The organism is Desulfovibrio piger (assembly GCF_012843875.1).
In the GTDB taxonomy this organism is placed as follows: domain Bacteria; phylum Desulfobacterota; class Desulfovibrionia; order Desulfovibrionales; family Desulfovibrionaceae; genus Desulfovibrio.
In genome coordinates this window covers 1-55,397 of record NZ_JABAFY010000011.1, presented here as the reverse complement: position 1 = coordinate 55,397, position 55,397 = coordinate 1, and the positions used below count along the sequence as shown (strand labels likewise).

Genomic DNA, 55,397 nt, shown 5'->3' with positions numbered 1-55,397 from the left:
ACGTCATCCTGGTCAAGGGTTCCGTGCCCGGCCCCAAGAACGGGCTGGTGCTGATCCGCAAGCAGTAGAGGAAGCACAACAATGGCTACCGTGAAAGTTTATGACCAGAACAAGCAGGAATGCGGCGAACTGACGCTTTCCGCCGACGTGTTTGAAGTTGAGGCTCGTCCCGAGATCCTCAACCTCGTGGTGCGTGCCCAGATGGCCGCCAAGCGCGCCGGTACCCACATGGCCAAGACCCGCGCCTTCGTTTCCGGCGGCGGCGTGAAGCCCTGGAAGCAGAAGGGCACCGGTCGCGCCCGTTCCGGCTCCAATCGTTCGCCCGTGTGGCGTGGCGGCGCCATCGTGTTTGGCCCCCAGCCCCGCGATTACAGCTTCAAGGTCAACAGCAAGGTGCGCGCCCTGGCCATGAAGATGGCTCTGTCGAGCCGTCTGGCCGCCGAAAACCTGCTGGTGGTCAAGGGCATCGAACTGCCCGAAGCCAAGACCAAGCATTTTGCCAAAGTGGCCGGTACTCTGGGCCTGAACAAGGCTCTCATCGTGACCGCCGAGGAAAGCGAAGCCCTGACCCGCTCCGCCCGCAACATCCCCGGCATCACGCTGACCACGCCTGATCGTCTGAGCGTGCTGGAGATCCTCCGCCACAAGCAGCTGGTCCTGCTGGAAGGCGCCGTGGCGCCCGTGCAGGCCCGCTTTGAAAAATAAGAGGGGCAACTCATGGAATTCACCCAGGTTCTTATCAAGCCCCTGCTGACGGAAAAGACCACCCTGCTGAAGGATGAGTCCCGTCAGGTGGCTTTCTATGTTCATCCCGGCGCCAACAAGCTTGAAATCAAGCAGGCCGTGGAAAAGGCTTTTGATGTGAAAGTTGAAGCGGTCAACGTGGTTCGCAAGGCTCCCTCCAATCGGGAACGCCAGGGTCGCGTGGTGGGCCGTAAGCCCGGCTGGAAGAAGGCCTATGTGACCTTGCGCCAGGGCGATAAAATCGAGTTCTTCGAGGGAGTGTAAAATGGCTGTCCGTAAGCTGAAACCGACCTCCGCCGGGCGTCGTTTCCAGACGGTTTCCGACTTTGCGGAAATCACCCGGACGACCCCTGAGAAGTCGCTCACCGTGGGCCTGACCAAGAAGGCCGGCCGCAACAACCGTGGCCGCGTGACCAGCCGTCGTCGTGGCGGCGGTGTGAAGCGCCTGTACCGCATCATCGACTTCAAGCGTAACAAGTTCGGCATCGCCGCCAAGGTTGCGCACATCGAATACGACCCCAACCGTACCGCCCGTATCGCCCTGCTCCACTACGTGGACGGCGAAAAGCGCTACATCATCGCTCCTGTGGGTCTGAAGCAGGGCGACGTGGTGCTGGCCGGTGAAGGTGCCGACATCAAGCCCGGCAACGCCATGCAGATGTCCCGCATCCCGGTGGGTACCGTGATCCACAACGTCGAGCTGTACCCCGGCAAGGGTGGCCAGCTCTGCCGCGCCGCTGGCACCTACGCCCAGCTCGTGGCCAAGGAAGGCAAGTACGCCCTGCTGCGTCTGCCCTCCGGCGAAGTGCGCAAGGTGCTGGCTTCCTGCGTGGCCACTGTGGGCCAGGTGGGCAACATCCAGCACGAAAACATCTCCCTGGGCAAGGCCGGCCGCAACCGCTGGCTGGGTCGCCGTCCTCAGGTCCGCGGTGTGGCCATGAACCCCATCGACCATCCCCTGGGCGGTGGCGAAGGCCGCAGCTCCGGTGGTCGTCATCCCGTGTCGCCCTGGGGTATGCCTGCCAAGGGCTTCAAGACCCGCGACAAGAACAAGGCTTCTTCGCGCCTTATCATTAAGCGCCGCGGCCAGAAGTAGGAGTAGCAGATGCCCAGATCTTTGAAGAAAGGGCCGTTCATCGACGGCCACCTGATGAAGAAGGTTGACGCTGCGGTGGCCTCCAATGACCATCGCGTGGTGAAGACCTGGTCGCGCCGCTCGACCATCCTGCCCGAAATGGTGGGTCTGACCTTTGCGGTGCACAATGGCAAAAAGTTTGTGCCGGTGTTCGTGACCGAAAACATGGTGGGTCACAAGCTGGGCGAATTCTCGCCCACCCGTACCTTCCACGGCCACGCCGCTGACAAGAAGGCCAAGGCCGGCAAGAAGTAGGGTAGAGATATGGAATCCAAAGCTATCGCGAAATTCCAGCGCGTGTCGCCCCGCAAGACCCGCCTTGTGGCCAAGAACGTGCAGGGCAAGGGTGTGGAAGAAGCCATGAACATTCTGCGCTTCACCCCCAACAAGCCCGCCGGCGTGCTGCTGAATGTGCTCAAGAGCGCCGTGGCCAATGCCTCCCAGCTGGGTGGCGTGAACGTGGACGCCATGGTCATCAAGGAAGTCATCGTGAACGAAGGCCCCACCTGGAAGCGCTTCATGCCCCGCGCCCAGGGCCGTGCCACCAAGATTCACAAGCGTACCAGCCACGTTACCGTTATACTCGCAGAAGGGCAGGAATAGGCTATGGGTCAGAAAGTTCATCCGTTTGGCTTCCGGCTGGGGTACAACAAGAACTGGCAGTCCCGCTGGTTCAGCAAGAAGGACTACCCTGCCTTTGTGTTTGAAGACAGCAAGATTCGCGCCTATGTGAAGAAGCTCCTGTATCATGCGGGGCTGGCCAAGATCGAAATCGAACGCGCCGGTGGCAAGATCCGTCTGATCCTGTCCACTGCCCGTCCCGGTATCGTCATCGGCCGCAAGGGCGTGGAAATCGAAAAGCTGCGCGGCGACCTCCGCCAGAAGTTTGGCCGTGAGTTCTCGCTGGAAGTAAATGAAATCCGTCGTCCCGAAGTGGAAGCCCAGCTCGTGGCCGAAAACATCGCCCAGCAGCTGGAACGCCGCGTGGCCTTCCGTCGCGCCATGAAGCGCACGGTGTCCATGGCCCGCAAGTTCGGTGGCGAAGGCATCAAGGTGACCTGCTCCGGTCGTCTGGCGGGCGCTGAAATCGCCCGTACCGAATGGTACCGTGACGGTCGCGTGCCGTTGCAGACCCTGCGCGCCGACATCGACTACGGTTTTGCCGAAGCGCACACCACCTACGGCATCATCGGTGTCAAGGTGTGGATCTACAAGGGTGAAATCCTTGACAAAGAGGTTGATCAGTAATGCTCGCGCCTAAGAAAGTTAAATTCCGTAAATGGCAGAAGGGCCGCCTGCGTGGCCTGGCTAGCCGCGGCGCCTCCATCGCCTTTGGCGATATTGGCCTGAAGGCCGTGCAGCACGGTCAGTTGTCCAGCCAGCAGATTGAAGCCGCCCGTATCGCCATGATGCGTCACATCAAGCGTGGCGGTAAGGTCTGGATCCGCGTGTTCCCCGACCGCCCCGTGACCGCCAAGCCTCTTGAAACCCGTCAGGGTTCCGGTAAGGGTGCTCCGGTGGGCTGGTGCGCTCCGGTCAAGCCCGGCCGCGTGCTGTACGAAATCAAGGGCGTCAGCCTTGACCTGGCTCGCGAGGCTCTGACCCGCGCCGCCCACAAGCTGCCCGTGAAGACCATCATCGTGGTGAGGGAGGGCCTGTAGTATGGCTGCCAAGAAGAACGAAAAAGCCGCCATGGCCACTGCCGCCGAGCTGCGCGACATGAGCGTCGAAGAGCTGCGTGCCAAGCTGGCCGAACAGCGCGAAGAACTCATGACGGCCCGTTTCAAGCATGCCACCGCGCAGCTTGAAAAGACTTCCGAGCTCAAGGCCATGCGCCGTCAGGTGGCTCGCATTTCCACCGTTTTGACTGAAAAGGAATAGAGGGGCTGAACCATGCAAGCTCTGGAAAATCGCAAGGGCAGAACCCTCACCGGTATCGTTGTCAGCGACAAGAACGACAAGACCATCGTCGTGCGCGTTGAAACGCTGGTGAAGCATCCTCTGCTCAAGAAGTATGTGAGGCGCCGCAAAAAGTTCACGGCTCATGATCCCATGAACGAATGCGGCATGGGCGATAAGGTTAAAATCGTGGAGTTCCGCCCCATGTCGCGCAACAAGCGCTGGCATCTGGTCTCCATCATCGAAAAGGCTGTGTAGGGTAGAACCATGATCCAGGTAGAATCGACTCTTCAGGTGGCCGACAACAGCGGCGCCAAAAAGGTGGCCTGCATCAAGGTGCTCGGTGGTTCCCACCGCCGTTACGCTTCCGTGGGCGACATCATCGTCGTGTCCGTCAAGGAAGCCATGCCCCACAGCAAGGTCAAGAAAGGCGACGTCATGAAGGCCGTTATCGTGCGCACTGCCAAGGAAGTGCGTCGCATGGACGGCTCCTACATCAAGTTCGACGGCAACGCCGCTGTCCTGCTCTCCAACCAGGGCGAACCCGTGGGTACCCGTATCTTCGGACCCGTCGCTCGTGAGCTGCGCGCCGCCAACTTCATGAAGATCATTTCTCTTGCCCCCGAAGTGCTGTAGGAGATGACTATGAAAACGTATCGCATCCGCAAGGACGACAAGGTGATGGTCATCACCGGCAAGGACGCGGGCAAGATCGGCAAGGTGCTCAAGGTTCTTCCCAAGAAGGACCGCGTGCTGGTGGAAAAGGTCAACGTGGCCAAGCGCCACATGCGCCCCAACCCCTATGCCCAGCAGCCCGGTGGCATCGTGGAAAAGGAAATGCCCATCCACGTGTCCAACGTGATGGTGGTGTGCTCCGCTTGCGCCAAGCCGACCAAGGTGGGCTACAAGTACATTGAGTCCGAAGGCAAGCAGAAAAAAGTGCGCTTCTGCAAGAAGTGCAACGAAGTTATGGAATAAGGTGATACGATGACACGCCTTGAAAAGATTTATAGAGAGAAAGTGGTTCCGGTACTGCAGAAGGAGTTCAACTACTCCTCCTCCATGCAACTGCCCGGCATCGAGAAGATCTCTCTGAACATCGGTCTCGGCGCCGCCAGCCAGAACAACAAGCTGATGGAAGAAGCCGTGGCGGAACTGACCGCCATCGCCGGACAGAAGGCCGTGGTTACCCGCGCCAAGAAGTCCATCGCTTCCTTCAAGCTGCGTGAAGGCATGCCCATCGGGGCTCGCGTCACCCTGCGCAAGGATCGTATGTGGGACTTCCTGGACAAGCTGATGAACTTTGCCCTGCCCCGCGTGCGTGACTTCCGCGGTATCCCGGACCGTGGTTTTGATGGTCGCGGCAACTTTACCCTGGGCATCAAGGAACACACCATCTTCCCCGAAATGGAAGCTGACCGTGTGGAAAACCCCAAGGGCATGAACATCACCATTGTCACCTCGGCGACCACGGACAAGGAAGGCAAGTTCCTTCTGGACCAGCTGGGCATGCCGTTCCGCAAGTAGGAGTAGAGCTATGTCCCGTACCGCTCTTGAAGTGAAGGCTTCCCGTAAGCCCAAGTTCAGCTCCCGCGCCTACAATCGTTGCCCCATTTGCGGGCGTCCCCGGGCCTTCATGCGCCAGTTCGGCATCTGCCGTATCTGCTTCCGCAACATGGCCCTGCGCGGCGAACTGCCCGGTGTGCGTAAATCCAGCTGGTAATCCGCATCCCGGACTGATCTGAAAGATGGAGGGACTCCGAAAGGGGTCCCTCTTTCCGTTTCCGGAGAAGGGCAGGGGAGAGGGGACTGTGCCCCGGCGCTTCCTGCATCCGGCGGGCGGCCCCGGGCAGGAAGGTCCCTTGTGCGCATCCGGGGGCGCAGTCTTACATGGTTTCCGGCTTCCGGGGAGGGACGTATCCTCTTTCGGGATACGTTCTTCACCCGGCCGGTCTCCTTCCTTTTGCAAATTTTTCTTGCTTCCCGATGACAGATGGGCTATCTGCCCCTGCGCGCCGTACGCCGTACCCTGCCGGAAAGTCCGGTGGAGCCGGCCATGCGGCGCGGGTCGCACCGGAGACGGGCGGGACTCCTGCAGTGGAGCAGCCCCGTTTTCATTCATGGTGCGGCGATCCGGTGCCTGGTCCCTCGCATGCAGGCCGGGATGCCCGGCAGGACCGGCGCCGGCATGACTCGGGAACGCCCTGGAAAGAGCGGATTTTCAGGCCGTGAGCAAAAAAAACATTGCCTTTTGCTCCGGCTTGGGATATGGACTTTCGATTGTGTGCGGGAAGTGGCGGCATGGGGCCGCTAACCCCTCACGAAACCAACCTTAGGAGCTATCGATGTTGACAGATCCTATTGCGGATATGCTGACCCGTATCCGCAACGCACATTTGGCCCTGCACAAGGAAGTGAATGTGCCGCGCTCGAAGATGAAAGAAGCCTTAGCCGCCATCCTCAAGCAGGAAGGTTACGTCGAAGACGTGGCTATCGACGACCGCAACATTACCATCACGCTGAAGTACCAGAAGGGCAAGGCCGTCATCTCCGGCCTGAAGCGCGTCAGCACCCCCGGTCGCCGCGTGTATGTGGGCGCTCACCAGATCCCCAAGGTGCAGAACGGCCTCGGCATTTGCATTCTGTCCACGTCCAGCGGTGTGCTGGACGGCATGACCGCCCATGAAAAGAAGGTGGGCGGCGAACTTCTGTGTGAAATCTGGTAGGGGTGCACCATGTCTCGTATCGGCAAACAGCCCATTACCGTTCCCGCTGGCGTTGAAGTCAAGATCGGAACGGATGTTGTGGAAGTGAAGGGCCCCAAGGGTACGCTGCATACCCCTGTGTGCAGCCTGCTGAATTATGACCTCACCGACGGTGTGCTGACCCTGACCCGCGTGGAAGACGACCGTCACAGCCGTGCTCAGCACGGTCTGCGCCGCACCCTGCTCGCCAACTGCATCGAAGGCGTGACCAAGGGCTTCTCCAAGTCCCTGGAAGTGATCGGCGTGGGCTACCGCGTTGCCGTCAAGGGCAACCTGGTGGAACTGTCCGTGGGCTTCTCCCACCCCGTGCTGGTGGAACTGCCCGAAGGCATCCAGGCCAAGGCCGAAGGTCAGATCCTGACCATCAGCGGCGCCGACAAGGAACTGGTGGGCGAAATGGCCGCCAAGATCCGTCGCATCCGCAAGCCCGAACCCTACAAGGGCAAGGGCATTAAGTATACCACCGAGACCATCCGCCGCAAGGTCGGTAAGTCCGGCGGCAAGAAGTAGGTAGGGATTGCGTCATGAAGCTTACCAAGAATGAATCCCGTCAGCGCCGCAAGGTTCGCATTCGTAAAAAGGTGCAGGGTACCGCCGAACGTCCCCGTCTGGTGGTGTACCGCTCCAACATGCACATCTACGCCCAGATCGTGAACGATCAGGAAGGCGCCACCCTGGTCGCCGCCTCCACCCTCAGCCTGGCCAAGACCGAAGCCGGTATGCATTGCAACCTGGCCGGCGCCGAGAAGGTGGGCATGGAAATCGCCCGTCTTGCCAAGGAAAAGAACATCACCCAGGTGGTGTTCGATCGCAACGGGTACCTTTATCACGGTCGCGTGAAAGCCGTGGCCGACGGCGCCCGCGAAGGCGGCCTGGAGTTCTAATATGCGTCAGGAAAATACCGAAACCAAACAGAACGAATTGGGCGAAATCGAAAAGATCGTCTCCCTGAACCGCGTGGCCAAGGTGGTCAAGGGCGGTCGCCGTTTCAGCTTCAGCGCCCTTGTGGTGGTGGGCGACGGCAAGGGTGGCGTGGGCTACGGCCTGGGCAAGGCCCAGGAAGTGCCCGAAGCCCTGCGCAAGGCCACTGAACGCGCTCGCAAGAACCGCGTGCAGATTCCTCTGGTGGAAGGCACCCTGCCTTACGAAGTGCTGGGCCGCTTCGGCGCTGGTCGCGTCATGCTGAAGCCCGCCTCCGAAGGTACCGGTATCATCGCCGGTGGTGCCGTGCGTGCCGTCATGGAAGCCGTGGGCGTGCGTGACGTCCTGGCCAAGGCCATCGGCACCAACAACCCCCATAACGTGCTGCGTGCCACCATGCAGGGCCTGATCTCCCTGCGCAGCGCTGACGAAGTGTCCGAGCTGCGTGGCAAGAAGCTCGAAGCCCCGAGGAAGTAAGTCATGGCTGAAATTACGGTCAAACTCGTGCGTTCTCGCATCGGCACCACGCCGGCCCAGCGCAAGCTGCTGGACTCCCTTGGCCTCAAGCGTCGCGAACAGGTCAAGTCGTTCAAGGACACCCCGGCCATCCGGGGCATCATCGCCAAAGTTTCGCACCTTGTGGCCCTGGTGGACTAGTCCACGGCCGCAGGAGGAGTATATATCATGCAACTGCACAATCTCTTTCCCTTCCCGGAAGAGCGCAAAACCCGCCGTCGTGTGGGCCGTGGTTCCGGTTCCGGCTTGGGCTGCACCGCTGGCAAGGGTAACAAGGGTCAGAACGCCCGTGCCGGCGGCGGTGTGCGTCCCGGTTTCGAAGGCGGCCAGATGCCCCTGCAGCGTCGTCTTCCCAAGCACGGCTTCAAGAACTTCCCCTTCAAGGTGACCTACGACGTGATCAATCTGGACCGTCTGCAGGAAGCCTTTGAAGGCAAGAGCGAGATCACCCTGGACGACATCTACGCCCGCGGCCTGGCCCGTCTGGGCGCGCCCGTGAAAGTGCTTTCCCGCGGCGAAGTGAAGTCGGCCATCAAGGTGGAAGCTCACAAGTTCAGCCAGGCCGCTGCGGAAAAGATCCGCAACGCCGGCGGCGAAGCCACCGAACTTGAAGCTGCGCAAGCGGCTGAGTAATTATGCGCCATGCCGGTAACGGCAGGCGGATGTCTTTGACCCCGCGCCGGAATGGGCGCGGGGTAAAGACGCTCCCGCGCATATGCGTCCCTTACAGCGTAAAAGGTAACGAGTGATTCATGGCATCAGCATCGGTTAATCCCCTCGGACAATCTTCTCTGGCCAAGCGCCTGGGCTGGACCTTCCTCCTTCTGTGCTGCTACAGAATCGGTGTGCATGTGCCCATCCCCGGTGTGGATGCCGCGGCCCTGGCCGCGTACTTCAAAAGCCTGTCGGGAACGTTGTTCGACATGTTCGACATGTTCTCCGGTGGCGGCCTGTCCAACGTGTCCGTCTTCGCTCTGGGTGTCATGCCCTACATCTCGGCGTCCATCATCATGCAGCTTTTGCAGGTGGTGAGCCCCGACATCAAGCGCATGGCCAAGGAAGAAGGCCAGGCCGGACGCCGCAAGATAACCCAGTACACCCGTTACCTGACCGTGCTGATCACCCTGGTGCAGGGCCTGTTCATCTCCATCGGGCTCGAATCCATGACCAGCCCCGACGGCACGCCCATCGTGCTCAATGCGGGCTGGCATTTCCGCATGGTGACCATGGCCACCTTCACGGCCGGTTCCATGCTCGTCATGTGGCTGGGTGAGCAGATCACTGAACGCGGTATCGGCAACGGCATCTCCCTGATCATCTTCTGCGGTATCGTGGTGGGCATCCCGCGCGGCATCATGCAGTCCATGGACCTCATCAAGTCCGGCAGCATGAGCATCTTCCTCGCGGTCATCATCGTGCTGCTCATGGCCGCCGTGCTGACGGCCATCGTGTTCGTGGAGCGTGCCCAGCGCCGTATCCCCATCAGCTATGCCAAGCGCCAGATCGGACGCAAGATGTTTGGCGGCCAGAACACGCACCTGCCCCTGCGCGTTAATACGGCGGGCGTCATCCCGCCCATTTTCGCCTCGTCGCTGCTGCTGTTCCCGGCCACGGTGGGCCAGTTCTCCACCAATGAATACGTCAGGATGGTCACGGACTTCTTTGCTCCGCACGGCGTCCTGTACAATGTGCTCTATGTTGTCCTGATCTTCTTCTTCTGCTACTTCTACACGGCCATCATCATCGACCCGAAGGATATGGCCGAGAACCTGAAGAAGAACGGCGGCTTCGTCCCCGGCATCCGTCCCGGCGAACGCACCCAGGAATACATCGACACCGTACTCTCGCGTCTGACCCTGAGCGGCGCGGTGTACATCTCGGCCATTTCCCTGCTGCCCATGCTCATGATCGCCAAGTTCAACGTGCCGTTCTACTTCGGTGGTACCAGCCTGCTGATCCTTGTCGGCGTGGCCATGGACTTCATGAATCAGGTCGAGTCCCACATGATCTCAACCCAGTACCAGGGGTTGATGAACAAGGCGGCCCGCAAGGGCGGCCGCATGTAATTCTGGCAAAGAGAGCTGGAAAGTCATGAAGAAGTATCAAGGCGCATTCATCAAAAATGAGCGGGAGATCGCTTGCCTGCGCGAGGCCAACCGTATGGTGGCCAACATCTTGGATGCCATCGGCGACATCGTGAAGCCGGGCGAAACGACCATGCGCTTTGAAGAACTGGCGCGCGACATGTGCGCCGATTATAAAGTGAAACCGGCCTTTTTGGGCTATTACGGCTACCCCTACGCCACATGCTGCTCGGTCAACGAGCAGGTGGTCCACGGTTTCCCCTCCCCGCGGCTGCTTGAGGAAGGGGACATCGTCAGCGTCGACATGGGCGTGGTCTTTGAAGGTTTTGTGGGCGACGCTGCGCGTACCTTCCCTGTGGGCAAGGTGAGCGAGGAAGCCTGCAAGCTCATGCGCGTCACGGAGGAGAGCCTCTATGTCGGCATCGAGCAGGCGCGTGCCGGTAACGATGTCTATGCCATCGGTATGGCCGTGCAGAACTATGTGGAAGCCGCCGGTTTCAATGTCGTGCGTCAGTATGTGGGCCACGGAGTTGGCGCCAAGATGCACGAAAAGCCGGAAGTCCCCAACTATCACCCCGGTGTCCGCGGGCTGACCCTGCGTAACGGCATGGTCATCGCCATTGAGCCCATGGTCACCGCCGGCAGCTACGAGGTGGACGTTCTGGAAGACAAATGGACTGCTGTGACACGCGACCGCCGCCTGGCTGCGCATTTTGAACACAGTGTAGCCATTACGCCGGACGGACCCCGGATCCTGAGCATTTCGGACCGCGGCCTGAACCGGACGACAATTGGTTGTTGACAGAGCAGGTAAAGATGGATAAAGGTTTCTGTTCCCGCTGCTAATGAGCGGTGAGCAGCCGTATTGACCGGGTTTGTGTTGTGCTTCCGGCAGCGGCAAACCTTGGTCACGCAAAGCCGGATGGCTTTGCCACTCATTGGAGACGAATCATGAAAGTCAGACCTTCCGTCAAAAAAATATGCCCCAAGTGCAAGGTGATCCGGCGCAAGGGTGTTCTTCGAGTTATCTGCGAAAACCCCCGGCACAAGCAGCGCCAGGGCTAGGGCAGGAGACGTACTGTGGCGAGAATTGCAGGTGTTGATTTGCCTCGTGGCAAACGTGTGGACATTGCGCTCACCTATATCTATGGCATCGGCCGTGCTACGGCCCTGCAGATCCTGAGCACCACCGGTGTGAACTGGGAGCGCAACATTGATGATCTTTCCGCCGACGAAGTGAACGAGATCCGTAAGGAACTCGAGCAGAACTACAAGGTGGAAGGCGACCTCCGTCGCGAGATCTCTACCAATATCAAGCGCCTCATGGACATCGGCTGCTTCCGTGGCCTGCGTCACCGTCGCGGCCTGCCCGTGCACGGTCAGCGCACCCACACCAATGCGCGTACCCGCAAGGGTCCCCGTCGCGGTGTGGTGGGCAAGAAGAAGTAGGGCGCATTCCTTTTCACGCGAATTTAGCCAGATTGAGGTAATATCATGGCCAGACCCAAGAAAGTGGTCAAGAAAAGAGAAAAGAAGAACGTGCCCGTGGGCATTGCCCACATCCAGGCTTCGTTCAACAATACCATCATCACCTTTACGGACACTCGCGGCAACGCCATCAGCTGGGCCTCTTCCGGCCAGAGCGGTTTCAAGGGTTCCCGCAAGTCCACCCCCTTCGCTGCCCAGGTTGCTGCCGAAACTGCCGCCCGCAAGGCTCAGGACAACGGCATGCGCACCGTGGGTGTGTATGTGAAGGGCCCCGGCTCCGGTCGTGAAGCCGCCATGCGCGCCATTGCCGCTGTTGGCTTCCGGGTTGCTTTCATCCGCGACGTTACGCCCATCCCCCACAATGGTTGCCGGCCGCCTAAGCGCCGTCGCGTGTAGTTGGCTGCCCGAGAGGCAGTGGTAATCAACGCAAGAGGATTCTTCAAATGGCCAAATATACTGAAGCCAAATGCCGCATTTGCCGTCGCGAGGGCTGCAAGCTCTTCCTGAAGGGCGACCGCTGCTTTACCGACAAGTGCGCTTATGATCGCCGTCCCTACGCTCCTGGCCAGCACGGCCGTGCGCGTAAGAAAGTCAGCGAATACGCTGTCCAGCTGCGCGAGAAGCAGAAGACCCGCCGCAGCTACGGTATCCTGGAAAAGCAGTTCCGCGGATACTTCGAAAAGGCTGAAATGCAGAAGGGCGTCACCGGTACCAACCTGCTGGTGATCCTGGAACGCCGCCTGGACAACGTGGTGTACCGTCTCGGTTTCGCCAACTCCCGTAACCAGGCCCGTCAGCTGGTGCGTCACGGCATCTTCACCCTCAATGGCCACAAGGTGACCATCCCCTCGCTGCAGGTGCGCGTGGGCGATACCATCGAAGTGCCCGAAAAGAACCGCAAGATCCCCGTTCTGGCCGAAGCCCAGGAAGTCATCGCCCGCCGCGGTTGCCCCGCCTGGCTGGAAGCCGACGGCGCCGCTTTCAAGGGCACCGTGAAGGCTCTGCCGCAGCGTGACGACATCCAGTTCCCGGTCAATGAACAGCTGATCGTTGAACTTTACTCGAAATAAGCGGGGGCTTCATGCTTATCAAACAGGGCGAACGCCTTATCAATGCGCGCAACTGGAACGAGCTCGTCAAGCCCGACCAGATCCTGCGCGACGAAGACACGGCCAGCAGCACGCACGGCAAGTTTGTTTGCGAACCGCTGGAGAGAGGTTACGGCACCACCATCGGCAATGCCATGCGTCGTGTGCTGCTTGCCTCCCTGCAGGGTGCTGCCTTTGTGTCTGTGAAGATTACCGGCGTGCAGCATGAGTTCACCACCATCCACGGCGTCCTCGAAGACGTGACCGACGTGGTGCTGAACATCAAGCAGGTGCGTCTGCGCATGGACACGGACGAACCGCAGCGCCTGACGCTTCGCGTTGACAGCAAAGGGCCTGTTACGGCCGCCCAGATTCAGGCCAATCAGCATGTGACCGTGCTCAATCCTGAACAGCACATCGCCACCCTCACCGAGGACGTGGTGCTGGAGATGGAATTTGAAGTGCGCATGGGCAAGGGCTATGTGCCTGCCGACATGCACGAAGGTCTGGCCGATGAAATCGGTTTGATTAAGCTGGACTCCTCCTTCTCGCCGGTTCGCAAGGTCGCCTACGCTGTGGAACAGGCTCGTGTGGGTCAGATGACCAACTACGACCGCCTGATTCTCGAAGTGTGGACCGACGGCTCGCTGACCCCTGAAGATGCCATCGCGTACAGCGCCAAGATCATCAAGGATCAGATCTCGGTGTTCATCAACTTCGATGAACGTGTGTCCGGTGACATGCGTCACGGCAGCAGCGACAGCGGCGAGACCAACGAGCATCTCTTCAAGAGCATCGACGATCTCGAGCTTTCGGTGCGCGCCACCAACTGCCTGCGCAGTGCCAACATCGCGCTGGTGGGCGAACTGGTGCAGCGTTCCGAGGCTGAAATGCTCAAAACCAAGAACTTCGGCCGTAAATCTCTGGACGAGATCAAGGAAGTCCTGCACGACATGGGCCTTGATTTCGGCATGAAGGTTGACGGTTTCGAAAAGAAATATCAGGACTGGAAAAGGAAGCAGCAAAATGAGGCATAGCAATTCCGGCAAAAAACTTTCGCGGACGCCTGCGCACCGTAAGGCCCTGTTGCACAATCTCGCCAAGGCGCTGCTTATCCACGGCCGCATCCGCACCACCGAAGTGAAAGCCAAGGAACTCCGCGGCGTTGTCGAGCCGCTGATCTCCCTGGCCAAGCGCAACGACCTGCACGCCCGCCGTCTGGCTTACCGCGTGCTGTGCGACTACGCTCTGGTTAAGCGCCTGTTTGACGAAATTGGTCCCCAGTTCGCCGGTGTGCCTGGTGGTTACACCCGCGTGATGAAGCTGGCCATGCCCCGCAAGGGCGATAACGCTCCCATGGCCATCATCGAACTGACCCGCCTGCCCGAAGCCAAGACGGAAGCTCCCGCCAAGGCTGAAAGCGCCGAGTAGTTCCGATGACCGTGTCCGGTTCCGGCCGGACGAGGGAAAAGGATACAAGGGCCCCCGCAAGGGGGCCTTTTTGCGTTTTGGGGAATAGCCTGGCAGGGGAGGAAGACGTCCTCCTGCAGGGGGCTTGCTGCCCTTCGGGGGCCCCCTTTCCGTATGCATGCCGGGAGCCCGGCCGATATGCGGCAAGACGAGGGAATCCCCATCCCTTTCGGCGCCTCCGTACGGCCGTGCATCAGCCCGGAGCCTGCATTCCTACACGCTGTCCGGAAAGTTTGGCGCTCCACGACAACGCAGCCTCTGCACTCACATGCCTGTACTGACCGACAGCCCCTATCCCTTTTTTACATACGCTGCAGGCGTTCCCGTTCCCTTGTCCTTCCTGGTTCTCACGCCGGAGGCAGCCGGCAGATCCATAGAGGAGGACAGCCTGGTGGAATATCTCTCCCTCACGTCTTTCTGGGTTTTTTATGAGCGCGTTTTGAGGGGAGTGGGGGAGGAGTTTGAGGGGGCGAGGGGAAGCTTTTGGGCGCAAGGAAAAGTTCCCCTCGCCCCCTCAATACTATCAAGCAGCCATCCACTGACCTTTGTCGTCCCTTCTCTGTCATGACTTGCCAGCAGGGGGGCTTTCATGGCATGGACGGCCTGTGCCTGTGCGGCATCCTTTCATTTTTCAACAAAGCGAGGTTCATCATGAAGTTGCTGGAAAAGGCCCGGGCCGCCGGCTGAGCGGCAAAAATGGCTCCAGGGGCCCTGGAGCAGCTTTTGCGGGGCCTCGTGCCCCGTGGATCGTCGGATCTGGAGCAGCGCGTCATCGCCGGGCGTGCCCGCAACGAGGATGCCGTGGTCGTGCGCATGCCGGCGGGCAAGGCCATCGTGCAGACCGTGGACATCCTGGCGCCCATCGTCAACGATGCCTTCTGGTTCGGCCGCATCGCGGCCTGCAATGCCCTGTCGGATGTCTACGCACTGGGCGGGCAGCCCTGGTGTGCCATGAACGTGGCTTTTTTCCCCACCTGCCTGACCGAGAACGACCCGGAGAACATCCTGGCCAATATCCTGCGCGGCGGCATGGATGCCCTGGAAGAAGCCGGGGCCGTGCTGGCCGGCGGGCATACGGTGCAGGATGACGAACTCAAGTACGGCATGGCCGTGACCGGCATCATCGATCCCGATCATGTGGCCGCCAATGACAAGCTGCGGCCGGGCCTGCGTCTGCTGCTGACCAAGCCGCTGGGCACGGGCATCCTGGCTACAGGCGTCAAGGCACGCTGGGACGATCATGAGGAAAGCGAAGCGCTGCTGCAGCGCTGGTGCGGACGTCTCAACCGTATCCCCGGGGAGGCCATCGCCCACTTCCGCATCCCAGCCGCCACGGACATCACCGGTTTTGGGCTGGGCGGGCATCTGCTGGAGATGGCGCAGGCCTCGGGCGTCTGCGTATCATTGCAGACGGAAGCCCTGCCGCTGCTGCCCCACGCTCTGGAGTATGCCCGCATGGGCCTCATCCCGGCGGGCAGCCATCTCAACCGCACCCACTGCGCTCCTGCCGTGGACGTGGCTCCTTCGGTGGATGAGGCAGTGGAAAGCATCGTATTCGATGCCCAGACCTCGGGCGGTATCGTGCTGGCCGTGCCGGGTGAAGAGTTGGCCACGGTGCGTGACTGGCTGGAGGCCAGGGGCGAGATGGCCGTGGAGATCGGTGAAGTGCTGGGGGCGCGTCCCGACGGCAAGCGGCTGCTGCTGCGCTAGCGGGGGAGGGGAGATCCGGGGAGAAGACTCTCCCTTTCTCATTTCCCAAGCTCTCTCTTTCCTCCACGCCTCCCATCCTCTCCGCATGTATTGCAGTGGGAGGAAAGCATCCCGGAAGAGAGGCCTCCCGGCAGTTCGCCAGGCGGCAAGATCGGGCCCCTCTGGGACTGTTGCCATTTCCCTTTTTTCCTGCTGTCCGGTACTGAGGGGAGGGCTGGCCGAGGCTTGCGGGAAAGTGGTGTCTGTGGTATAAAAGTTATCTTTGCGAGAGTGGCGGAATTGGTAGACGCACTGGACTTAGAATCCAGCGGTTTATCCATACGGGTTCAAGTCCCGTCTCTCGCACCAGAATTTGCAAGGACGTCCCCGGCATGGCTGTGGGACGTCTTTGTTTTGAGGGCTGTTGTGCAGGAAGCCTTCCTTGTCCGGCGCAGAGGAAGACAGCGCAGCTCCATTCCTCCACGGCAGCGCGCAGGCAGCAGTCCTTCCTGGCCATGCTGCTGCATGTTCCTTCCCCGTCCGGCCTGCGGCGAGTTGCCGAGGGGTATCGTCCGTCCATCCCTTCTTGCCGTGGCATCACGGGCCATACCGCATCAGACCGCGGCCCTGTTCCTTCACCTCTTTCTGCCTGTACCTGAGCGCCTCCTGCTGCCTTCTTCACCGTTTCGCCAAAGGACGGCTTTTCATCTTGACCGGCACGCTTCCGTGCTTATCTTTGACGGCAGAGAGCTGCCGGGAGACCGGCGTCCAGCCGCTTGAAATCCGCCCTTCTTTGGGCTATGAGAAGCGATTGTCGTGGCTGGCGAGTCGCTCGCCATGCCGGATGATGCGTGTTCTGCACCGCATCATCATTCAGAGAACTGCCGTGCGGCCCAGGTCGCGGTCGTCTTCGGGGCATCCCCGGGGCGCGGCGGAAAAAAGAGACTTTTCGTTAAAGGAGCGCCTCGTGGAATATACTGTTGAAGATTTGTCCCCGGTCAAGAAAAAGGTTGCCATCACCACTGATCCCAAGGAAGTGGAAGCCGCCATCATGGGTGCTGTCGCCCTGTACAAGACGTCTGTGCAGATTGACGGTTTCCGCAAGGGCAAGGTGCCCGCTTCCGTCATCGAACAGCGTTTCCGCGACCGCATCTATGAAGAGGCCCGTCAGGACCTCGTCAACGTGCACATCAATGAAGTGATGTCCAAGCTGGACGTGACCCCCGTCTCCGGTATCAACATGGTGGACGGCGAGCCTGTCATGGAACGCGGCAAGGGCATGAACTACAGCATCGAGTTCGAAGTGCTGCCCACCTTCGATCTGCCCCCCTACGAAGGCATGGAAGTGGAGCAGGAAAAGACCATCGTGGACGACGCTGAAGTGGAAGAAGTTGTGGAACGCATCCGCCGCGACCGCGCCAAGCTGGTGCCCGTGGACGGCGACGGCCCGGCCGTGGACGGCCAGGTGGCCAACATCGACTTCTGCGCCTACGAAAACGGCCAGCCCCTGGAAGGCATCAAGGCTGACGGCTTCGATCTGGCCCTGGGCGAAAAGCAGGCCCTGGAAGATTTCGAAAACCTGGTCAAGACCATCAAGCTGGGTTGCGAAGCCGAAGGCGACATCACCTTCCCCGAAGATTTCCTGGCCAAGGACCTGGCCGGCAAGACCGTGACCATGAAGGTCAAGGTGCATGCCATTAAGGAACGTCAGCTGCCCGCCGTGGATGACGAACTGGCCAAGGCCGTGGGCGTGGAAAACGTGGAAAAGCTCAAGGCCGGCATCCGCGAAAGCTACCGCTCCAGCCGCTACAACCTGAACAAGGGTTCCGCCCAGAAGTCCATGCTGGACAAGCTGGTGAAGATGGTGGAATTCGAACTGCCGCCCAGCATGGTGGACGTGCAGGCCCGCACCCTGCTGGCCGACATGCGCGCCCGCATGGAACGCCAGGGCAAGAGCCTGGATTCCCTGGGCAAGACCGAAGAAGAACTGCTGAAGGAAGTCCAGCCCCAGGCCGAAGAGATCACCCGCATGCAGGTGCTGCTGCTGGCCATCGCCAAGAAGGAAGGCCTGGATGTGAACGAGCAGGAAGTCAATGCCCAGCTCTACCAGCTGTGCATGCGCAGCGGCGAAGACTTCAAGCAGGTTCGCGAAGCCTATGAAAAGAGCGGCATGATCTTCACCCTGCGTGACCGCATCCTGGCCGACAAGGCCATGGACGCCATCTACGCCAAGGCCCAGGTGAAGGAAGTGGAGCCCAAGGCTGCTGAAAAGACTGAAGAAAACAACTAAAGCGAGCGATGTCTGCACCATGGTGCAGATGTTTCCCGCACCTTTCCGGCGACGCTTCGTCGTCCGCTTTTGACGTACGCCGCGGCGGTTCTCCCGTCGCGGCGGCGTCGAATTTATACGGTTTAACTCACAGAGAGGTTTTCATGTCCCTCGTCCCCATGGTCATCGAAACCACGGGCCGTTCCGAACGTGCCTACGATATTTATTCCCGCCTGCTCAAGGATCGCATCATCCTGCTGAGCAGCGAAGTGAACGACACTGTGGCCTCCCTTGTCTGCGCCCAGCTCCTGTTCCTGGAATCCCAGGATCCGGAGAAGGAGATCAACCTGTACATCAATTCTCCCGGCGGCTCCGTGACCGCCGGTCTGGCCATCTACGACACCATGCGTTACATCACCGCGCCCGTCAGCACGGTGTGCATGGGCCGGGCCGCCAGCATGGGGGCATTTTTGCTGGCTGCCGGGCAGAAGGGCATGCGCTACGCACTGCCCAACAGCCAGATCATGATCCACCAGCCGCTGGGCGGCTTCCAGGGCCAGGCCACGGATGTGGACATCCACGCCCGCGAGATGCTGCGCATCAAGGAACGCCTGAACACCATGCTGGCCGAGAACACCGGTAAGAGCTACGACGAGGTGGTCCGGGCCACGGAACGCGACAATTTCCTCACCCCCGAACAGGCCCTCGAATTCGGCATCATCGACCGGGTACTGGTATCGCGCAGCGATATGACGGAGAAAAACTAGTCTATGTCCAACAGCAAGAATTCCGGACAGGAACCGCTGCGCTGCTCCTTCTGCGGACGCAGCGAGCTGGAGGTGAACAACCTTATCGTGCAGGACAACGCCTGCATCTGCGACAACTGCGTGCGCGCCTGCGGTGACATCATCGCCCGCGACAAGGTCCAGCAGCAGGTGGAGGAGGCCGACGAGCGCCTGCTCTCGCCGCAGGAGATCAAGGCCCGCCTGGATGAATACGTCATCGGCCAGACCGAGGCCAAGAAGATCCTCTCCGTGGCCGTGCACAACCACTACAAGCGCGTCTTCTTCGCCGATGCCCTGGGCGATGACGTGGAACTGGAAAAGAGCAACATCCTGCTGGTGGGTCCCTCCGGCAGCGGCAAGACCCTGCTGGCCAAGACCCTGGCCAAGGTGCTGCGCGTGCCCTTTGCCATCGCCGACGCCACGACCCTGACCGAAGCCGGTTACGTGGGCGAGGATGTGGAGAACATCCTGGTGCAGCTGCTGCAGAATGCCGACTACGACATCGAAGCCGCCAGCAAGGGCATCATCTACATCGACGAGATCGACAAGATCTCCCGCAAGAGCGACGGCCCCTCCATCACCCGTGACGTGTCCGGTGAAGGCGTGCAGCAGGCCCTGCTCAAGATCATCGAAGGTACCGAGGCCAACATCCCGCCCAAGGGCGGCCGCAAGCATCCCCAGCAGGAATTCATCCGCATGGATACCAGCAATATCCTGTTCATCGTGGGCGGTGCCTTCGTGGGCCTGGACAAGATCGTGGGCTCCCGCATGAGCGGCAGCTCCATGGGCTTCGGCGCCCAGGTCTGCTCCAAGAAGGAGATGCCCCTGGGCGAGCTGCTGGAAAAGATCCAGCCCCAGGACCTGGTCAAGTTCGGTCTGATCCCCGAATTCGTGGGCCGTATCCCGATCATCACCCATGTGGACGATCTGGACGAGGCCGATCTGGTGCGTATCCTGACCGAGCCCAAGAACGCCCTGGTGCGCCAGTACCAGAAGCTGTTCGAACTGGACCACGTGCAGCTGCGCTTCACGCCCAATGCCCTCAAGGCCATCGCGGCCCGGGCCATCGAGCGCAAGACCGGCGCGCGCGGCCTGCGCAACGTCATGGAGCGCACCATGCTGGACATCATGTTCCGCCTGCCCTCCATGCCCGGTGTCAAGGAATGCCTCATCAACCGGGCCGTCATCGAAAAGGGCAAGGAGCCGGTGCTGCTGTATGACGAAAGCGCCGAAGGCGCTGCTGCCGATACCAGCCTGAACTAGCCCGGCTTCCGGCATGGTCGCACGGCGTGGAGACGCTCCCGCCTGCTGCTGCCGGTCGCACCTTGCCGGGGCCTGCCCCCGGGCAGGCTGTCACAAGATCTGAAAGGGGGGAAGCATCCGCTTTTGCCGCAGGCAGAAGGGATCCTTCCCCTTTCAACGATATACGGGGCCATCCGGCCCGGCCGTCCCGACGGCTGAGCGGGCCGCCCGCGCGGCCCTTTTACGAGGTTCACTATGTCCGAATTCCAGCGCGAAGCGCGCTTTTTTGCCGAGCTGCCGGTCATGCCCCTGCGCGAAGTGGTCATGCTGCCGCGTACCATCATGCCGCTTTTCGTGGGGCGCGAAGCCTCCATCAAGGCCATCGAACTGGCCCAGTCCGGCTACAACAAGCAGATGTTCCTGGTGGCCCAGCGCGAGCCCGATGTGGAGAAGCCCGGCGCCGATGATCTGAGCCCCGTGGGGGTCGTCTGCAAGGTCCTGCAGATGCTGCGCCTGCCCGACGGCACCATCAAGGTGCTGTTCGAAGGCCTGCACCGTGCCCGCTGGACGGAGCTGCGCGAAGAGGACAACTGCCTGATGGCCATGCTCTGCACCGTGCCGGAAAGCGAGAGCCGCCCCGAAGAGCGCGAGGCCCTGGTGCGTACCGTGCAGGAAGCGCTGGAAGAGTACGCCAAGAACAACAAGAAGCTGACCCAGGAAGCGCTCATGTCCATCATGGCCCTGCGCGATGCGGGGCCGCTGGCCGACGCCGTGGTGCCCCACCTCAAGGTGGATTACCGCAAGAAGCAGGAAGTGCTGGAGATCGCCGACGTCACCGAGCGCCTGGAGCGCGTGTACGAGCTTTTGCAGGGCGAAGTGGCCCTGGCCTCGGTGGAAAAGCGCATCAAGAACCGCGTCAAGGTGCAGATGGAGCGCAACCAGCGCGAGTACTACCTTAGCGAGCAGCTCAAGGCCATCAACAAGGAGATGGGCCGCGAGGACGATCCCCAGGCGGAAGTGGACGAGCTGGAAAAGAAGCTCGAAGGCCGCAACATGCCGCAGGAAGCCCGCGAGCGCTGCCAGTCCGAACTGCGCAAGCTGCGCAGCATGCCGCCCTCGGCCGCGGAATACACCGTGGTGCGCAATTATGTGGACTGGCTGCTGGATCTGCCCTGGAACGACCTCAAAGAGATCAATATCGACATCGAAAAGGCCCGTGCCATCCTTGAAGGCGACCACTTCGGTCTGGAAAAGCCCAAGGACCGCATCCTGGAATATCTGGCCGTGCAGAAGCTCTCCAACGGCCTGCGCGGTCCCATCCTCTGCTTCGTGGGCCCGCCAGGCGTGGGCAAGACCTCGCTGGCCAAGAGCGTGGCCCGGGCCACGGGACGCGAATACGTGCGCCTTTCCCTGGGCGGCGTGCGTGACGAGGCCGAGATCCGCGGGCATCGCCGTACCTATGTGGGCGCCCTGCCCGGCAAGATCATCCAGTCCCTGAAACGGGTAAAGAGCAGCAACCCCCTGTTCTGCCTGGACGAGATCGACAAGATGACCTCGGACTTCCGGGGCGACCCGGCCTCGGCCCTGCTGGAAGTGCTGGACCCGGAACAGAACAACACCTTCATGGACCATTATCTGGATCTGGAGTACGACCTCTCCAAGGTGTTCTTCATCACCACGGCCAACTCGCTGGATACCATCCCGGCACCGCTGCTGGACCGCATGGAGATCATCGAGCTCAACAGCTATCTGGAGACGGAAAAGCGCCAGATCGCCCGCAACTTCCTGCTGCCGCGCCAGGTGAAGGAACACGGCCTGAAGCCGGAGAACATCGCGCTGTCCGACGGCGCCATCCTGGAGATCATCCGTTCCTACACCCGTGAAGCGGGCGTGCGCAATCTGGAGCGCGAGATCGCCGCCCTGTGCCGCAAGACCGCCATCCGTCTGGTGGAGGACAACGATCTGGACAAGTGCGTGAGCATCTCCCGCCAGAACCTGGCTTCCTTCCTCGGCGTCAAGAAGTATCGCCACGAGGAGCGCGAGAGCGAGTCCCAGGTGGGCGTCTGCGCCGGTCTGGCCTACAACCAGCGCGGCGGCGAGATCCTGATGGTGGAGACCAGCCTCATGTCCGGTTCCGGGCAGGTGGTCATCACCGGCCAGCTGGGCGACGTGATGACCGAGTCCGCCCGTGCGGCCCTGACCTATGTGCGTTCCCGCGCCGAGATCCTGGGCCTTGACCCGCGTTTCCACCGCAAGGTGGACATCCATGTGCATGTGCCCGACGGCGCCACGCCCAAGGACGGCCCCTCGGCCGGCATCACCCTGGCCACGTCCATCACCTCGGCCCTGCTGGGCATCCCGGTGCGCAACGATGTGGCCATGACCGGCGAGATCTCCCTGCGCGGCCGCGTGCTGCCCATCGGCGGCCTGCGGGAAAAGCTGCTGGCTGCCCGCCGCAGCGGCATCAAGAAGGTCCTCATGCCGCATGACAACGAAAAGGATCTCAAGGAAGTGCCCGCCGAGGTGCTGGAAGATCTGGAGATCGTCTTCGTGGACCATGTGGACGAAGTCCTGCCCCATGCCTTGGCCGCTTCCGTGGAAGAGATCTTTTCCGGTCGCGCCACGGCCCAGCCGCTGTATCTCAGCCTGCGCGCCGGCAAGAGCGACAAGGACAGCAGTGCCGCTGCACCGCAATAAGCTGATAGTAGGGGGGATTTGAGCGGGGGAAACCTTTTGTGGACAAAAGGTTCTCCCCCGCACCCCCTTCCAAAAAACTTTTTTTAGGTGGGGCCGCTGGTCCCCGCCGCTGGACGGTGGGGAGCGGACAACGGCCCGTGGACCGGGAAAACAGGAAGAGGAAGGCATTGTGCCTTCCTCTTCCTGTTTTTGGTGCGTATGGCGTGCCGTGCGTGCGCAGCGTACCTTTGAACGGATGTCCGGTATAAAACAAAAACGCGGAGGGCAGAGTGCCTTCCGCGTTTTTGTTTTGGGCGCAGGCCTCTTTGTCAGAGAGCCGTGCTTGTCTTGGCCATTTTTGCCGGGGGACCGGCAATGGGGGCTGTCCGGCGTCGTACCGGGGAGTCCATCCTCCTGCATAAAGCGCGTTGGGAGGAGGATGGGGGCTTGGGGGAAGGAGGGACCTTTGCGCGCAAGCCGGCGACCGAAGGCGGCCGCAGGCCGTGCCCGTTGCGACGAAGGGAGCTACGGGCATCGACAGCAGGGCAAGGTCCCTCCTTCCCCCAAAAAACTTGCTTACATGTGGAAGAAGCGCAGGGGAGGCACGCCGGGGATCATGCGGGCGTCGGCCAGCTTGCGGTAGAAGAGGCTGAGGCCCTGCAGTTCGCGTTCTCCCAGGCTGAAGGTCAGGCCTTCGTTGTAATAGACGGTCAGTTCCTCGCGGGACAGGGGGCAACCGTGGCCGGTGAGGTCGAGGATGACATCCATATGGGAGAGGCCCCAGTCACGGCCCTGACGCATGAGCGCGCCGGGGTCGCTGTGGAAAAGCTTTTTCTGCACGGCGTCGTGGCTGACCACCCAGACCCCGAAGATGAAGGGCAGGCCGGTCCATTCCACCCAGGCATCGGCCAGGTCGAGACGGTAGGGATAGTCAGGATGGTTGCGCAGGCGCAGGGCTTCGTCCCCGATGGCCAGGAAGGCTTCGGGGGCCCTGTCCGTGCCCAGGGTGGGCGTGACGGCGCCGGTGACGTAGTTCACGTCGCAGTGGTAGTGGTCCTTCATGAGCAGGCGCAGCAGGGCCACGGAGGTGTGGGTCTCGCCGCTGATGAGGATGGTCTGGCCGCCCAGCTGTTCCACAGGGCGGCGGGACATGAGCAGCACGCTCATGACATTGCCGTGGGAGCCGATGGAAAGATCCTCCACCAAATGGTAGCGCTCGGGGCGCATGGCGTATTCGAAACAGGAATTGGAGGAGATGTGCAGCTCGCCCCGGGCCATCATGTTGTTGAGGACGGCGGGCGGCCCGGAGATGATCTCGAAATCGTGGGGGATGATGCCCGCTTCCAGGGGATGATAGATGGGCAGGACGTTGAGGTAGCCGATACGGCCCATGCGCAGGGCATCAGCGGGCAGACCGGGTTCACTGGACATGGCATTCCTCCTGGCCGCAGAGCGGCCGTTTCTTGGTGGGCTGTCCGGGGGCAGTGGGAAGGGAGGCACCCGTGCGGACGCATCCCGGAATGCTGCATAACAGGCCGCCGCCAAAAAGGAAAGGGCGGGGGCAGGCGTTTTGACGTCCCTTGGCCTTCCTGTATATGATGGAAAAAAGCAGGTGAGTCATGTTCAAACGTTTTTTTCTCGTATTGCTGGCAGGTACGCTGCTTGGGGGGATTCCGGTCATGGCTGCAGCACTGGAAAACGAGACCGCGGGCGCCATCGTGCGTGAGCCTGTCCTGACGGGTGAACAGGCCCAGGCCATGGTCGAGGTGGTCATGCATGAGGCCCGCGAGAGCGGGCATGCCGTCACCGTGACCGTGGTGGACCGCTCCGGCCAGATACTGGCGGTGCTGCGCGACCATCACGCCGGTGTGCATACGCTCAACGCCAGTTACAAAAAAGCCTACACGGCGGCCTCCCAGAAGCGCGAGACGGTCGCCATAGCCCGTGGCATACGGGACGGCTCCATCCCCTCGGACATCCGTTATCTCGACCCCAATTTCTCCCTTATGGAAGGCGGTATCCCCGTCATCCTGGAAAATGTGGTGGTGGGCGGTATCGGGGTCGGCGGTGCCCACGGCAGTGAAGACGGACGTCTGGCCCGCATCGGCCTGCTGGTGTTGCAGCACTAGTCCTGCGTGCGGGGCACTGGCCCGCGTGGCGTGCGGCGTGACATGCGGGCGGCTGCCCGCTGCCCGAGGGAGATCCGGCGGAAAAAGTAAGAAAATAACTAAATAGTAATAATTCCTATTTACAAAAGTTGCCGGTCATGGCATTTCTTTCCTTGCGATACCTCCTGGGGGGAGGCTGTCACTGCACCAACCAGGTGCGCAAACCAAGGAGAAAGCATATGACTGATAAAAATGACCGCCTGACCACCAGTGCCGGTGCGCCGGTAGCCAATAACAATCATGCCCTGACTGCCGGTCCGCGCGGCCCCATGCTGATGCAGGATGTCTGGTTCCAGGAAAAACTGGCCCATTTCGACCGTGAGGTCATCCCGGAGCGGCGCATGCACGCCAAGGGCTCCGGTGCTTACGGGACGTTCACGGTGACGCATGACGTCACTCAGTATACCAAGGCCTCGCTCTTTGCCGAGGTCGGCAAGCAGACCGAAGTCTTCGTCCGTTTCTCCACTGTGGCCGGCGAGCGCGGCGCAGCGGACGCGGAACGCGACATCCGCGGCTTTGCCGTCAAATTCTACACGGACCAGGGCAACTGGGACATGGTGGGCAACAACACGCCGGTCTTTTTCCTGCGTGACCCGCTCAAGTTCCCCGACCTGAACCATGTGGTCAAGCGCAACCCGCGCACCAACATGCACAGCGCCACGGACAACTGGGACTTCTGGACCCTGCTGCCCGAAGCCCTGCACCAGATCACCGTGGTCATGAGCGATCGCGGCATCCCGGCGTCGTACCGCCACATGCACGGTTTCGGCAGCCACACCTACAGCCTCATCAATGCGGAGAACAAGCGCTTCTGGGTCAAGTTCCATTTCAAGACCCAGCAGGGCATCAAGAACCTCACCGATGCCGAGGCGCAGGAACTCATCGGCCGTGACCGGGACAGCCACCAGCGCGATCTGTACGAGCATATCGAAAAGGGCGACTTCCCCCGCTGGACCCTGTATTTCCAGATCATGCCCGAGGAGGACGCCGAAAAGCTGCCCTATCATCCCTTTGACCTGACCAAGGTCTGGTACCACAAGGATTATCCCCTCATCGAAGTGGGCGTGCTGGAACTGAACCGCAATCCCGAGAACTACTTTGCCGAGGTGGAGCAGGCGGCTTTCAATCCCGCCAATCTGGTGCCCGGCATCGGCGTCTCGCCCGACAAGATGCTGCAGGGCCGTCTGTTCTCCTATGGAGATGCCCAGCGTTACCGCCTGGGGGTCAACCACAACATGATCCCGGTGAACCGTCCCCGCTGTCCCTACCACAGCTTCCACCGGGACGGCGCCATGCGGGTGGACGGCAACTACGGCAGTTATACCAGCTATGAGCCCAACAGCACGGGTGCCTGGCAGGAACAGCCCGACTTCAGCGAGCCGCCCCTGAAGATCAGCGGCGATGCGGACCGCTGGGACTATCCCTGCGATGATGCCGACTACTTCGAGCAGCCCGGCAAGCTGTTCCGCGTGATGACGCCGGAACAGCAGGAAGAGCTGTTCGGCAATACGGCCCGCGCCCTGGGCGACGCGCCCCGCGAGATCAAGCTGCGCCATATCCGTCATTGCGCCAAGGCCGACCCCGCCTACGGTGCGGGCGTGGCCCGGGCCTGCGGTATCCCGGAAAGCGAGATCTAAAGAAACAATGTGAGACAGGGGGCCATTGTCCCTGCTGCCGGTACCGGAGTCTCCTGCGCAGCGACGGATCCTCCTCCCCGTCGCGGCATACGTCCTGAGGGCCGGTATCCGGTGGCACCCTGCGGGCCGATGGCTCTCCCTGGTCTCCTTTTCCCCAAAAGGCCCACGCAAGGCTGGGTTCCGGCTGAAAGCGGCAGCATGTCCTTTCAGCCGGTCCGGAAAAGGAGTCCTTCCCAGTGCCCCGGCAGCGCTTCGTCGTTGCAGGCGCGGAAGACACGCCGTGTCGCGGCAGAGCTTCCGCTGACGGAATGCTGCCGGCAAAAAAAGCGGACATGACCATCACGGCCATGTCCGCTTTTCCGTATCTTTTTGTCTGCGGGGATCTCCCGGTACCTGAGGGCATATCCTACGCCCGCCGCACTGGTGGACCGGCAGAACCTGCTGGGCTTTTTTCCCGTTTTTCACACCAATACACGATGTCCGAGCCTGCGGGAAAAGGACAGATCCGGGCAAAGTTTTTTGGCGTGGAGGGGGAGCGCGAGGGGGAGGCCGCACCTTTTGTTCACAAAAGGGGGGCCTCCCCCTCGCATCATCTTTTTATGGTCAGCTAGTCTTCGAGCTGAGGATCCACAGGGGTGTAGTTCATGGTGCGCTGCACGGGGGTGAAGCCGGCGGCACGGATGATCTTGTGGATCTCATGACGGGTCAGGTGGTAGGACACGCCGGCGGCGGCCACCACGTTCTCCTCGATCATGAGCGAGCCGAAGTCGTTGGCACCGTAGAAGAGGGCCAGCTGGGCCACTTCGGGCCCCATGGTCACCCAGGAGGACTGGATGTTGGGGATATTGTCCAGCACCAGGCGCGACACGGCCAGCAGGCGCAGATAGGCGGGCGCGGGCAGGGGGGCCGTCACGTTGATGCGGGTATGGGCGGGCTGGAAGGTCCAGGGGATGAAGGCGGTGAAGCCGTGGGTCCTGTCCTGTACCTCGCGCACGGCGAAGAGGTGGTCCAGACGGTGGCGGGGCTCTTCCTCATGGCCGAACATCATGGTGGCGGTGGTGCGCATGCCCAGGTTGTGGGCGCGTTCCATGACGTAGAGCCACTGGTCCGCGCTGCACTTGTTGGGCGAGACCTGGGCGCGGACATCGTTCTGGAGGATCTCGGCGCCGCCGCCGGGGATGGAGTCCAGACCGGCGGCCTTGAGGCGGGAGATGACCTCGTCCACGCTCAGACCGAACTTCTGCGACCAGAAGAAGATCTCCGGCGGGGAGAAGGCATGGATGTGCAGGCTGGGCCAGGTGGCACGCATCCAGCGCAGCAGGTCTTCGTACCATTCCAGGGGCAGGTCGGGATGGTGCCCGCCCTGCAGCAGGATCTGGGTGCCGCCCAGGCGCAGGGTCTCGTCGATCTTCCGGGCCATCTCCTCGCGGGTGATGACGTAGCCTTCGCCGGATTCGGGCGCGCGGAAGAAGGCGCAGAAGCGGCAGGCGCAGACGCAGACGTTGGAATAGTTGATGTTGCGGTCGCCCACATAGGTGACGATGGGCTCGGGATGCAGGCGCAGGCGCATGGCGTGGGCCAGCTGGGCCAGCGTGTGCAGAGAGGCGCCGTAATACAGGGCTTCGGCGGCGGCGCGGTCCAGGCGCTTCCCGGCCAGGGAAAGGGCCGCGGCCTCCTTCACTTCGGGGCTTTCGTCAAAGGCGCTGTGCGCCGGACGGAACTGCTGGTCGCTCATGCGCGGGCCTCCTCGGTCTGGACGGTATTGAAGATGGCGTTGCGCCGCACGGGCGTGAAGCCCGCTTCACGGATCATGAATTCCAGTTCCTTGAGGGTCAGGCCCTGGGCGGAACCGGCACCGGCCATATGGCCGATATGCTCTTCCACCACGGTGCCGTCCAGGTCGTCGGCGCCGTACCAGAGGGCCGTCTGGGCCAGCTTGGTGCCCATCATGATCCAGTAGGCCTTGATGTGGGGGATGTTGTCCAGCATCAGGCGCGAGACGGCCACGGTGCGCAGCTGGTCGAGACCGCGCACGGGGCCGAGCTTTTCTTCAGGCAGCTTGAGCTTGCTGTTCTCGGTCAGGAAGGGCAGGGGGATGAAGCAGGTGAAACCGCCGCTCTTGTCCTGCTGTTCGCGCAGGCGGCAGAGATGGTCCACGCGCATGGCGTAGGTCTCCAGATGACCGTAGAGCATGGTGCAGTTGGTCTTGATGCCCAGGCTGTGGGCCTCGCCGGAGATTCGCAGCCACTCGGCGGAACCGGCCTTGTGGGGGCAGATCTGGGCGCGCAGGCCCTCGTCGAAGATCTCGGCGCCGCCGCCGGGCATCATGACCAGGCCGGCTTCCTTGAGGCGCTGCAGCACTTCGAGGGTGGAGCAGCCTTCCATCTTGGCGAAGTGGGCGATCTCCACCGGGGTGAAGGCCTTGATGAGCAGGTCGGGATTGAGCTCGCGCGCGGCGCGCAGGGTGTCCAGGAACCACTGGAAAGGACGGGTGGGATGGCAGCCGCCCACGATGTGCAGCTCGTCCAGATGCAGGGGCGTGGCGTCAGCGGCGCGCAGACGCTCCAGCACTTCCTCGGTGCTCAGGCAGAAGGCCCCCTGGTCTTCTTCGCGGTCGCGGCGGAAGGCGCAGAACACGCAGCCGTTGACGCAGACATTGGTATAATTTATTTGGCGGTTGACCACATACGAGGTCTTGTCCCCGTGCATGCGGCAACGCGCGTGGTGGGCCAGAGCGCCCACGGCGGTGATATCGGGGCAGGCGAAAAGCGCCATGCCGTCTTCGGCGCTCAGGCGCTGGCCGGCAAGGACCTTGTCCAGAACGTCGGCAAGCCCGAGGCTTGCGTAATAGGAAGCATCCAGCATAATGGTTATCCTCAAATGATGATTGGCCGAAGGCCGGAACAGCGCAGTATATGTTCCAGTCTCGCTGCCTGTCAAACTGTTACGCCGGATCAAACAAAGAGAGGTGTCCCGTGGCGGAGAACATGACGCTGGGCCTTTCGCCCTGTCCCAATGATACCTATATCTTCCATGCCCTGCTGCACCATCTGGTGCCGTCCCCGGCGCACTTCACGCCGCACATGGCCGACGTGGAGGAGCTCAATGCCCTTGCCCGGCAGAAGAAGCTGCCGGTGACCAAACTTTCGCTGGGCGTGGTGCCCTACATCATGGACGATTATGCCATCATGGCCTCGGGCGCCGCCCTGGGCTGGGGCTGCGGCCCGCTGGTGGTGGCCCGCGAGGACCTGCCCGAAGAAAAATGGAAAACGGCCCGCGTGGCCGTGCCGGGCCTCATGACCACGGCCAACCTGCTGCTGACCCTGCACGGCGGCTTCCAGGGCCCGCGCGAAGAGATGCTCTTCAGCGATGTCATGGATGCGGTGCTCACCGGCGAGGCGGACATGGGCGTCATCATCCATGAAGGCCGTTTCACCTATGCCGACCGCGGCCTGGTGAAGCTGCTGGACCTGGGGCAGTGGTGGGAAGCCACCTATCATGCGCCCCTGCCGCTGGGCGCCATCGCCGTGCGCCGCGACGTGCCCGTGGAGCTGGCCCGCGCCATCGAAGCGGCCATCACGGCCAGCGTGGACTATGCCAATGCCAACCCGCGCGCCTCGGCGGAATTCATCCGCGAACACGCGCAGGAGCTGGCCGAGAGCGTGACCTCGGCCCACATCAAGACCTTCGTCACCGAGTACAGCCGTGACCTGGGCGAAACGGGCCGTCAGGCCATCGCCCGTCTGGTGGAGACCGCGGCGAAGATGCAGGGCCTGCGCCTGCCCGAGGCGGGGCTCTTCCTGTAAAGCAGGGCCGCATCAGGCCTGTTCGTACGTATCCGGGGGCCTCGTGCGGTCATGCCGCCGGGGCCTTTTCAGGGCCGTTCCGCAGGGAACGGCCCTGTTTTTGCCTCCAACACAGAACATGATGACCAAGAACAGATTCTTTTCCCTCAATGAGGCCCGCCGCTTCCTGGCGCTGGGCCTGCCCGTGCTGGTGACGCAGATCGCCCAGATGGGCATGAATTTCGTGGACACGGCCATGACCGGCCAGGCCAGTACGGCGGACATAGCCGCCGTGGCCGTCTCGGGCTCCATCTGGGTGCCGGTTTCCCTGCTGGGCATGGGCTGCCTTTTGTCCCTACCCGCCATGATGGCCCATCTGGTGGGCGGCGGCGAACAGCAGCGCACCCCGCATCTGCTGCGGCAGGGCCTCTGGCTTTCGAGCCTGCTGTCGCTGGTGCTTATGGGCGTGTTCGCCTTCCTTTCCCTCCATCTGGAGCTGTTCGGCCTGGATGCCGAGCTGGCGCCGCTGGCGGCCGGGTATCTGCGGGCCATGCTCTTCGGCCTGCCGGGCATGATGCTGTTCGTGAACGTACGCGGCTTTCTGGAAGGCTATGCCCGCACGCGTCCGGCCATGCTCGTGGGCCTGCTGGGGCTGGCGCTCAACGTGCCCTGCAACTATGTGCTCATCTACGGCAAGCTGGGCCTGCCCCAGCTGGGGGCTGTGGGCTGCGGCGTTGCCACCGCCCTGTGCTACTGGTTCATGGGCCTGACCCTGGCCCTGTATGCCCGGCGCGAGGCACGCTGCCGCAAGCTGGGGCCGCTGTTCCTGCCCCTGCTGCTGCCGCGTACGGCAGGGGAGGGCGGCGAGGTCCGGCGGGTGGACTGGCCGCTGGTCTGGCGCATCTTCCGCATCGGCCTGCCCGGTGCGCTGGCTGCCTGTTTCGAGGCATCGCTGTTCGCGGTCACGGCCCTGCTGCTGGCACCGCTGGGCAAGGTGGTGGTGGCCGGGCACCAGATCGCCATGAACTTTTCCAGCATCGTCTACATGCTGCCCCTGTCGCTGAACATCACCGTGGCCATCCGGGTGGGGCAGAACCTGGGGGCCGGGCGTCTGGAACGGGCCCGCCTTTCGGCCCGCACGGCCCTGTGCCTGGGGCTGGGCCTGGCCCTGCTGACCATGACGGCCACCCTGTGCCTGCGGCCGCAGATCGCCCAGATCTACAACTCGGACCCCGCCGTGCTGGGGCTGGCCGTGGGCCTGCTGGTCTTCGCCGCCGTCAACCAGATCCCGGAATCGTTGCAGACGGTGAGCATCGGTGTGCTGCGCGCCTACAACGATACCCGCTACATCCTGGGCGTCTGCCTGTTCTCCTACTGGATCGTGGGGCTGGGCACGGGCTGGCCCCTGGCCCGGACGGACTGGCTGGTGCCCGCCATGGGCGCCACCGGCTTCTGGATAGGTTACGGCCTGGCCCTGTGGGTGAGCTTCAGCCTGTACCGTTTGCGCATGGGCCGCTTGCACCGGCTGGATGCGGAGGCCGTGCGCCAGCGCATCCGCCGCTGAGCGGGAGCGATGGATTTTAGCCGGATACGCACGCGGGGAAGGGGAGGCATGGCAAGGCCTCTCCTTTTTTGCGTGGCTGAAGGCCCATCTTCACGGACGTGCCTGCCATGACGGAACATGTGCCGCCACGGCAGGACAGGGGCATTGCGGGCCGTGCCGGCAAAGAAAAAGCGGGCGGCTTTTCGGGAAGGTATTTCCCGGTATGGCGCGGGCTTGTCATTCAAGGGGGGAGCAGGTATAGGAGGGGCGCGGACCGTACCCTGCCACGGCTGTGCCGGCAGGATGCCCCGCCTGCCTCCGGCCCGGCATAAGGGCTTGTCTTGTAACCGGATATTTCCGGCTGCGGATGGGAGACCATGCAGAACCAGTTCTTTTCTTTGTCCGAGGCCCGGCGCTTTGTTGCTCTGGGCCTCCCTGTATTTGTGGCCCAGATGTCACAGATGGGCATGAACTTCGTAGACACGGCCATGACCGGTCAGGCCAGCACGGCGGACATGGCTGCCGTGGCGGTGGCCGGTTCCATCTGGAACCCTCTTTCCCTGCTGGGCATCGGCTGCCTGCTTTCCCTGCCGGCCATGAGCGCCCATCTGGTGGGCGGCGGGCAGCGTTCGCGCACCCCGCACCTGCTGCGGCAGGGCATCTGGCTCACGCTGGTCATCAGCGCCATCCTGATGACCGCCTTTTACGTCATCTCCTGGCATTTGCAGTCCTTCGGGCTGGATGAGGAACTTTCCCGCCTGGGCGGCGGCTACTTGCGCGCCATGCTCTGGGGCCTGCCGGGCTTCATGCTGTTCGTCAATGTGCGCAGCTTTCTGGAAGGCTATGCCCGCACGCGCCCGGCCATGATCATCGGCATCCTGGGGCTGGCGCTCAACGTGCCCTGCAACTATGTGCTCATCTACGGCAAGCTGGGCCTGCCCCAGCTGGGGGCCGTGGGCTGCGGCGTGGCCACCGCCCTGTGTTACTGGTTCATGGCCGCCTGCATGATCTACTACGTGCGCCGGGATGCCCAGTACCGGGATCTGCATCCCCTGTTCCTGCCCCTGCTGCTGCCGCGCACGGCCCCTGCCTGCGGCTGCGAGGCCCGCGCCCGTGATGACGCCAGTCCCCTGGCCGCTCCCTATACGCCCGAGCCGGTGCCGTGCCGTTTCGACTTTCCCCTGATCTGGCGCATCCTGCGCATCGGCCTGCCCGGTGCGCTGGCCGTGTTCTTCGAGGTCTCGCTGTTCGCACTTTCCGCACTGCTGCTGGCACCGCTGGGCAAGGTCATCGTGGCCGGGCACCAGATCGCCATGAACTTTGCCGGGATGGTCTTCATGCTGCCCCTGTCGCTGAACATCACGGCGGCCATCCGGGTGGGGCAGAGCGTGGGGGCCGGGCGTCTGGGCCGGGCCCGTCTTTCGGCCCGCACGGCCCTGTGCATGGGCGCGGTCTCCTCGCTGATCATCGCGGCCTGCACGGCCCTGTTCCGCGAGCAGATCGTGCACATCTATAACGACGATCCCGCCGTGACGGCCCTGGCCATGAGCCTGCTGCTGCTCGGTTCCTGCTACCAGCTGGTGGACGCCCTGCAGACCATCAGTATCGGCATCCTGCGTGCCTACAACGATACCCGCATCATCTCGCTGGTCTGCTTCACCTCCTACTGGATCATCGGCCTGCCCCTGGGCTTCACGCTGGCCCGTACGGACTGGATCGTCCCGGCCATGGGGCCTGCGGGCTTCTGGATCTCCTATATCGTGGCCCTGGGCTTCGGGGCCCTGTGTTACCTGATACGCGTGCACCATCTGCATGGTCTGGAGGCCGAAGCCGTACGGCGGCGCATCCAGCGCTGACGTTCTGGAAGGCCCTGCGGCACCATGCCGCGGGGCCTTCTTTTTATCCGTTTGCCACGCCGCGATGCTGATCCCGGCGGTAAGAAAAATAATTGAAATTTGAATTTTAATTTGTTAACGTTTTTTGAACATGGCAGGAAATATTCTTGATTGGATAATGGAACTTTAGCACTATGAGGCGGTAATGGGCAGTATTTCCCACGGGGGGCACGAGCGCGGCAAGCGCGGTGACGGGGATCTGACCCGGGCCCGGATACTGGAATCGGCAGGGCAGCTGGCGGCCGAGTGCGGCTATGCCAACATGACCAGCAAACAGGTCTGTGAACGGGCCCATGTGAATATGGCGGCGGTCAATTATCATTTCGGCAGCCGCGAAGGGCTGTATGCGGCCGTGCTGGCCGAGGCCCATGACCGTCTCTTCACGCTGGAGCGCCTGCGCCAGATCCTGGCGGAGGGCACGGCGCGCGAAAAGCTTTCGCGTACGCTGGACGAGCTGCTGGCCCATCTGCACGGGCCGCGCAGCTGGCATGTGCGGGTGCTGGCACGGGAGTTTTTTTCGCCGGCGGGCTTTGTGGATCCTTTCCTGCAGGAAAAGGTGCATCCCAAAGCCCGGTTGTTGCGCGGCCTGCTGAGCGAGATCACCGGCATCCCGCAGGAGGCCTCCCAGCTGGACTGCTGCATCGCCAGTTCCATGGGGACCTGCATGATGCTCATCATGCTGGATCCGGCCTTTGCCAACAGTCTGTTCCCGAACCTGGCAGAAAAAAGCGCGTCCCTTGACCAGATGGTCAAGGACTTCATCTTTGCCGGGCTGGACGATGCCGCGGCCAAGTGGCGCGCCCGCTCGGCAGGGGCCGGGTGCGGGACCGGATACGACGAAAGACGATAGACGAGATTTATCCGGCAGAAGCGGGGGAATCAGGTAATGGAAGAAGCTTTGTATCTCGGGCTCGATGCAGGCTCCACCACGGTCAAGCTGGCCCTGGTGGATGCGCGGGGCACGCTGCTGGAAGCCCGTTATGAACGTCATGGCGCGGCGGTGCGCGCGACCTTGCGCACATTGCTGGAGGATCTGGCCGAACGGCGGCCCGGTCTGGTGGTGCGTCCGGCCATGACGGGCTCCGCGGCCCTGCGGCTGGCGCAGGCCCTGGAGCTGCCTTTCGTGCAGGAGGTACTGGCCACGTCGCGGGCCATCGCCGTCCTGGCGCCGCAGACCGACGTGGCTGTGGAACTGGGGGGCGAGGACGCCAAGATCCTTTATTTTTCCGACGGTTCGGACAATCTGCGCATGAACGAGGCCTGTGCCGGCGGTACCGGGGCCTTCATCGACCAGATGGCCAGCCTGCTGGATACCGATGCGGCCGGTCTCGATGCCCTGGCCGCGCGCCACACCACCATCTATCCCATCGCGTCCCGCTGCGGCGTCTTCGCCAAGACCGACGTGGTGCCCCTGCTCAACGAAGGCGCGCCCCGCGAGGATCTGGCGGCCTCCATCTTCCAGGCCGTGGTGGAACAGACCATCGGCGGTCTGGCCTGCGGCCACCCCATCCGCGGCAAGGTCGCCTTTTTGGGCGGGCCCCTGCATTTCCTGCCCCAGCTCAAGGCCCGCTTTGTGGAGACCCTGCACATGGCTCCCGAAGACGTGGTGGATGTGCCGGACGCCCAGTACGTGGTGGCGCGCGGTACGGCCCTGAGCCTGGTGGACATCCCCGGCATGGGGCGGCCCGTGGCTTCCGCGCCCGTGAGCGTGGCCGAACTGGCCGAACGCGCCCGCACCCGTACGTTTGAGGGCGAGACCAGCGCCAGCCTACCGCCCCTGTTCGATTCCGAAGCCGAATACCACGATTTCCTCGACCGTCACCGTCAGGACGCCGCGCCGCGCGGCCGGCTGGCCGAGGCCTCGGGCCCGCTCTATCTGGGCGTTGACCTGGGCTCCACCACGGTCAAGGCCGTGCTGGTGGACATCAACGGTGCCGTGCTGGACACCTGGTACCAGCGCAACCAGGGCGATCCGCTGGCCGGGCTGCTGCCCTATGCGGCCGATCTGGTGGACCGTCTGCCCGCCGGTGCCTGGATACAGGCCAGTGCGGCCACGGGCTACGGCGCCGACTACGCCCGGGCTGCCCTGGGCTCCGTCATCTCCGAAGTGGAGACCGTGGCCCACCTCAAGGCGGCCTGCCGTCTGGTACCGGACGCCACCTATGTCATCGACATCGGCGGCCAGGACATGAAATGCCTCAAGGTCCGGCAGGGCTGCATCGCGGGCGTGACCCTCAATGAAGCCTGTTCCGCCGGTTGCGGGGCCTTTCTGGAGACCTTTGCCCAAAGCCTGAACCTGAGCATGGAAGAATTCGTGCAGGCCGCGCTCTTTGCCCGCCATCCCGTGGATCTGGGCTCGCGCTGCACGGTGTTCATGAATTCCAAGGTAAAACAGGCCCAGAAGGAAGGCGCCTCCATCGGCGACATCGCGGCCGGGCTCTGTTATGCCGTCATCCGCAATGCCCTGTACAAGGTGCTGCGCCTGCGCACGCCCGACGAGCTGGGCGAACGCGTGCTGGTGCAGGGCGGTTCCTTCATGAACGACGCCCTGCTGCGCGTCATGGAAAACCTGCTGCAACGCGAGGTCAGCCGTCCCGACATCGCCGGGCTCATGGGCGCGTACGGCGCGGCCCTGCTGGCCCTGCGCCGCTGTGCCGGACAGGAGGAGCGCACGCCCCTGAGTTCCGCCGGGCTGCGCTCGCTGGAGATCACGACCAAGTCCGTGCGCTGCCGTGGCTGCGGCAACCATTGTCTGCTCAAGGTGCATCGTTTCTCCAACGGGCACCGCTTCGTGTCCGGCAACCGCTGCGAGCGCGGCGGCATGGGGGATTCGCAGGACGATGTCCCGGTCATGCCCAACATCTACGCCTGGAAGGCCCGGCGCCTGTTCCGCTACCAGCCGCTGGAGCCGGAGCAGGCCCCCCGCGGCCGCATGGGCATCCCCCGTGTGCTCAACATCTACGAGCACTATCCCTTCTGGTTCACCTTTTTCACCCGCTTGGGCTACAGGGTGGAGCTTTCCCCGGCATCGGGCAAGGAGCTGTACGATCTGGGGCTTTCGTCCATGCCGTCCCAGACGGTCTGCTATCCCGCCAAGCTGGCCCACGGCCATGTGACGGCCCTGCTGCGCCAGGGCGTGCGGGAGATCTTCTTCCCCTGTCTGCCGCGTGAAGGGCAGGATACCTCGGTGCGGGGCTACAACTGCCCCGTGGTCTCCGGCTATCCCGAGGTCATCCGCCTGAACACCGACGAGGTGCGGGAGCTGGGCGCGCATCTGTACACGCCCTTCGTCTCGCTGGAGCATCTGAACACCCTGGTGGACCGCCTGCACGAAGTGCTGGGCCTGCCCAAGCTGGAATTGTGGGAGGCGGCCCATGCGGCCCGTGCCGAGCAGGAGGCCTATCGTGCCGAACTGCGGGCCGAGGGCGAACGCATCCTGGCCCAGGTGGAACGTGAACGGGGGCTGGGCATCGTGCTGTGCGGCCGTCCCTACCATGCGGACCCTGCCGTGCATCACGGCCTGCCGGATTACATCGCGTCGCTGGGCGCGGCCGTGCTCAGCGAGGACAGCGTGGCCCATCTGGGCGTGCTGCGCGATCCTTTGCGCGTGGTGGACCAGTGGAGCTACCACTCCCGTCTGTACCGGGCCGCGGCCCTGGTCTGCGAGCGTCCCCTGCTGGAGCTGGTGCAGCTCACGTCCTTCGGCTGCGGCCTCGATGCCGTGACCAGCGACCAGGTGGCGGAACTGCTGACCCATCACGGTCGCCTGCATACGCTCATCAAGATCGACGAAGGCGCGTCGCTGGGGGCGGCCCGCATCCGCATCCGTTCGCTGCTGGCCGCGGTGCGGGAACGCCGCGAGAGCAGGGCGCCGGAGTTCCGGCAGTCCCCGCGCCCGGAAAGCCCGTACTTCACCGAAGACATGCGCGAGACCCACACCATCGTGGCCCCGCAGATGGCGCCGCTGCATTTCTCCATCATGGAGGCGGCGGTCAACAGCGCGGGCTACCGCTTGCAGGTGCTGCCCGTGGTCAGCCGCCGGGCCATCGAGCTGGGCCTGAACTACGTCCATAACGACGCCTGCTACCCGGCCATCGTGGTCATCGGCCAGATGCTGGACGCCCTGTTCAACGGCCGGTGCGACCCGCAGCGCACGGCCCTGATGCTGGCCCAGACCTGCGGCCCCTGCCGCGCCAGCAATTATCCGGCCCTTTTGCGCAAGGCCCTGCAGGAAGCGGGCTTCCCGCAGGTGCCCATCCTGACCCTGAGCAGCGGTTCCCTCAACAAGCAGCCGGGCTTCAAGATGTCGGGCAGCATGCTGCACCGCATGATCCTGAGTTGCCTGTACGGCGACATGCTGCAGCGTGTCTCCATGTCCTGCCGGGCCAACGAGCTGCACAAGGGCGATACCGACGCCCTGCTGGAACGCTGGACGCAGCGCGCCCGCGAAGTGGCGGGCAAGGGCGATACCCGTGCCTTCCGCAAGGACATGCGCCGCATCGTGGAAGACTTCACGAAGATCCCGCGTGACGGCGTTGTCCGGCCCAAGGTGGGCATCGTGGGCGAGATCCTGCTCAAGTACCACCCCGATGCCAACAACCATGTGGCCCGGCACATCATGGACGAAGGCGGCGAGCCCGTGCTCACCGACATCATGGACTTCTTCCTCTACTGCTTCATGGATCCCATGTACCGCTGGAAGCGGCTGGGCGGACGCATCCTGCCCGCGCTGGGCAGCTGGCTGTTCATCATGCGGGTGGAGATGCTGCGCGCCTCCATGCGCAAGGCCCTGGAGGGCAGCATCTTCATGCCCGTGTCCCGCATCCGGCATTTGTCGCACAGCGTCAAGGGCATCATCTCGCGCGGCAACCAGGCCGGTGAAGGCTGGCTCCTGACCGCCGAGATGCTGGAGCTTATCGACAACGGCGCCACCAACGTGCTCTGCCTGCAACCCTTCGGCTGCCTGCCCAACCATATCACCGGCAAGGGCGTCATGAAGGAACTCAAGCGCCTGCGTCCCGCGGCCAACCTCATGGCCGTGGACTATGACCCCGGCAGCAGCGAGGCCAACCAGCTCAACCGCATCAAGCTCTTCATGTCCATGGCTCACGCCAGGATGCGGAAGGAGTAACGGGCCCCGCGCCTTGAGGATGGCGGACGGGCCTTGCCTAAGCAGGGATATCAGGAATTGATGCGCTTGCTTATGGCCGGTTGCGAAATGCCCAGCAACTTTGCCGCCGCCGTCTGGTTGCCGTCGCATTTTATCAGGGCCGCGGTGGTCATGATCTGCCTGACAGCGTGCAAAGGAGGAAATTTATCCATACCAAGGAATGTCTTCAGGAGATAGCTTTCTGGAGAAATGTCCGTGAGTTCGGGGAGATCCTTGCCGGTCAGCATGGGAAAGTCGGCAAGCTGGAGTTCCGCCCTGCCCAGGCTGACAGCATGGATGATCATGGATTTCAGCTCACGAACATTGCCCGGGTAGGGATATTTCATAAGGGCGAGCAAAACATCCTTGGGCAGACGCGGGGGAGGGCCGCCGAAATCCTTGGTGGCTTCGTTCATGAATGCGTGAATGAGAAGCGGAATGTCTTCGTGGCGTTCGCGCAAGGGCGGTATGTGGACATGGTGGGTGCTGAGGCGGAAGTAAAGATCCTTACGAAAACTCCCTTCATGCTGCTGCGCCTTGATATCCCTGTTGGTGGCCACGACGATGTGCGAGGCCACTTTTTTGGGCCGGTCCGCGCCAATGGGATAATATTCCCCTTCCTGTAAAAAACGGAGCAGGCGGGCCTGGGAGTGGGGAGGCATTTCCCCTATCTCGTCCAGAAAAAGCGTACCGCCCTGAGCCTGCTCCACCAGTCCCGCGCGCGCTGCCGAGGCATTTGTATAGGCCCCTTTGACATGGCCAAAGAGGGTGTCTTCCAGCATGGCGCCGTCAAGGCTTGCCATGTTCACGCTGACGAAGTTTCCACGGGCTCTGGTCAGAGCATGGGCGGCGCGCGCCACAAGCTCTTTGCCGACACCACTTTCCCCGGTGATGAGCAGGGGATAGCGTGAAGGCAAAATAGACTCCATGTACCTGAAAATAGTAAACATTTCGTTATTAGCCGTGATGATGTCGCGAAAGGCTTCGGGGTGGAGCGGTCGCTGACTCAGAATGCTGCGGCTTGTTTCCGCGCGACTTTTTTCAAGGCTGGCAACGCGTATGGCATGGGAAATGCCGGTCAGCAGGCGTTCCTCGCCCCATGTTTTTACAAAATAGTCGAAGGCGCCGGCCTTCAGGCACTGCATGGCTTTGTCCGCCGTATTCATGCCGGTGAGAATAATGACCAGCACGTCGGGATGGGCGGCGCGGATGTCGCCCAGGAGTTGCTCGCCACTGACATAGGGCATGGTGAGATCCAGCAGGACCAGGCCGATATTTTCTTTGTCAAGGATCCCCAGCGCCTCACGGCTGTCTGAGCAGGTGATGACAGTTCCGGCCAGCGAGGAACGGCGCAGGAGTCTTTCCAGAGAACGGAGCCAGGCTGGTTCGTCATCAACCAGTAAAATTCCGCAGGGGCTATCAATCATGGCGTGTATCCTGTGGGCGGTGGGCGGGCAGGGTCAATGTGACCGTGGTTCCCTGGCCCGGTTCGGAAATGAAAGAAAGGCTGCCCCCGTATCCTTCAACAATGGAGCTGCTTACGGAAAGGCCAAGGCCCGTGCCGCCATGGGCACGCTTTGTCGTGAAAAACGGATCACAGATACAGGGCAGATCTTCGGCCGAGATGCCGCATCCTTCATCCGTAAGACGGAAAAAAACGCTGCGCCCATCTGAAGACGTCCCCGTTTCCAGCAACAGCCCTTGTGCGGGATGTTCCAGGGCCTGGCAGGCGTTGATGATAAGATTGATGAGAACCTGGCCGATTTTGCGCGGGCTCCCCTTGACGGCCGGCATGTCGCGCCCGGTTCGCATCTGGAAGCGGCTGGTACTCTTTTTGATCATGTTCCGGACCAAACGCAGGGAATGCTCCAGGGCATCGTTGAGCTGGAACAGCTCGGACGGGCTGTCGCCGCTTTTGCGGACAAATTCTTTCAGGTCGTCGACAATATCCCGGATATGGCCTGACGCCTGGATGGAGTCCTCCATCATGGAATCCAGCGTGTCGCGCAATTGGGGCCACGGCATACCAGCGATCATGAAGTTTCCCTCCTTCTCGAAATGCGTATCGAGATAGGGGCGGATATCCCGCAGGATGTCCTGGATAAAAACAAGATTCAGCAACAGCAGGCCGTTTGGGTTATTGATTTCATGCGCTATGCCCGAAGCCAGGGTGCCGACGGCGGCCATTTTATCCGCCTGGACAAGTTGCGCTTGGCTTTGACGCAGCCTGGATTCGGCTTTGCGCCTTTCGTTGATCTCCTGCTTCAGTTCCGCAGTACGGCGGCGGACCTGCTCCTTGAGGACATGGGACCAGATCAGCATCGCCACCGCGGAGAGAAGAATAATTGTCAGCGCGATGGCGGCGTAGACAAAAAATTGTTCAAGATTTCGCTTGGTCAGGAGAAAGCGTTTTTCCAGCCATTTATGTTGAATCTTATTGAATTGCCCGGAGCTGTGCAGGTACTTCAGGCCGTTGGAAAAAATATCAAAAATGTTGGGGTTTCCCTTTCTGATGGCGTAGGCGTATTCAACGCTGATATTGGTTTCCTGCAGAAAGGCGACATTATCAAGGGCTTGTTCCTCTATAAGTTTTTTTCCAATATACGTTTCCATGATCGTATACATGCGTCGCCCTTGAGCTATATCATGCAAGGCTTCCTCGGCGGTTCCGCTGAGGGGGCAGTCATGCCGTTCCCCGTATAATTCATGGTAGACGCCATCTTCGTTAACAACCCAGGCCTCCCCCTGGGCGATGTAGTCCATATCTGGGGGCGGGGCCCCTTTACGGGCGAAGATGGAGAACGTATGCGTTGCATAGGGGGCTGTGAAATCATATTCTTTACTGGTGACAGGGGTTTTGACCATACACAGCACAACATCGGCGTCATGCTTTTTCGCCAGCTCGGTCGGGCTGTCGAGCCTGCGGGAGAGCAAAACGACACGGACCCCCATGACACGGCTGATGGCGTACGTTAGATCCATGACATACCCGTCGAGCGTTCCCCCTTTGTCCATAAACGCGTAGGGAGCGTAGGCGCCGATGCGCGCCGTGATGCTGCGTTCATAGAAAATGTATGGATTTTTTGAAAAATCAGTGCCTTCATAATACTTATATATAGCAAAAAATATGCATGCTATTATGCAAAGAAGGACTAAAAACAATATTTTTCTTGTAAATAAAACGTCTCGTAGCTTTGTCATAACCATATACCATCGTGCAATGACGTTCCAGAATACTCTGGAGGATATTCCCCATGATGGATACATATATCTTGCTCCATCGTTTTCCTGGGAAAATAAGCCTCGTCCTTTTTTTGCTCAGCCTGTTATGGCCCGGCATCGCAGTTGCGGCTTCAGGCAACCCCGCCGCGGTGGATGGAGAGCCCTCACGCCCCTGCTATGCCATGGTGGTGGAATATGACGTGCCCGTAACCTTGCGTGACGGCACGACGGTGGCCGTTGACATCTACCGCCCCAAGGCCTCGGGGCGCTTTCCCGTACTACTGGAAGGAAGCGCTTATGACAAACGCTGCTCTACCGATATCCGTATGAGTACGCATACGTTCTTTGTGCCGCGCGGCTATGTTGTCATCATATGGAACGTACGGGGGCGTTTCAAGTCGGGTGGCAGTTTTGATATGGCGGCCCTGCCCGGGAATGATGGCTGGGATATGGTGGAATGGGCCGCGCGGCAGCCGTGGTCCAACGGTAAAATCGGTCTGGTCGGCAAGTCGTATTCCGGGCAAATTCTGCTGCATACGGCGGCCGCGCGGCCTCCCCATCTTGTATGCGCCATGTCGGCCCTGACCGGATCCGACGCCTGGCAGTGGTACTACCGTGGCGGAGCCATGGAGTTCGGGTTTTCCCTCTACTGGGGAACGGTGATCCTGGGCTGGGATCTGGCGGAAAAAACGCTGGGGAACACGCCCGCGCTCCAGCGCTGGAAAAACCTGCTGGAAATGTATTTGGCGGACCAGCAGACCTTTGCCGATGTGATTCCGCTTCTTGATTTCAAGCCTGCTCAAATAGCCCCGGGAGTCAACCTTTTCGCCACCTGGGCTTCCCACCCCACTGCCGACGCGTACTGGAAACGTCTTAGTCCTTCCAGCTATTTTAGCCGGATCGAGATTCCCATCCTCCATATAGGAGGGTGGTATGATATTTTTCTGGACGGCACGCTGAACGCGTTCCAGGAGCTTCGCCAGCGTGCCGGCGCTCCTTTGGCAAGGCGGAATCAACGCCTTTTGCTGGGCCCGTGGCATCACAGTGTTCCCAGCTACCATGGAACCCGCATCGGCAGCGTGGACTATGGTCCCGGCCTCAATCAACCCGGCTTCAACATGATGCGCCTGGCCTTTGCCGACTACTGGCTGAAGGATACGCGCACGCCGCTTTATCGTGAGGATGCGCCCGTCAGCGTTTTCACCATGGGGCGGAACTGCTGGCGCACGGCACCGTCATGGCCGCCTGCGGAAGCCGAGCCCCAGGTGTGGTATTTTCACGCGTCGGCGCGGCGAAAGGGGGAGTCCCTCAATGACGGAGCGCTTTCCCAGGCAGGCCCGGCACCGGCTGCCCCACCGCAAACGTACCTCTATGATCCCATGAATCCTACGCCGACGCGTGGCGGTTCCGGTTTGCTGCTTTTTCCTTTTGGCCCGGACAGCCTCGTGGACTATGGCCAGCAGGAACAAGGGCCTGTGGATAAGCGAAGTTTGACGTTCACCTCCGGGCCATTGGTGCATGATCTGCTGGTGTCCGGCGCGGTAAGCGCCCACCTCAGCGCCTCGTCATCCGCGGTGGATACGGACTGGGTCGTGCGCTTATGCGACGTGTTTCCCGACGGCAGGTCACTGAATGTCGTCGAAGGCATCCAGCGCGCACGCTTCCGTGAGTCGGCCTCGGCGCCTTCCTTATTGCAGCCGGGCCATATCTATGACTACACGGTCAGGATGTCGGCGACAGAATATCTTTTTCGCGCAGGCCATCGCCTGCGGATAACGGTCGGCAGCAGTTCCTACCCCCGCTGGAGCCGCAACCTGAATGTGGCGGCCTTTCCTGAGCAGGCCGTGGAGTGGACCGTTGCCCGTAACGCCATCCATGTGGATGCGGCGCACCCCTCTTGGGTGGAGCTTCCCATTCTATCCGCGGATGCCGTGGCATGCCGGCATGGGAAGGACGCCGCCCCGTCCGGGGAGCGCGGCGCCCTTCCCATGGAAGCTATGCCTTGCCCAAAACCTGGCGGCAGCGAATATCCGCGATGACAAGCAGAACTGTGGAAACGATGCAGAGGATCGAGCAGGCGACCCAGGCCACATCGTAAGATCCCGCCAGGTCATAGACGGCCGCCACGACAGGGGCTCCCAGGGCCCCCCCGGCCATGACGCCAAAGTTCACGAAGCCGTAGATTTCCCCGTAATACTTTGAGCCGAAGGTCGCGGCCGTGACGACAGGCGGCGTGACAGTGCCGCTGCAAATGCCGATGGAATAAAAGATGGCCATGACCCACATGAGGGTTGTTGAATTAGTAATAAGCAGCATGGCCAGGGCGATGGCGAAAAAGCCCATGACATAGATGGTGCCAAATTTAGGGCCGATTTTGTCATAGACCCAGCCGAGCGATATTTTGGCAGGAGTAAGCAGAAGCAGGAAGAAAGAGATGATCATGGCGCAAAAACCCTGACCGTAGGCATCGGTGAGGGAGGCGGCCAGCTGTCCCAGGGAGCCGAAGCCGACCAGCCCCATGACGAACATGCCCACCCAGTAGATCCAGAAAAAAGGATATTTTTTTAACGCGCTCAACGGCACGCCGTCATCGTCCTTATGCTCAACATCCTGGGGGGCGTTTTCATCGGCGCCGTACGGTTGCAGGTTCATGTCCTCGGGACGGGGACGCATAAGAAAGAGCGCGACGGGTACTTCCACCACAATCATGACAATGCCAAAGATGACGAAAGCCGGTCGCCAGCCCATATTCTGGATCACCATGGTCAGGATGGGGCTGATGATGGCTCCTCCTATGCCGCTGCCCGCCAACGCGATGCTGATGGCCGTGCCGCGCGCCTTCTTGAACCAGTTGGTGATTATGATGGAAAGGGGCAGGGCCACGGCGCCGCACGAGAACACGCCCACCAGAAATGCGCTGACATACAGGTGCCAGGCCGCATGGGCCAGGGAATAGCTGGCGTAGGACAAGCCCAGGCCTACGATGCAGGTAGTGAAAATGAGGGTCGTGCGCTTTTGGGCCAGCCATTTCCCCATGTAAGGGGACAAAAGCATGGTCACCACCATGACGACGGTGTTGCAGATGCCGAAGGCGCTGCGCGTGATGCCCATATCTGTGGTGACGGGCACAACGAAAAGGCTGAAACAGGTCTGCATCATGGAATGGAGGATTGCCATCAGAAGGAATCCGCCCGCCACGACATACCAGCCGAAGAAAATTTTTTTTGATATGCGCATAGGATGCTCCCTGCCTTATGCCCGCTGAAGGTGAATCTGCCCGCCCTTCATGACGAAGCTGATCTGTTTCATGGCCTCCATGCTTTCAAACGGATCCCCGGGAAGGGCGACGATATCGGCGTATTTACCAGGTTCCAGGGTCCCTATGTCCGCCTGCCAGCCGAGCAGCTCGGCGGCATAACGGGTGGCAGCCAGCAAGATATCGGTTTTGGCAATCCCGGCCTGTTCCATCAGAACGAATTCCTGGTGCTGTTTGCCATGGTAGCCCAGCGGTGTTCCCGTATCCGTGCCAAAAATGACGCGCACGCCGGCGTCATAGGCCTTTTTGATATTGTGCAGGTGCATGGGCACCAGGGCCGCGGATTTTTCGACGGCGTCCATGGAGACCCCGGCCGCCGCGCCTTTCTCGGCGATCAGCTTGAGGACGATAAAGGTGGGTACCAGGGCGACCTTGTTTTTCAGCATGAGCTCAATCCCTTCATCATCCACTGTCGTGCAATGTTCGATGACGGTAACGCCCGCTCTGGCCGCCGCCTTGATCCCTTCCGTGCCGTGGGCGTGGGCGGAGACGACACGGTCGTGCATCTTGCCCACGGAGACGGCGGCTTGAATTTCCTCGTCGCTCATATTCTGCTCGCCCACATTGGTTCCCTTGCTCAAAACACCGCCTGTCACCATGATCTTAATCTGGTCGGCGCCCATCTTCAGCATATGTCGGGCGGCCGCCACGACTTCGCCGGGGGTGTTGGCAACATTAACCGGCTTGAGGGTCTGAAAGCCAAAACGCTCCTGCGTCCAACGTGGCTCCAGGTGCCCGGCTGTCTGCGTGATCACCATGCCACTGGTGAAAATACGGGGCCCCGTGGCAAATCCGGCATTGATGGCATCGCGGATGCTCTGGCAGCCCTGGATGGTGAAATATCCCTCATCGCGGACTGTGGTGAATCCGCCAAGCAAGTTGTCTTTGGCGTTCTTGAGGGCTTTGGCCGCAACGAATTCGGCAGGCTCGTCCGGTTCCCTGATGGCGGGAAAACCGCTCATCCCCAGATGCACGTGGGCATCTATCAGACCTGGCATGACAAAATGGCGCGAGAGGTCGATCAGCTCGTCGTCGGGACGTATGGCAAGGCCCGCCTTCGGTGTGATTTCCGTGATGCGGTCTTGTTCCACGATAATGGCCATATTTTCTCGCACACTTCCGTCGACGGCATCGAACAGTTTGCCACACAGCACAAGCTTACGCATACGGCTCTCCTTGGAAAAAGGTTGGTGTTAAAGGGGTTTCCTGAGGGATAGCAAGAGGCGTTCCAAATAATAATCTAGTGAAAATAAACATGTTTTTTTTAAAATTTCTCCATGAGGAGAGACGGGGCATAACTTTAGTTATGGAGCTATAACTAAAGTTATCGCCTTGCCGGGAGGCAGAATAAAAGAAAAGCGCAGGCATCCATCTCGGATACCTGCGCAGAACAGGCGTTGCGCGCTTTCAGGAGGGGTAGGCGCGTCACATCTTATTGCGTGACGCCGGCTCCAGGGCCCGCAAAAGGTCACGCAGCCGCTCCGGCCCGGCGGCCTCGCCCAGATCTTCGGGCACGGCGCCTTTGGCCAGCAGGGCGGCCAGGGTGTCGGCCTCCTTACGGGCGTCGGCGGTGCGGGCCATGTCGGTGGCGGCATCGGAACCGGCCTGGTGCCGGGTGGCGGGATGGATGCTGCCGGGCTCCTGCTCGCGGGCGGCCTTTTCAAAGACTTCGGTCTTGACGCGGATGGGCACCGAGGCGCGCAGGGCCAGGGCGATGCCGTCCGAGGGGCGGCAGTCCACGCTGATGAGGCCCGAGGGGCCGCGCAGCAGGAGCACCGCGTAGTAGATGTCGTCCCTGTAGTCCACGATGTCCACGCCGGTGAGCGTGCCGTTGAGGGCCTTGGCCACCATGAGCAGCAGGTCGTGGGCCAGGGGGCGGGGCAGCTCCTCGCCGTTGAGCACCAGCGAGATGGTCATGGCCTCCATGGCGCCGATCCAGAGCGGGAGCAGGCCCTTGCCGTCGTTCTGCCGCAGGATGACGATGGGTTTTCGTGTCTGCGGGTCGAGGCTCAGGCCCTCCACGTGCATCTCTACCATGGCTGTCCCGTGGCTTCGGCCACCAGGCTGTGCTTCTTGGCTTCCACGATGCGGGCGTTGACCAGGCGGCCGGTATGGTCGCCGGCGGGCAGGGGCACATGCACCAGGGCTCCGTAGATGTCGCGGCCCTGCCAGCTTTGCAGGCTGTCGTCGTCGGTGGCCTCGCGGCGGCTGGCGTTCTCCAGCAGCACTTCGCATTCCTGGCCCACGCGGGCGTCGAGCCAGCGCTGGGAAAGCTCCTCCTGCAGGGCCTGCAGGCGCAGCAGACGATCCTGCTGCACGTCGGGGGCGATCTTGTCCAGGAAACGGCTGGCCCGGGTGCCGGGACGGTCCGAATAGCAGAAGGAGAAGCTGGACATGAAGTCGCTGGCGCGCATCAGCTCCAGCGTGGCGGCGAAATCTTCCTCGGTCTCGCCGGGGAAGCCCACGATGAGGTCCGTGGACAGGGCGATGTCCGGGCGGGCGTCACGCAGGCTGGCCACCAGTTCCAGATAGCGGGCGCTGTCGTACTTGCGGCCCATGCGCTTGAGCACGGCGTCGGAACCGGCCTGGAGGGGCAGGTGCAGGCGCGGGCAGAGCTGCGGGATGTTCGCGAAGGCCGCCACGTCTTCGGGGCCCATGTCCTTGGGATGGGGCGTCACGTAGCGCAGGCGCTTCAGGCCGGGCAGGGCGGCCACTTTTTCCAGCAGGGCGGCAAAGCTGACGCCGTCACCGTGCGTATCGCGGCCGAAGGCGTTGACGTTCTGCCCCAGCAGGGTGATCTCGCGGGCGCCGCGGTCCAGCAGGTGGCGGCATTCGTCGAGGATGGCCGGGGTCAGACGGGACTTCTGGCGGCCGCGGGTATAGGGCACGATACAGTAGGCGCAGAAATTGTCGCAGCCCTGCATGATGTTCACGAAGCCCACGGGCGCGGACGGCGTATCGGCGCCGGGTTCGCGCTCCACGTAATGGCTGGTGAAGTCCAGCAGGGAAAGACGCAGGGCGGGCTCGTCCAGCAGGCGTTCGATGGCCTGGGGCGCGCCGCTGATGCCGTCGCTGCCCGCCACCAGACGCACCTGGCGACTGAAGAGTTTTTCGCCCAGCTGCTGGGCCACGCAGCCGGTGACGGCCACCAGCACACGCGGCGAGTTGCCGGTGACCTGGCGGATGCGGCCCAGGGTGCTCATGACTTTCTGTTCGGGCTTTTCGCGCACGGAACAGGTATTGACCACCACCACGCGGGCCTCTTCCAGGGGCGCCTCGCAAAAGCCGCGCGCTTCGAGGGCGCGGGCCAGCCACTGCGAGTCGTGCACGTTCATCTGGCAGCCGAAGGTGATGATGTGGAAGCTGTTGTCGATCATGTTTTCTACTGTTCGGGGCCGGTGATGTTGCGGGGGTAGACGGCCATGCCGCTTTCGTCCATCTCCAGGGCGGCGACGCGGTCTTCCAGCCATTCCAGCACGGCGCGGGCCGTGTTGTAGTTGAGCAGCACGCGGGTGTTGATGCGGCGCACCACCTCGCGCACTTCCAGGTTCTCCTCGTCCATCATCTCGGGGCCCAGCGAACCGTCCGGGGCCACCAGGCATTCGGACCACTGGGGCAGGGAGTCGCTTTCCTCATAGAAATTGAGTTCGATCTCTCCCTGGGGATTGATGCCGCCCCAGACGCCGTGGGCGGTGCTCATGCGCACGCTGTCGTCCATGACGTACTTGTAGCGGATCTTCTTGGGAAGCTCGGGTTGGTTGCTCATGCAGGCTCCTTGAAAAAATATGGGGGATGGTAAAGAAGACGGCCGCAATAGTAAAGCCCGGCGGGCCGGCGCATGTGAAAGGATGTGCAGGCTTGACGGTCGCCTTTCCTTGGTTACAATAGCACGGTAAAGAAGGGCTCATCCTGATGCCCGCAAGGAGAGACTGTGAGCGAGATTACCGTTACGGAACACGAGATCCGTCCCTATTTCGATATGGAAGGCTTCATGACCCTGAGCCAGGAATCGCGCCTGGGCGGCGCGACGCTGGAACGGCTGTGCAAGCTGTGGGAAGAGTGGATGCCGCAACTCAAGGTCTGCGAGATCAAGACAGCCAAGATCTCCTATCTGGCCGTCTGGCTGCCCGAGAGCGTGGAGCAGCAGGTGGACGCCGCCTGGGAAAAATCCCCTTCGGACGGCTGGCAGGACAACAACCTGGCCCAGTACATGTGCATGGCCGCCGTGCAGGAAGTGCTGCCCCAGGTGGAAGATGCCGGCTGTGCGCCCGCACCGCGTCCCACCGAGGCCCTGCGTGAGGCCCTGTCCGGCCTGGGCCTGGAATATCGTGAAGATGCCCCCACCCTGAACCGCCGTTTTGCTCTGGTGACCCATTATCCCTTCAAGGGCGGCTGCGAGATCTGCCATCTGCAGTCCAACTGCCCCAAGGGACAGGGCAAGAGCGAGGCTGCCAGTGTGGTGCTGCCCGGCTACGAGCAGGGCGCCGACGAATAGGCATGACCCGGTCGCGCCGGGTCCCCAGGGTTCCGGCGCGTCCGTCCGCGACGGCTAGCGGCCTTCCATCACGAGGGTGTGCGCTTCGCCGTCGGGCGTGCGGACCACGATCTCCACGGTGCGGCTGTTGCGGGTGACGGAGACCACCAGGCAGGTGGTCGTCTCGTCATTGCTGTAGTTGCGCACGTCCACGGTGTCGCCCTTGTTGGGCAGGGCATCGGGGATGATCTCCACCAGATCGGCGGAATCCGCATCAAAGCCGTCCCAGGCCAGCGCGGGCAGCGGCAGGGCCAGAGAGGCACACAGGGCGATGACGGCCGGCAGACGCCGGACACGCTGATTGCGTAAGAGTGTCTTCATGGCTGCATGTGTAAAACCATTTTTGCTTCTTGGCAACAGGAGGCCCCGGAGGGACGATGAGCATCCATGCCCTGCACGACGACCACGGCCGCACGGTACGTTACCTGCGCCTGTCACTGACGGACCGCTGCAACCTGCGCTGTCTGTATTGTCACAGCAATGCCCGGCACCAGTGCATCCCGCACGAAAAGGTGCTGCGCTATGAGGAGATGATCCGTCTGGTGCAGATCGTGCGCGGCATGGGCGTGGGAAAGGTGCGTCTGACCGGCGGGGAACCCTTTGCGCGCAAGGGCTGTGACGACTTCCTCCTGCGGTTGCGGCAGCGCTTCGACGACCTGGACATCCGCATCACCACCAACGGCACGCTGCTGGAGGAGCACATCCCCCTGCTGCAGCGTATCCGCATCAGCGCCGTGAACCTGTCGCTGGACAGCTTCGACCGCGAGACCTTTGCCCGTGTGACCGGGCGCGACATGCTGCCCGAAGTGCTGCGGGCCCTGGACGCCATGCTGGCCGCGGGCATCCGGGTCAAGATCAACGCCGTGGGCCTGCGCGGCATCAATGACGGCCAGCTGGCCGACTTCGTCCATGCGGCCATGACCCTGCCCGTGGACGTGCGCTTCATCGAATTCATGCCCATGGGCAGCGATACCCTGTGGAGCCCCGAGAATTTCTGGCCCGCCAGCGACATCCGCGCCGCCGTGGAGCAGCACGTCCGCCTGGTGCCGCTGGGCGATGCCAACGAGGGCCAGCGCGGCCCGGCCCGCATGTTCGCCCTGGAAGGCGGCAAGGGGCGCATGGGCTTCATCACGCCGCTGACCAACCATTTCTGCCTGTCCTGCAACCGCCTGCGTATGACCAGCGACGGGCATCTGCGCACCTGTCTGTTTGCCGACAGGGAGTATCCGTTGCGGCCCCTGCTGCGTCATCCCAAGGTCACGGATGAGCATATCGCCCGGGTCATCGCCCAGGCCTGCAAGAGCAAGCCTGTGGGCGCGGATCTGCTGGCGGCCCGGCAGGGGGGCGCTGTGGCCAGCAGCAAGATGGTCTCCATCGGCGGCTAGGGCAGGGCGCTCCTGCCGCACGGCAAGGTGCCCTGCGGGGTGGGGTGGCAGGCACAACAGGCCTTGCCATATATATTGATACAAAATGATACGGTTGCCTCCCTGTTCGGGGCAGCCGTGTCTGTTGCCCATGCCCCGGAAAGGCAGCCCGGTCCCTGCCTGCATGGTTGCCGTATGGGGCGCCGCACCGGCCCGGAGCGGCGCTGCCTCGCGGATACCGCCGGCATCCTCCGGTCAGGGGGGCGTCCTGCCCACGAGGGGAGCAGGGGGCCCGGGCAGCGTCTCCACGGCATGACAGCTCTCAGAGACTGTTCCCCAGGGCCCGGCGGGAGAGACCGGCAACAGAGGGGAGGAAAGCGTCATGTGGCAGGTCTATGCCTTGCTGGCGGCCGTATTCGCGGCCCTGACAGCCATTTTTTCTAAACTGGGCGTCCGGGACGTGGATTCCGGGCTGGCCACGGCCATCCGGGTGGGCTTCATCCTGCTCCTCACCTGGGGCGTGAGCCTGTATGCCGGCACCTGGCGCGAGGTGCGCCAGATCGGCGGGCATACCTGGCTCTTCCTGTTCCTTTCCGCCGTGGCCACGGGCCTGTCGTGGCTGTGCTACTTCAAGGCCCTGCAGCTGGGGGACGTCTCCAAGGTCGCGCCGCTGGACAAGCTCAGCGTGCCTCTGGCCATGCTGCTGGGGGTGCTCATCCTGGGCGAGCCCTGTGATCCCAAGACCGTGGCCGGGGGCATCTTGATCACGGCCGGGGCCCTTTTGCTGGTGTTGTGAGGCCGCTGCCTCCGCATCCCTGTTTTTCGATGACATCAAGGAGCATCCATGATCGCCTATCTTGAAGGCCTGCTGGCCGAGACCTGGGGCACCTCCTGCATCGTGGTCACGCGCGGTGGCGTGGGCTACGAGCTGGATCTGCCCGCCCACACCATGGCATCCCTGCCCGGACGCGGGGAAAGCGTGGCCCTGTACACCAGCCTGGTGGTGCGCGAGGATGCCCAGCAGCTGTTCGGCTTTGCCACCTTTGAGGAGCGGCAGGTCTTCGAGGTGCTGCTGACCATCTCCAAGGTGGGCGCGCGCACGGCGCTGGCCATCCTTTCCCTGTACCGGCCCGACGACCTGCGCCGCATCGTGCTGGAAGAGGACGTGGATGCCCTCACCCGGGTGAGCGGCATCGGCAAGAAGACGGCCCAGCATGTTTTTCTGGAGCTCAAATACAAGCTCAAGGTGGAGGACGTGCCGCAGGCGGCGGTGCTGGCGCCCAACGGCCGCCCGGGCTCCGTGTTCCGGGACGTGCTTGATGGTTTGTCCAATCTTGGCTATTCTGAAGACGAATGCGCTCCTGTGGTCAAAAACATCCTGTTGCAGGAGCCCGACCTTGACGTCACCGGCGCTCTGCGGGCGGCGCTCAAGGCACTGGCGCGCGGTCGTCTGTAGACCGGCGCTTTCTTTTTCTTGAGTGTTCCCCGTGCAGGCCCGGCCTGTGCAGGGGGCAAATCCTGACCGACTGGACATCATGGCACAGAAATCCTCCCCTTCCCCCGCAGCCCGTTTTTTCGGCAATGATGACTGGGATGCCCCTGCGGAACAGCACACGCCCGCACCCGCAGCCGGCACGGAAGACCCCGGTCTGAGCACCGCCGCGCTGGAAGAGAGCGTGCGGCCCCGCAGTCTGGATGATTTCATCGGTCAGGAAGAACTGCGTGCCAATCTGCGCGTGTATCTGGGCGCTGCCCGTGAACGCGGCTGCGCGCTGGACCATACGCTTTTTTACGGCAACCCCGGTCTGGGCAAGACGACCCTGGCCCAGATCATGGCTGCCGAGCTGGGCGTCAACCTGGTCTGCACCTCGGGCCCGGTGCTGGAGCGCAGCGGTGATCTGGCCGCCATCCTGACCAACCTGTCCCGCAACGACATCCTCTTCGTGGACGAGATCCACCGCATGCCCATCGCTGTGGAGGAAGTGCTGTATCCGGCCATGGAAGACTTCAAGCTGGATCTGGTTATCGGGCAGGGCCCGGCGGCCCGCACGGTCAAGATCGACCTGGAGCCGTTCACCCTGGTAGGGGCCACCACGCGTATGGGCCTGATCTCCGCGCCCTTGCGCGGGCGCTTCGGCATCCTTTCGCAGCTGGAGTTCTACACGCCAGCCGAACTGGCCCGGGTGGTGCTGCGCACGGCGCACATCCTCGGCATCGCCGTCACTCCTGACGGTGCGGAAGAGATAGGCCGCCGCTCCCGCGGCACACCGCGCATCGCCAACCGCCTCTTGCGTCGCGTGCGGGATTTTGCCATGATGGGCGGCCACGACGTCATCACCGCGGAACAGGCTGCCGAGGCCCTGCGGCGCATGGACGTCGACGAGATAGGTCTGGACCGCATGGACAGACGCCTGCTGGAAGTCATGATCACCCACTACGACGGCGGACCCGTGGGGCTCAAGACGCTAGCCGTGGCCTGCTCCGAAGAAGTGCGTACCATCGAAGAGATCTACGAGCCCTACCTCATCCAGTGCGGTCTGCTCAAGCGTACCCCCCGTGGTCGCATGGTGACCGCCAAAGCCTACCGCCACCTCAACCTCTTACTGCGCTGAGAGGCGCACGAAGAACAGCTGCGCTGCTTTTTGTCGCATCTGCATAGTTGCGACAGCAACGTTTTTTTCTGTTCTTCCCGGAGCCCGGCTCCAATTTGTGCCGCGCCGGTAACGGCGCCGTCGCTTTTCTGTTCTCTTCTGAAAGGCGGCGGGACGTTGCCCGCGGCGGACGTCATTTCGATAACGTCCCCTTGCCCTGCCTTCCCGACCGGCGCCGGAAGGAGCGGCACGTGGGCGGAGACGGCGCCCCCCTTGGTTTCATCGCCGGAGTACCGCGTTGTGTATGGACGTGGTCGGAGTTTTCAGAATGAAAGTGACTGTTGACAAATCTGTGTTGTGCAAACGTTATGCGGGCTTCACCGTGGCACTGCTGGTCTGTGCCCTGGGGGTAGCGCTGGTGACCAATGCCTGTCTGGGCACCTCGCCCATCACCAGCCTGCCGTACGCCCTGAGCGCCATCTTCCCCCTGAGTTTGGGGACCGTGACTTTTCTGTCCAATATCTGTTTTCTCGTGGTACAAAAGGCCCTGCTGGGTCGTTACTTTACGGTGGGGCATCTGATGCAGATCCCCGCGGTCTTCCTGTTCGGCCTGTTCATCGACGGCTGGATGTGGGCCACCTCCTATCTGGTGACTGATGTCTACTGGCAGCAGATGCTCATGTGCCTGGTGGGCTCCATGGTCCTGGGCCTGGGCGTGAGCCTGGAGATCATCAGCAACGCCACCGTGCTGCCCGGTGAGGGCATGGTCGTGGCCATCGTCTTCCGCACGCACAAGAATTTCGGCAACATCAAGGTCCTGGTGGACTCCTCCATGGTGCTGGCCGCGGTGCTGCTCAGCCTGGCCGTCCTGCATACCATCGTGGGCCTGCGCGAGGGCACCATCATCTCGGCCGTGCTGGTGGGCATGAGCGTCCGCTTCTTCTCCCGCTGGACGCGTCGTCTGGCTCCGCTCTTCTGGGAAAAGGAAAAGCTGGAGAAAGCCCGCCGTCGTCGCCTGGTGCTGCAGGAAAGCTATGCCGCCTAGGCATTGCCATAGATAAAGCATGACAGGGGAGCCTTCGGGCTCCCTTTTTTGTTTTGTGTCGCTGCCGAAAAGAGGACAGCAAAAGATCATGGCTGCGGAACGGTCTTTAAGGTCTGGAGGAATCCGGTGCTTCTGAAGAAAATGGGCGCACTTTCCGGCCGGAGGGGAGAGGGGAGGGCCTCGATTGGCGGAAAAAGGAGAAGGGCAAAAAGGAAAAGACAAAGAAATTTATCAAGAATTTTCTGTGTCTTTTCGGTATGTTGATTGAATAATCAGTCAGTATGGGGCAACTCCGTAAAATTTTTTGCGGAAAAATGCTTGACGGTGGAGTTGAAAAGGCGCATAAAGCCGTTCGCGCCAACGAGCTGGCCACGTCC

The 55,397-nt window shown here is 62.0% G+C and carries 58 protein-coding genes, 1 tRNA gene and 1 pseudogene (1 of these 60 running past the window's edge); 48 read left to right on the top strand and 12 right to left on the bottom strand.

The genetic code is table 11. From position 1 onward, the window contains the following. The 34 genes from rplC to lon form a co-directional block, all read left to right on the top strand. Positions 1–68 carry the end of a 50S ribosomal protein L3 gene (gene rplC / locus HF854_RS04685; protein ID WP_168935248.1) on the top strand. It extends 562 nt beyond the left edge of the window, so 68 of the gene's 630 nt are visible here — the last part of the coding sequence; its start codon lies beyond the left edge, outside the window; the stop codon is at positions 66–68. A gap of 13 nt (positions 69–81) precedes the next feature. Further along, positions 82–705 (top strand): 50S ribosomal protein L4, encoded by a 624-nt coding sequence (gene rplD, locus HF854_RS04680; protein WP_006008404.1) that lies wholly within the window; start codon positions 82–84, stop codon positions 703–705. Between the two features lie 12 nt (positions 706–717). Beyond that, positions 718–1,008, top strand: coding sequence for a 50S ribosomal protein L23 (gene rplW, locus HF854_RS04675; protein ID WP_006008406.1), 291 nt, complete (start codon positions 718–720; stop codon positions 1,006–1,008). Position 1,009: 1 nt separating this feature from the next. Further along, positions 1,010–1,840, top strand: coding sequence for a 50S ribosomal protein L2 (gene rplB, locus HF854_RS04670; RefSeq protein WP_006008408.1), 831 nt, complete (start codon positions 1,010–1,012; stop codon positions 1,838–1,840). Between the two features lie 9 nt (positions 1,841–1,849). Continuing rightward, positions 1,850–2,134: a 30S ribosomal protein S19 gene (gene rpsS, locus HF854_RS04665; RefSeq protein WP_006008410.1), complete on the top strand. Its 285-nt coding sequence runs from the start codon at positions 1,850–1,852 to the stop codon at positions 2,132–2,134. Between the two features lie 9 nt (positions 2,135–2,143). Beyond that, entirely contained in the window at positions 2,144–2,482 is a 339-nt protein-coding gene (gene rplV / locus HF854_RS04660) for a 50S ribosomal protein L22 (RefSeq protein ID WP_006008412.1), read from the top strand. 3 nt (positions 2,483–2,485) lie between these two features. Then, positions 2,486–3,127, top strand: a complete 642-nt coding sequence (gene rpsC, locus HF854_RS04655) for a 30S ribosomal protein S3 (protein WP_006008414.1) — start codon at positions 2,486–2,488, stop codon at positions 3,125–3,127. Next, positions 3,127–3,540, top strand: coding sequence for a 50S ribosomal protein L16 (rplP, locus tag HF854_RS04650; RefSeq protein ID WP_006008417.1), 414 nt, complete (start codon positions 3,127–3,129; stop codon positions 3,538–3,540). Before rpsC ends, rplP begins: the two co-directional genes overlap by 1 nt. A 31-nt stretch (positions 3,541–3,571) precedes the next feature. Beyond that, positions 3,572–3,760 (top strand): 50S ribosomal protein L29, encoded by a 189-nt coding sequence (gene rpmC, locus HF854_RS04645; protein WP_040369967.1) that lies wholly within the window; start codon positions 3,572–3,574, stop codon positions 3,758–3,760. Between the two features lie 12 nt (positions 3,761–3,772). Beyond that, positions 3,773–4,036 carry a 30S ribosomal protein S17 gene (gene rpsQ, locus HF854_RS04640; protein ID WP_006008421.1) on the top strand — a complete coding sequence of 88 codons (264 nt, stop codon included), beginning with the start codon at positions 3,773–3,775 and terminating at the stop codon, positions 4,034–4,036. A 9-nt stretch (positions 4,037–4,045) separates the two neighbouring features. Continuing rightward, positions 4,046–4,414, top strand: a complete 369-nt coding sequence (gene rplN / locus HF854_RS04635) for a 50S ribosomal protein L14 (RefSeq protein ID WP_006008423.1) — start codon at positions 4,046–4,048, stop codon at positions 4,412–4,414. Positions 4,415–4,423: 9 nt separating this feature from the next. Continuing rightward, the gene (gene rplX, locus HF854_RS04630; protein WP_040369827.1) at positions 4,424–4,756 is read left to right on the top strand and encodes a 50S ribosomal protein L24; all 333 of its coding nucleotides are present in this window, start codon (positions 4,424–4,426) and stop codon (positions 4,754–4,756) included. 9 nt (positions 4,757–4,765) lie between these two features. After that, positions 4,766–5,305, top strand: a complete 540-nt coding sequence (gene rplE, locus HF854_RS04625; RefSeq protein ID WP_006008426.1) for a 50S ribosomal protein L5 — start codon at positions 4,766–4,768, stop codon at positions 5,303–5,305. A gap of 10 nt (positions 5,306–5,315) precedes the next feature. Beyond that, positions 5,316–5,501, top strand: coding sequence for a type Z 30S ribosomal protein S14 (locus tag HF854_RS04620; protein ID WP_006008429.1), 186 nt, complete (start codon positions 5,316–5,318; stop codon positions 5,499–5,501). Positions 5,502–6,123: 622 nt separating this feature from the next. Then, positions 6,124–6,504: a 30S ribosomal protein S8 gene (rpsH, locus tag HF854_RS04615; RefSeq protein ID WP_006008433.1), complete on the top strand. Its 381-nt coding sequence runs from the start codon at positions 6,124–6,126 to the stop codon at positions 6,502–6,504. Between the two features lie 9 nt (positions 6,505–6,513). Further along, positions 6,514–7,053: a 50S ribosomal protein L6 gene (gene rplF, locus HF854_RS04610; protein ID WP_168935247.1), complete on the top strand. Its 540-nt coding sequence runs from the start codon at positions 6,514–6,516 to the stop codon at positions 7,051–7,053. Positions 7,054–7,067: 14 nt separating this feature from the next. Then, entirely contained in the window at positions 7,068–7,427 is a 360-nt protein-coding gene (gene rplR, locus HF854_RS04605) for a 50S ribosomal protein L18 (RefSeq protein WP_006008437.1), read from the top strand. 1 nt (position 7,428) lies between these two features. Then, positions 7,429–7,941 (top strand): 30S ribosomal protein S5, encoded by a 513-nt coding sequence (rpsE, locus tag HF854_RS04600; protein ID WP_072337310.1) that lies wholly within the window; start codon positions 7,429–7,431, stop codon positions 7,939–7,941. Positions 7,942–7,944: 3 nt separating this feature from the next. Beyond that, positions 7,945–8,121, top strand: coding sequence for a 50S ribosomal protein L30 (gene rpmD / locus HF854_RS04595; protein ID WP_072337311.1), 177 nt, complete (start codon positions 7,945–7,947; stop codon positions 8,119–8,121). A 27-nt stretch (positions 8,122–8,148) separates the two neighbouring features. Beyond that, positions 8,149–8,613 (top strand): 50S ribosomal protein L15, encoded by a 465-nt coding sequence (gene rplO, locus HF854_RS04590; RefSeq protein WP_006008442.1) that lies wholly within the window; start codon positions 8,149–8,151, stop codon positions 8,611–8,613. A 119-nt stretch (positions 8,614–8,732) separates the two neighbouring features. Continuing rightward, positions 8,733–10,046 (top strand): preprotein translocase subunit SecY, encoded by a 1,314-nt coding sequence (gene secY, locus HF854_RS04585; RefSeq protein ID WP_168935246.1) that lies wholly within the window; start codon positions 8,733–8,735, stop codon positions 10,044–10,046. Between the two features lie 25 nt (positions 10,047–10,071). Then, positions 10,072–10,866, top strand: a complete 795-nt coding sequence (gene map / locus HF854_RS04580) for a type I methionyl aminopeptidase (protein WP_168935245.1) — start codon at positions 10,072–10,074, stop codon at positions 10,864–10,866. Between the two features lie 149 nt (positions 10,867–11,015). Beyond that, positions 11,016–11,129 (top strand): 50S ribosomal protein L36, encoded by a 114-nt coding sequence (gene rpmJ, locus HF854_RS04575; RefSeq protein WP_005027799.1) that lies wholly within the window; start codon positions 11,016–11,018, stop codon positions 11,127–11,129. A gap of 15 nt (positions 11,130–11,144) precedes the next feature. Beyond that, positions 11,145–11,513, top strand: a complete 369-nt coding sequence (gene rpsM, locus HF854_RS04570; protein ID WP_040369828.1) for a 30S ribosomal protein S13 — start codon at positions 11,145–11,147, stop codon at positions 11,511–11,513. 45 nt (positions 11,514–11,558) lie between these two features. Next, positions 11,559–11,948, top strand: a complete 390-nt coding sequence (gene rpsK, locus HF854_RS04565; protein WP_006008449.1) for a 30S ribosomal protein S11 — start codon at positions 11,559–11,561, stop codon at positions 11,946–11,948. 47 nt (positions 11,949–11,995) lie between these two features. Next, entirely contained in the window at positions 11,996–12,622 is a 627-nt protein-coding gene (rpsD, locus tag HF854_RS04560; RefSeq protein ID WP_006008451.1) for a 30S ribosomal protein S4, read from the top strand. An 11-nt stretch (positions 12,623–12,633) separates the two neighbouring features. Then, positions 12,634–13,677, top strand: a complete 1,044-nt coding sequence (locus HF854_RS04555) for a DNA-directed RNA polymerase subunit alpha (RefSeq protein ID WP_006008453.1) — start codon at positions 12,634–12,636, stop codon at positions 13,675–13,677. Continuing rightward, positions 13,667–14,071, top strand: a complete 405-nt coding sequence (rplQ, locus tag HF854_RS04550; protein ID WP_006008455.1) for a 50S ribosomal protein L17 — start codon at positions 13,667–13,669, stop codon at positions 14,069–14,071. The genes HF854_RS04555 and rplQ overlap by 11 nt, the downstream gene beginning before the upstream one ends. A 690-nt stretch (positions 14,072–14,761) precedes the next feature. After that, complete coding sequence (gene selD / locus HF854_RS04545; RefSeq protein WP_168935244.1) at positions 14,762–15,820, top strand: selenide, water dikinase SelD; 1,059 nt, start codon at positions 14,762–14,764, stop codon at positions 15,818–15,820. Positions 15,821–16,084: 264 nt separating this feature from the next. Then, positions 16,085–16,168, top strand: a tRNA-Leu gene (locus HF854_RS04540). 598 nt (positions 16,169–16,766) lie between these two features. Further along, positions 16,767–18,089 (top strand): trigger factor, encoded by a 1,323-nt coding sequence (gene tig / locus HF854_RS04535; protein WP_168935243.1) that lies wholly within the window; start codon positions 16,767–16,769, stop codon positions 18,087–18,089. A gap of 143 nt (positions 18,090–18,232) precedes the next feature. Continuing rightward, complete coding sequence (gene clpP, locus HF854_RS04530; RefSeq protein WP_006008466.1) at positions 18,233–18,835, top strand: ATP-dependent Clp endopeptidase proteolytic subunit ClpP; 603 nt, start codon at positions 18,233–18,235, stop codon at positions 18,833–18,835. Between the two features lie 3 nt (positions 18,836–18,838). Continuing rightward, a complete protein-coding gene (clpX, locus tag HF854_RS04525; protein ID WP_168935242.1) occupies positions 18,839–20,116 on the top strand; it encodes an ATP-dependent Clp protease ATP-binding subunit ClpX in 1,278 nt (425 codons plus the stop codon). 234 nt (positions 20,117–20,350) lie between these two features. Continuing rightward, positions 20,351–22,792: an endopeptidase La gene (gene lon / locus HF854_RS04520; RefSeq protein WP_168935241.1), complete on the top strand. Its 2,442-nt coding sequence runs from the start codon at positions 20,351–20,353 to the stop codon at positions 22,790–22,792. A gap of 555 nt (positions 22,793–23,347) precedes the next feature. On the opposite strand, the gene HF854_RS04515 is transcribed toward lon, so the two are convergent. Continuing rightward, on the bottom strand, positions 23,348–24,202 hold the full coding sequence (locus HF854_RS04515) for a menaquinone biosynthetic enzyme MqnA/MqnD family protein (protein ID WP_006008470.1): 855 nt from the start codon (positions 24,200–24,202) through the stop codon (positions 23,348–23,350). A gap of 248 nt (positions 24,203–24,450) precedes the next feature. Between HF854_RS04515 and HF854_RS04510 the strand changes: the two genes are divergently transcribed. After that, positions 24,451–24,900, top strand: coding sequence for a GlcG/HbpS family heme-binding protein (locus HF854_RS04510; protein WP_239463851.1), 450 nt, complete (start codon positions 24,451–24,453; stop codon positions 24,898–24,900). Between the two features lie 218 nt (positions 24,901–25,118). Then, positions 25,119–26,576, top strand: coding sequence for a catalase (locus HF854_RS04505; RefSeq protein ID WP_168935239.1), 1,458 nt, complete (start codon positions 25,119–25,121; stop codon positions 26,574–26,576). A 406-nt stretch (positions 26,577–26,982) separates the two neighbouring features. Here the strand turns inward: HF854_RS04505 and HF854_RS12965 are convergent. The 3 genes and pseudogenes from HF854_RS12965 to mqnE all read right to left on the bottom strand — a co-directional run. Continuing rightward, positions 26,983–27,084 (bottom strand): annotated as a pseudogene (locus HF854_RS12965) (hypothetical protein); the annotation flags it as partial. Between the two features lie 99 nt (positions 27,085–27,183). Next, a complete protein-coding gene (mqnC, locus tag HF854_RS04500; protein WP_168935238.1) occupies positions 27,184–28,311 on the bottom strand; it encodes a cyclic dehypoxanthinyl futalosine synthase in 1,128 nt (375 codons plus the stop codon). Next, positions 28,308–29,441 carry an aminofutalosine synthase MqnE gene (mqnE, locus tag HF854_RS04495; RefSeq protein WP_006008480.1) on the bottom strand — a complete coding sequence of 378 codons (1,134 nt, stop codon included), beginning with the start codon at positions 29,439–29,441 and terminating at the stop codon, positions 28,308–28,310. The genes mqnC and mqnE overlap by 4 nt, the downstream gene beginning before the upstream one ends. 110 nt (positions 29,442–29,551) lie before the next feature. Here mqnE and HF854_RS04490 point away from each other — a divergent pair, with 110 nt between their 5' ends. The 5 genes from HF854_RS04490 (at position 29,552) to HF854_RS04470 (ending at position 38,930) form a co-directional block, all read left to right on the top strand. Beyond that, the gene (locus tag HF854_RS04490) at positions 29,552–30,382 is read left to right on the top strand and encodes a 1,4-dihydroxy-6-naphtoate synthase (RefSeq protein WP_204625408.1); all 831 of its coding nucleotides are present in this window, start codon (positions 29,552–29,554) and stop codon (positions 30,380–30,382) included. 121 nt (positions 30,383–30,503) lie between these two features. Beyond that, on the top strand, positions 30,504–31,925 hold the full coding sequence (locus HF854_RS04485; protein ID WP_240937658.1) for an MATE family efflux transporter: 1,422 nt from the start codon (positions 30,504–30,506) through the stop codon (positions 31,923–31,925). A 356-nt stretch (positions 31,926–32,281) separates the two neighbouring features. Then, positions 32,282–33,760 (top strand): MATE family efflux transporter, encoded by a 1,479-nt coding sequence (locus HF854_RS04480; protein ID WP_168935236.1) that lies wholly within the window; start codon positions 32,282–32,284, stop codon positions 33,758–33,760. A 184-nt stretch (positions 33,761–33,944) separates the two neighbouring features. Beyond that, a complete protein-coding gene (locus tag HF854_RS04475) occupies positions 33,945–34,649 on the top strand; it encodes a TetR/AcrR family transcriptional regulator (RefSeq protein WP_168935235.1) in 705 nt (234 codons plus the stop codon). 36 nt (positions 34,650–34,685) lie between these two features. Beyond that, positions 34,686–38,930: an acyl-CoA dehydratase activase-related protein gene (locus tag HF854_RS04470; RefSeq protein WP_168935234.1), complete on the top strand. Its 4,245-nt coding sequence runs from the start codon at positions 34,686–34,688 to the stop codon at positions 38,928–38,930. A 50-nt stretch (positions 38,931–38,980) separates the two neighbouring features. Here HF854_RS04470 and HF854_RS04465 read toward each other — a convergent pair whose 3' ends face one another. Continuing rightward, on the bottom strand, positions 38,981–40,375 hold the full coding sequence (locus HF854_RS04465; RefSeq protein ID WP_168935233.1) for a sigma-54-dependent transcriptional regulator: 1,395 nt from the start codon (positions 40,373–40,375) through the stop codon (positions 38,981–38,983). Continuing rightward, positions 40,368–42,155: an ATP-binding protein gene (locus HF854_RS04460; protein WP_168935232.1), complete on the bottom strand. Its 1,788-nt coding sequence runs from the start codon at positions 42,153–42,155 to the stop codon at positions 40,368–40,370. Before HF854_RS04460 ends, HF854_RS04465 begins: the two co-directional genes overlap by 8 nt. 47 nt (positions 42,156–42,202) lie before the next feature. Here HF854_RS04460 and HF854_RS04455 point away from each other — a divergent pair, with 47 nt between their 5' ends. Further along, positions 42,203–44,209, top strand: coding sequence for a CocE/NonD family hydrolase (locus tag HF854_RS04455; RefSeq protein ID WP_168935231.1), 2,007 nt, complete (start codon positions 42,203–42,205; stop codon positions 44,207–44,209). On the opposite strand, the gene HF854_RS04450 is transcribed toward HF854_RS04455, so the two are convergent. From HF854_RS04450 to HF854_RS04430, 5 genes are all read right to left on the bottom strand, one after another. Continuing rightward, positions 44,166–45,347 carry an MFS transporter gene (locus HF854_RS04450; protein WP_205906028.1) on the bottom strand — a complete coding sequence of 394 codons (1,182 nt, stop codon included), beginning with the start codon at positions 45,345–45,347 and terminating at the stop codon, positions 44,166–44,168. The two genes, HF854_RS04455 and HF854_RS04450, sit on opposite strands and share 44 nt — an antisense overlap. A 75-nt stretch (positions 45,348–45,422) precedes the next feature. Then, on the bottom strand, positions 45,423–46,652 hold the full coding sequence (locus HF854_RS04445; protein WP_168935229.1) for a metal-dependent hydrolase family protein: 1,230 nt from the start codon (positions 46,650–46,652) through the stop codon (positions 45,423–45,425). A 259-nt stretch (positions 46,653–46,911) separates the two neighbouring features. Next, a complete protein-coding gene (locus HF854_RS04440) occupies positions 46,912–47,523 on the bottom strand; it encodes a bifunctional nuclease family protein (RefSeq protein ID WP_168935228.1) in 612 nt (203 codons plus the stop codon). Continuing rightward, positions 47,517–48,863 (bottom strand): tRNA (N6-isopentenyl adenosine(37)-C2)-methylthiotransferase MiaB, encoded by a 1,347-nt coding sequence (gene miaB, locus HF854_RS04435; protein WP_168935227.1) that lies wholly within the window; start codon positions 48,861–48,863, stop codon positions 47,517–47,519. Before miaB ends, HF854_RS04440 begins: the two co-directional genes overlap by 7 nt. Before the next feature lie 5 nt (positions 48,864–48,868). Then, a complete protein-coding gene (locus HF854_RS04430) occupies positions 48,869–49,252 on the bottom strand; it encodes a hypothetical protein (protein ID WP_006008497.1) in 384 nt (127 codons plus the stop codon). Positions 49,253–49,417: 165 nt separating this feature from the next. Between HF854_RS04430 and HF854_RS04425 the strand changes: the two genes are divergently transcribed. Then, positions 49,418–49,981 (top strand): hypothetical protein, encoded by a 564-nt coding sequence (locus HF854_RS04425; protein ID WP_204674304.1) that lies wholly within the window; start codon positions 49,418–49,420, stop codon positions 49,979–49,981. A 54-nt stretch (positions 49,982–50,035) separates the two neighbouring features. Here the strand turns inward: HF854_RS04425 and HF854_RS04420 are convergent, their stop codons facing one another. After that, the gene (locus tag HF854_RS04420) at positions 50,036–50,341 is read right to left on the bottom strand and encodes a DUF5334 domain-containing protein (protein WP_006008500.1); all 306 of its coding nucleotides are present in this window, start codon (positions 50,339–50,341) and stop codon (positions 50,036–50,038) included. Between the two features lie 56 nt (positions 50,342–50,397). On the opposite strand from HF854_RS04420, the gene moaA reads away from it, so the two are divergent. The 5 genes from moaA to HF854_RS04395 all read left to right on the top strand — a co-directional run bounded on the left by moaA (position 50,398) and on the right by HF854_RS04395 (position 55,020). Next, positions 50,398–51,405: a GTP 3',8-cyclase MoaA gene (gene moaA / locus HF854_RS04415; protein WP_204625400.1), complete on the top strand. Its 1,008-nt coding sequence runs from the start codon at positions 50,398–50,400 to the stop codon at positions 51,403–51,405. A gap of 361 nt (positions 51,406–51,766) precedes the next feature. Then, positions 51,767–52,180: an EamA family transporter gene (locus tag HF854_RS04410; RefSeq protein ID WP_168935226.1), complete on the top strand. Its 414-nt coding sequence runs from the start codon at positions 51,767–51,769 to the stop codon at positions 52,178–52,180. Positions 52,181–52,228: 48 nt separating this feature from the next. Continuing rightward, on the top strand, positions 52,229–52,840 hold the full coding sequence (ruvA, locus tag HF854_RS04405) for a Holliday junction branch migration protein RuvA (RefSeq protein ID WP_006008508.1): 612 nt from the start codon (positions 52,229–52,231) through the stop codon (positions 52,838–52,840). Between the two features lie 79 nt (positions 52,841–52,919). Further along, entirely contained in the window at positions 52,920–53,996 is a 1,077-nt protein-coding gene (ruvB, locus tag HF854_RS04400) for a Holliday junction branch migration DNA helicase RuvB (protein WP_239463854.1), read from the top strand. 307 nt (positions 53,997–54,303) lie between these two features. Beyond that, positions 54,304–55,020 carry a YczE/YyaS/YitT family protein gene (locus HF854_RS04395; protein ID WP_239463855.1) on the top strand — a complete coding sequence of 239 codons (717 nt, stop codon included), beginning with the start codon at positions 54,304–54,306 and terminating at the stop codon, positions 55,018–55,020. Positions 55,021–55,397: the final 377 nt, after the last annotated feature.

What these genes read in the sequence shown, in the direction of transcription:
- rpmD (WP_072337311.1), top strand. Translation starts at nt 7,945, where the DNA reads ATGGCTGAAATTACGGTCAAACTCGTGCGTTCTCGCATCGGCACCACG.
- HF854_RS04430 (WP_006008497.1), bottom strand. Translation starts at nt 49,252, where the DNA reads ATGAGCAACCAACCCGAGCTTCCCAAGAAGATCCGCTACAAGTACGTC.
- HF854_RS04410 (WP_168935226.1), top strand. Translation starts at nt 51,767, where the DNA reads ATGTGGCAGGTCTATGCCTTGCTGGCGGCCGTATTCGCGGCCCTGACA.
- HF854_RS04465 (WP_168935233.1), bottom strand. Translation starts at nt 40,375, where the DNA reads ATGATTGATAGCCCCTGCGGAATTTTACTGGTTGATGACGAACCAGCC.
- moaA (WP_204625400.1), top strand. Translation starts at nt 50,398, where the DNA reads ATGAGCATCCATGCCCTGCACGACGACCACGGCCGCACGGTACGTTAC.
- rpsK (WP_006008449.1), top strand. Translation starts at nt 11,559, where the DNA reads ATGGCCAGACCCAAGAAAGTGGTCAAGAAAAGAGAAAAGAAGAACGTG.
- rpsH (WP_006008433.1), top strand. Translation starts at nt 6,124, where the DNA reads ATGTTGACAGATCCTATTGCGGATATGCTGACCCGTATCCGCAACGCA.
- rplR (WP_006008437.1), top strand. Translation starts at nt 7,068, where the DNA reads ATGAAGCTTACCAAGAATGAATCCCGTCAGCGCCGCAAGGTTCGCATT.
- rpsC (WP_006008414.1), top strand. Translation starts at nt 2,486, where the DNA reads ATGGGTCAGAAAGTTCATCCGTTTGGCTTCCGGCTGGGGTACAACAAG.
- HF854_RS04395 (WP_239463855.1), top strand. Translation starts at nt 54,304, where the DNA reads ATGAAAGTGACTGTTGACAAATCTGTGTTGTGCAAACGTTATGCGGGC.
- HF854_RS04445 (WP_168935229.1), bottom strand. Translation starts at nt 46,652, where the DNA reads ATGCGTAAGCTTGTGCTGTGTGGCAAACTGTTCGATGCCGTCGACGGA.
- rplQ (WP_006008455.1), top strand. Translation starts at nt 13,667, where the DNA reads ATGAGGCATAGCAATTCCGGCAAAAAACTTTCGCGGACGCCTGCGCAC.
- rpmC (WP_040369967.1), top strand. Translation starts at nt 3,572, where the DNA reads ATGGCCACTGCCGCCGAGCTGCGCGACATGAGCGTCGAAGAGCTGCGT.
- rpmJ (WP_005027799.1), top strand. Translation starts at nt 11,016, where the DNA reads ATGAAAGTCAGACCTTCCGTCAAAAAAATATGCCCCAAGTGCAAGGTG.
- HF854_RS04420 (WP_006008500.1), bottom strand. Translation starts at nt 50,341, where the DNA reads ATGAAGACACTCTTACGCAATCAGCGTGTCCGGCGTCTGCCGGCCGTC.
- rplN (WP_006008423.1), top strand. Translation starts at nt 4,046, where the DNA reads ATGATCCAGGTAGAATCGACTCTTCAGGTGGCCGACAACAGCGGCGCC.
- lon (WP_168935241.1), top strand. Translation starts at nt 20,351, where the DNA reads ATGTCCGAATTCCAGCGCGAAGCGCGCTTTTTTGCCGAGCTGCCGGTC.
- HF854_RS04450 (WP_205906028.1), bottom strand. Translation starts at nt 45,347, where the DNA reads ATGGCAATCCTCCATTCCATGATGCAGACCTGTTTCAGCCTTTTCGTT.
- map (WP_168935245.1), top strand. Translation starts at nt 10,072, where the DNA reads ATGAAGAAGTATCAAGGCGCATTCATCAAAAATGAGCGGGAGATCGCT.
- rpsD (WP_006008451.1), top strand. Translation starts at nt 11,996, where the DNA reads ATGGCCAAATATACTGAAGCCAAATGCCGCATTTGCCGTCGCGAGGGC.
- ruvB (WP_239463854.1), top strand. Translation starts at nt 52,920, where the DNA reads ATGGCACAGAAATCCTCCCCTTCCCCCGCAGCCCGTTTTTTCGGCAAT.
- rplP (WP_006008417.1), top strand. Translation starts at nt 3,127, where the DNA reads ATGCTCGCGCCTAAGAAAGTTAAATTCCGTAAATGGCAGAAGGGCCGC.
- rpsQ (WP_006008421.1), top strand. Translation starts at nt 3,773, where the DNA reads ATGCAAGCTCTGGAAAATCGCAAGGGCAGAACCCTCACCGGTATCGTT.
- rplE (WP_006008426.1), top strand. Translation starts at nt 4,766, where the DNA reads ATGACACGCCTTGAAAAGATTTATAGAGAGAAAGTGGTTCCGGTACTG.
- HF854_RS04470 (WP_168935234.1), top strand. Translation starts at nt 34,686, where the DNA reads ATGGAAGAAGCTTTGTATCTCGGGCTCGATGCAGGCTCCACCACGGTC.
- HF854_RS04505 (WP_168935239.1), top strand. Translation starts at nt 25,119, where the DNA reads ATGACTGATAAAAATGACCGCCTGACCACCAGTGCCGGTGCGCCGGTA.
- rplW (WP_006008406.1), top strand. Translation starts at nt 718, where the DNA reads ATGGAATTCACCCAGGTTCTTATCAAGCCCCTGCTGACGGAAAAGACC.
- HF854_RS04515 (WP_006008470.1), bottom strand. Translation starts at nt 24,202, where the DNA reads ATGTCCAGTGAACCCGGTCTGCCCGCTGATGCCCTGCGCATGGGCCGT.
- rplO (WP_006008442.1), top strand. Translation starts at nt 8,149, where the DNA reads ATGCAACTGCACAATCTCTTTCCCTTCCCGGAAGAGCGCAAAACCCGC.
- rplF (WP_168935247.1), top strand. Translation starts at nt 6,514, where the DNA reads ATGTCTCGTATCGGCAAACAGCCCATTACCGTTCCCGCTGGCGTTGAA.
- HF854_RS04480 (WP_168935236.1), top strand. Translation starts at nt 32,282, where the DNA reads ATGCAGAACCAGTTCTTTTCTTTGTCCGAGGCCCGGCGCTTTGTTGCT.
- mqnC (WP_168935238.1), bottom strand. Translation starts at nt 28,311, where the DNA reads ATGAGCGACCAGCAGTTCCGTCCGGCGCACAGCGCCTTTGACGAAAGC.
- clpP (WP_006008466.1), top strand. Translation starts at nt 18,233, where the DNA reads ATGTCCCTCGTCCCCATGGTCATCGAAACCACGGGCCGTTCCGAACGT.
- ruvA (WP_006008508.1), top strand. Translation starts at nt 52,229, where the DNA reads ATGATCGCCTATCTTGAAGGCCTGCTGGCCGAGACCTGGGGCACCTCC.
- HF854_RS04510 (WP_239463851.1), top strand. Translation starts at nt 24,451, where the DNA reads ATGGCTGCAGCACTGGAAAACGAGACCGCGGGCGCCATCGTGCGTGAG.
- rplX (WP_040369827.1), top strand. Translation starts at nt 4,424, where the DNA reads ATGAAAACGTATCGCATCCGCAAGGACGACAAGGTGATGGTCATCACC.
- HF854_RS04485 (WP_240937658.1), top strand. Translation starts at nt 30,504, where the DNA reads ATGACCAAGAACAGATTCTTTTCCCTCAATGAGGCCCGCCGCTTCCTG.
- rplB (WP_006008408.1), top strand. Translation starts at nt 1,010, where the DNA reads ATGGCTGTCCGTAAGCTGAAACCGACCTCCGCCGGGCGTCGTTTCCAG.
- clpX (WP_168935242.1), top strand. Translation starts at nt 18,839, where the DNA reads ATGTCCAACAGCAAGAATTCCGGACAGGAACCGCTGCGCTGCTCCTTC.
- HF854_RS04455 (WP_168935231.1), top strand. Translation starts at nt 42,203, where the DNA reads ATGATGGATACATATATCTTGCTCCATCGTTTTCCTGGGAAAATAAGC.
- rpsE (WP_072337310.1), top strand. Translation starts at nt 7,429, where the DNA reads ATGCGTCAGGAAAATACCGAAACCAAACAGAACGAATTGGGCGAAATC.
- miaB (WP_168935227.1), bottom strand. Translation starts at nt 48,863, where the DNA reads ATGATCGACAACAGCTTCCACATCATCACCTTCGGCTGCCAGATGAAC.
- HF854_RS04555 (WP_006008453.1), top strand. Translation starts at nt 12,634, where the DNA reads ATGCTTATCAAACAGGGCGAACGCCTTATCAATGCGCGCAACTGGAAC.
- HF854_RS04475 (WP_168935235.1), top strand. Translation starts at nt 33,945, where the DNA reads ATGGGCAGTATTTCCCACGGGGGGCACGAGCGCGGCAAGCGCGGTGAC.
- rplV (WP_006008412.1), top strand. Translation starts at nt 2,144, where the DNA reads ATGGAATCCAAAGCTATCGCGAAATTCCAGCGCGTGTCGCCCCGCAAG.
- HF854_RS04620 (WP_006008429.1), top strand. Translation starts at nt 5,316, where the DNA reads ATGTCCCGTACCGCTCTTGAAGTGAAGGCTTCCCGTAAGCCCAAGTTC.
- rplD (WP_006008404.1), top strand. Translation starts at nt 82, where the DNA reads ATGGCTACCGTGAAAGTTTATGACCAGAACAAGCAGGAATGCGGCGAA.
- HF854_RS04460 (WP_168935232.1), bottom strand. Translation starts at nt 42,155, where the DNA reads ATGGTTATGACAAAGCTACGAGACGTTTTATTTACAAGAAAAATATTG.
- mqnE (WP_006008480.1), bottom strand. Translation starts at nt 29,441, where the DNA reads ATGCTGGATGCTTCCTATTACGCAAGCCTCGGGCTTGCCGACGTTCTG.
- secY (WP_168935246.1), top strand. Translation starts at nt 8,733, where the DNA reads ATGGCATCAGCATCGGTTAATCCCCTCGGACAATCTTCTCTGGCCAAG.
- rpsS (WP_006008410.1), top strand. Translation starts at nt 1,850, where the DNA reads ATGCCCAGATCTTTGAAGAAAGGGCCGTTCATCGACGGCCACCTGATG.
- HF854_RS04440 (WP_168935228.1), bottom strand. Translation starts at nt 47,523, where the DNA reads ATGGTAGAGATGCACGTGGAGGGCCTGAGCCTCGACCCGCAGACACGA.